We start from the raw sequence: 53,224 nt of genomic DNA, 5'->3' as shown, positions 1-53,224 counted from the left end.
GGTGGTGAACTCGGCCTGATTCAGGGCTTTGTCCCCATCGGCGTCGACAAGGTCGAACAGCGACCCCAGTGCGAACCGGCAGATGTTGTCGAACTTGTCGGCGTCCACCCAGGCGTCGTACTCCTCGAAGGTCAGCCGGCCGTCCGCATTCGCGTCCATTGCCCGCCATGCCTTGGCGCCTTCCGCGCGGGCGGTGACAACCAACGGGTCGTCCTCCGTACGCCCCGTCGCCTGGACCACCCGGTCGATCCGGGAGAGGTAGTCATGCGCCGAGATGACGCTGTCCCCGTCCCTGTCCATCATCGCGAAAACCCGCCGGGTGGGGGTGGTGGCGGTGGTGGTCGTACGGTCCACTCGATTCCTCCTGCTCGCTTCGGCTCAACAAGGGCTCACTCGTCCCGTGACTTCCTACCCCCGGCCCGCTTCGCCTCTCATGCGGTCACCGCAAGGGGTGAGTTCGGGCAGGAGCGGCAGCGCGTCGAGGTGCGCGTGCGAGCGGGTGCGCGCCGGCGGCATACTTCGAGGCGCTGGAGTGGTAGCTGCGCCCGGGGGCAGTCAAGAGGCGGCAGCTACGGACGTGTTGGAGGGTGTGTGTTCCGGATGCGCGGCACGGCGGTATCGCTGGGGGCCCTGGCACTGATGGTCTCGTCGTTGGTATGGGCACCGGCCGGCCAGGCCGGGACCGGCGGGGATGGAGCCGGTAGGGAAGGGGCCGTCACCTGCACGGGCCATTCCATGAGCCGCTACGACCCACCGCTGACCCTTGCCCCTCAGCCGACCCGCAACCACGCGCAGGTGCGCTACACCTGCACCACCGCCCCCGGCCGCACCGTCGCTGCCACCGGCGTCTTCAACTCGTCCCCGGTGGTGGCGTCCTGTGTATCCACGTCCAAGGCCGGAGGCATGGAAACCGTCCGGTTCGCCGACGGCGGACGGTCGTTGATCGCCCTCGACAGCGCCACCACGGCCCGGGTCGCGGGCGTCCTGGCCACCGTGCAGTCGGGCCGGGTCACCGAAGGGCGTGGTGCGGGACACTTCGTACGGCGGACCGTGACCTTCCCACCCCGCCAACTGCCCACGGACTGCCTCACTTCCGGCATCCAGCACAATGAGGCCGCCGTCCAGCTGGAGATCCTGCCGTAGCCCCCACCCTCTCTCCGAAGACGCAGGCCCCGTTCCACGATAGGCAACCTGACGACAAGGTAGGCCTGGCAGGATCGACGCATGACGAAGTCGATGCTGGTCCTGGGCGGCTCTCACTTCCTCGGGCGCGCCATCGCCGAGGCAGCGCTCCGCGACGGGTGGCAGGTCACAGTCTTCAACCGAGGGAAGTCGGCTCGTGACCCCGAAGGAGTGACATCCGTACGCGGCGACCGAACGAACATCGACGACCTTGCAAGGCTCGCCGGGCTCGGCCCTTGGACGGCGATTGCCGACACCTCGGGCATGACCCTGGCCGCCGTTGAAGGCGCCACGCGTATCCTGGCCAACTCCACGACGCGATACATCTATGTGTCGACCGTCTCTGTCTACGCGGGCTGGCCGCTCCTGCCGCTGCGGGAGGAGGATCCGACTCTTGCCGAAGAACCACCCGCTGTCGGCATGCCAGCAGACGTCAACGTTCCCTACGGCCAAGACAAGGCACGGTGCGAAAAGGTCGCTGCGGCAGCCCTTGAGGGCCGGCTGACGATTCTGCGCCCCGGCGTCATTCTGGGGCCTCATGAATACGTTGGGCGACTGCCCTGGTGGCTCCGTCGCGTGGAACGGGGCGGAAGCATCCTCGCTCCCGGACAGCCGGACCAACTGATCCAACCAGTGGATGTACGCGATGTGGCCGACTTCACCTGCCGGCGGGCCGAAGGTTCATGGAGCACCGCCAGGGCGTGACCAAACTTGTGGACCAGTACACGGCTTCCCTGCGGGATGCCTGTGAAGACTTGAAGAATCACCGGTCGGTCTTCACCGGATACGGTCGGATGCTGCTCGACGAGCTGTGCAGCTTCGCCGAACACATCGACTTCGGCCAAGTGGCCGACACGATCTCCAGCCCCGAGTTCGCGGGTTACCAGCCGGCCGTCTTCGCCGATTGATGCGCCCTACGGCTCGAACTGGATTCCCGCTTCGCGCGCAAGGCTCAGGGCCAGCTCCATAGCCCCTGGGCCTTGCACGGTTGCGCCCTTGAGACTTGCGGCCCCTCCCACGTCAATGAGGGTGCAGTTCTCGAACCGAACAACCCCCGTCTTGACGTTGGCGAACTGCGCACCGGTCAAGTCGCAGTTGACAAACCTCACGTTGTGCATATCGGCGGACTGGAAGTCGACTCCAATCATCTTGCAGTCGGCGAAAAGCACGCTGTAGAGCTTCATATGCCGGAAAAGCGCCGGCGCACTGATGCATCCCTCCACACGCACATCCCTGAACGTCCCTGACTTCCAAGTCGACCCCGTGAAACGGCTCCCTCGGACGGCGCATCGGATCAGGGACACGTCTTGCGCGGTCACTTCTGCGAAGTCGCACGTTTCAAAACGCGAATCGCTGAACTGGCTCCTGAGCAGACGGGAGCCTGTGAGGCGGGAACTCTCGAACACGCATCCCTCGATTTCGGCCGCCTCAACCTCCAGGCCGACGAAGGGTGTCCCGTCGTACCTGACTCCTTTGATGATGGCATCGTCATCCAGCTCGTCCTTCGGCTTCTCTGCCTGGCGGACGGCAGGAGACGACCGCGGCGCCTCCGGGTTCTTGACCCGTGCGATCCGTCCACCTTGGCGGTTGACCTGACCCATATGGATCTCCCTTTTCCGAATCGGCAGGTCCGCGGCTGTTCTCGACGCCAGCCCTTGGCCAGGCAGAAGGGATGAGTTGCAGAAACATGGCAACTTCGCGGCAGCCACGCCGCTTTGAGCTGGAACCTCGCGGGTCGCACACCATAGTGCCATTGGCATCCCACGCCCAATGTTGGAACACCCATGATTTTGCCGTCGGCTGCCCGCTGAGAAGATGACCCCATGAAGCCGGCCCCCACCAGCAACGCCCCCGCAGCCGCCCTCACGCTCGGTGTCGGCGCCCGCCGCGGCGTCACCCCGGACGAGGTGCTGGGTCTCATCGGGGAAGCCCTCGCGGCCGCCGGACCCGGCGTCGTCGCCGTGCTGGCGACCGTGGATGCCAAGGCCGCCGAGCCCGGCATCCTCGCGGCGGCGGAACGGCTGGGTCTGCCGGTCCGGGCCTATCCGGCGGTGGAGCTGGCCGGACAGGGGGTGCCGAACCCCTCGGCGGCGGTGCGGGACACCGCCGGGACGGGGAGCGTGGCCGAGGCGGCCGCGCTGCTGGCGGCCGGGCCGGGTGGGGTGCTGGTGGTGCCCAAGCGGAAGGCGCCCCGGGTCACGGTGGCCATCGCCCGCAACGGTACGGTTTGAGGATGCACATACCCTCCGAGCCCGATCTGCGCCACCATGGCGACGCCGAAGTACGCGGCGCGGGTGCCCAGTTGACGGACCTGGCGGTCAATGTGCGACAGGGCACCCCCCCGGCATGGCTGCGGGAGCACATCACCGCCTCACTGGAGACGCTGGCGGCCTACCCGGACGGCCGGGCGGCCCGGCGCGCGGTGGCGGCGCGGCATGGGCTGCCGGAGGAGCGGGTACTGCTGACGGCCGGGGCGGCGGAGGCGTTTGTGCTGATCGCCCGGGCGCTGGAGGCCAAGCGGCCGGTGGTGGTGCATCCGCAGTTCACCGAGCCGGAGGCGGCCCTGCGGGACGCCGGGCACTCGGTGGAGCGGGTGGTGCTGGACGCGGCGGACGGCTTCCGGCTGGATCCCCGGGCCGTGCCCGGGGACGCGGACCTGGTGGTGGTGGGCAACCCCACCAATCCCACGTCCGTGCTGCATCCGGCCACCGTGCTGGCCCGGCTGGCCCGCCCGGGACGCACCCTGGTGGTGGACGAGGCGTTTATGGACGCCGTGCCGGGCGAGACGGAGTCGCTGGCCTCGCGCACCGATCTGCCCGGCCTGGTGGTGCTGCGTTCGCTCACCAAGACCTGGGGGCTGGCCGGGCTGCGGGTCGGTTATGTGCTGGCTTCGCCGGGGACCATCGCCCGGCTGGAGCGGGCGCAGCCGCTATGGCCGGTGTCCTCGCCGGCGCTGGCCGCGGCCGAGGCGTGCTGCGGCCCCAAGGCGCTGGCCGAGGCGGCGCGCGGCGCGCGGCGGATCGCCGCCGAGCGGGAGTATCTGCTGGCGCGGCTGGCCGAGTTGGAGACGGTGACCGTCCGTACTCCGGCGGCCGGGCCCTTCGTCCTCATCCAGCTGCCGGACGCGGCCGGCGTACGGGTCCGGCTGCGCGGGCTGGGGTTCGCGGTCCGCCGTGGGGACACCTTCCCGGGCCTGGGCCAGGACCACCTGCGGGTGGCGGTGCGTGATGGCACCACCACGGACCGTTTTGTGGAGGCCCTGGCTCTCGTGGAATCGGAACGCCGGGCGAGCCTGTAGGGTCGGGTGCCCACCTCATCACCTGACCTGGCAGGAGCCCCCCATCGCCCAGAGCGAGATCGCCGCTCTTACTCGTCGCTTCGAGCAGGCGCAGGAGACGACCGGGCGCGAGTTCGGCATCGTCAAGTCCGACCTGACGGCCCTCCGGATCCAGGTCGGGAACCTGGAAGAGAAGGTCGCCAACCTGGACCAGAAGGTCGGCGACCTGGACGAAAAGGTCGGCAGCCTGGACCGCAAGGTGGGAACCCTCGACCAGAAGGTCGACCTGCTGGCAGAGGGCCTTCAGAGCCTGGGCGAGAAATTCGACCGCAACCAAGCGCAGATCATCGAGCTGCTCACCCGGCTGGTGGGCAAGAACCCGAACGCCGGCTGATCAAGCTTCGCCACGGCGCGAACACCCACGGAGCCCCGCCCGGGCCGATGACCGGGCAGGGCTCCCGCGAGCCCCCGGCTACCGCCGCCCCGCCGCGTCCCTCCTGCGCCGGGAGACGAGCAGCGCACCGCCGCCGCCCACCACCAGCAGCCCAGCCGCCGCCGCGATATAGGGGGTGGCCGAGGAGCCGCCGGTCTGGGCGAGGTGCTGGTGGTTCAGGGGCTTGTCGGCGGCGGTCTGCGGCTTGAGGTCGGTGCCCTTGGTGTCCGAGGAGGCGGTCTTCGCGGCCGGGGCCTCGGGTGACTGGCAGGTGGCCCGGGCGAGGGTGACCGTGCCATGGACCTCGGCCACGCCCAGCTTCAATGGGTTGACGGAGACGGCCAGTTGAAGTGCGGTGGCGGCGGCGGTGCGGGAGGTGACGCTGGTCCTGGAGAGGTCCAGGCGGACCTCGCCCACGCCGGGGACGCCGACCTTGGTGGTGCCGCCGGTGGTGAGGGTGACCTTCTTGCCGAGGGCGGTCACCGAGCCCAGCAGGTTGGAGGTGGCGGAGGGCCGGTGGCCCGCCCGGCACACCGCCTCCGAGGTGACCTGGTCCACCTCGACCAGGGAGAGCAGCGGCAGGCCGGGCAGATGCACCTTGGCATGTACCAGGTTGGCGTAGCCCCGGGCGGTGTGCGCGTCGGCCGTGGCCCGCGCGGTGGCCACCTCGGCGCGCAACACCTCGATGGCACGGCCCTGTTGGGCGCCGTCCAGGGTGACGGACAGGGCCTTCTTCTCCGCGTCGGCGGGCGCGGTCACCTCGTTGAGCGAGGCGTTCAGCGGGACATGGACGGCCCGGCCGAGCAGGGAGACATCGAGTCCGGTACGCAGGACGACCGCGCCGGCCCGGCCGTGGTCGCCGGTGGCGTACGCGGGGGTGACGCCGACGGCCAGCGCCCCGGCCGCGCCCAGGGCGGCGAGGGTGCGTACGGGCATGCCGAAGGAGGCGTTGTTGGTGCTGAACACGTGTGTGGGAACCTTTGCATGAAGAAAGGAGCCGCCGGCGCGCCCATGGGGGACATCGCGCGCCGTCGGCATCGACCACGCAATGGTCGACCCCGGAAGAGTGAACTAGCAGTGATCCAGGGCCAGTTCACTCCAAAGAGGGGTTTTCGGCACCCTATTCGATTCAGCGGTCGCTCAACTCACCACGCGTCCCCGGAGAATGACCCGTCGCGGCGCACCGAGCACCCGGACATCCGCACGCGGATCCGCACCGTAGACCACCAGGTCGGCGGGCGCGCCCTCCTCCAGTCCGGGGCGGCCCAGCCATTCGCGGGCACCCCAGGAGGCGGCCCGGAGCGCGGCGGGGGCCGGGAGGCCGGCCTTGACCAGCTCCGCCACCTCCTGCGCCACCAGGCCATGGGCCAGCGAACCGCCCGCGTCGGTGCCGACATAGACCGGGATCCCGGCGTCATGGGCTGCGCCCACCGTCGCATAGCGGCGGGCGTGCAGCCGGCGCATATGGTCCGCCCAGCGCGGGAACTTGCCCTCGCCGCGCTCGGCGAGGTGCGGGAAGGTGGCGATATTGACCAGGGTCGGCACAATGGCGATCCCCCGCTCGGCAAAGAGCGGAATGGTGTCCTCGGTCAGCCCGGTGGCGTGTTCCACACAGTCGATACCGGCCTCGGCCAGCGGTGCCAGCGACTCCTCGGCGAAACAGTGCGCGGTCACCCGCGCCCCCAGCCGGTGCGCCTCGGCGATGGCCGCCTCCACCGCCCCCCGGGGCCAGACAAAGGACAGGTCGCCGGTCTCCCGGTCGATCCAGTCGCCCACCAGCTTGACCCAGCCGTCACCGCGCCGCGCCTCGCGGGCCACATAGGCCACCAGGTCCTCCGGCTCGATCTCATGCGCGTAGTTGCGGATATAGCGGCGGGTACGGGCGATATGCCGGCCGGCGCGGATGATGCGCGGCAGGTCCTCCCGGTCGTCGATCCAGCGGGTGTCCGAGGGCGAGCCCGCGTCCCGCAACAACAGCGCCCCGGCGTGCCGTTCGGTCAGCGCCTGCTTCTCGGTGGTGGCCTCGTCCACCGCCCCATGGGCGTCCAGGCCCACATGGCAGTGCGCGTCCACCAGACCGGGCAGCGCCCAGCCCTCGATGGTGGTCACCTCACGTGCCCCGGCCGGCGGGTCGAAGGTCAGCCGGCCGCCGACCGCCCACACCTCGTCCCGCACCTCGTCCGGTCCGATGAGCACCCGGCCCTTGATCCGCAGCACCTCGCCCGTCACCTGTTCTCCCGTATCACTAGCGCCCCTCCCGGCCAGTCCCACCTGCGGCCAGTCTCACTCACGGTCCGCGGCCGGTCTCACCCGCGGTCCGCGGCCGGTCTCACTTGCGGCCGACGATCATGGACTCCGCGCCCGCCAGGTGCCGCACCCGGCTCTCCCGGAACCCCGCCTCGGCCAGCCAGGCCCGGCAGTCGGCGCCGGTGTAGTCGAATCCGCCCGGCGTCTCGATCAGCATGTTCAGGCTCATCAGCAGCCCCATCACATTCTCCCGCCGGTCGTCGTCGATCAGGCTCTCGTAGATCACCACGATGCCGCCTTCGGGCAGGCTCCGGTAGGCCTTGGCCAGCAGCATCCGCTTGGTGGGCAGGTCCCAGTTGTGCAGGATGTGGCCGAAGAGCAGCACATCGGCGCCGGGCAGCGGGCCGGTGAGGAAGTCGCCGGCCATAAAGGCGAGCCGGTCGGCCGGGCCGTGCCGGCGCAGATGGCGTTCAAAGCTGCCCCGTACCGCCGGCAGGTCGAAGCCGGTGCCGCGCAGCTGCGGGTGGTGGTGCAGCAGATGGCTCAGCAGCGCGCCCTCGGCGCAGCCGATGTCGGCGACGGTGCGGTGGGACGACCAGTCCAGCGCCTCGGTCAGGGCGTGCGCGGACCGCAGCGACAGCCCGGTCATGGCCTGCTGGAACCCGGCCAGCCGCGCCGGGTCCCGGTAGATCGTCTCAAAGAGCCCGGCGCCGTCCGATATCTCGTTCTGCGGTCTGCCGGTGCGCAGCCCCTCCTCCAGCGACCCCCAGAACCCGTACAGCCGGCTGTCCGCCATCTCCAGGAAGCCACCGAGGTAACTCGCTTTGGCGCGGTCCAAGTACCGGTCGGTGGTGGGGGTGTTGGCATAGGCGCCGTCGGGGTCGCCGGAGCGTTCCAGGAGGCCCAGCGCCACCAGGGCGTCGAAGAAGTCGCGCGCGGACCGCTGGTGCAGGCCCAGCCGGGTGCGCAACTCCTCGCAGTGCAGCGGCTTTTCGGCCAGTTCGGTGAACAGGCCCAGCCGGACCGCCGTGAGCAGCACCTTGGATGCCTGGAAACCCATGGCGACGCGCAGTATCCCGTCCACTCCCACGGGTCCACGCGCTGCCTGACGGTAGGGGAGTGAAGCGTCACTGATGGTCACGCGATCATTAATGGCCCATCGTCCGTGATTCGTCCATAGCCGGGGTCCCCGGAGACCGGCCGGAGCTAGCGTGCGGGCATGACCTCCCGACACGATCACGATACGGCCGGCTACTGGGAGACCACCGGGGCGGCCTGCACCTTCACCCATGAACCGGACCCCGGACTGCTGGCCCGCTGGCTGGATCCCGGGGACCGGATCCTGGACTACGGCTGCGGCTACGGCCGGCTGCTGGCCCGGCTGACCGAACTGGGCTACCGGGACGTCCAGGGCGTGGAACCCTCCGCCGCGCTGATCGCCCGGGCCGCCCGCAGCCATCCCGGGCTGCGTATCACCCGGCTCACCTCGCTGCCGCTGCCGTTCCCGGACGGCTCCTTCGACGCGGCGCTGCTGTTCGCCGTGCTGACCTCCGTCGCGGACCCGGCGGCCAGGGAGGAGACCATGGCCGAGCTGTCCCGGCTGCTGCGCCCGGGCGGGGTGCTGTACCTCAGCGATGTCCCGCTGCAGAGCGATGAACTCAGCCTGGACCGCTACCGGCGGGCGGCGGCCGGCCCCTATGGGACCTTCCGTACCGAGGACGGCGGGGTCTTCGTCCACCAGCCGCCGGAGGCATTCCAGGAGCTGCTCGCCCGCCATGGCTTCACCGAACTGGTGCGGCAGCAGGACACCACCCCGGCCCTGCACGGCGGGACCACGACCCGGGTGCAGTTCATCGCCCGGCGGCGGGAGGGCTGAGGGCGGCTCCGCCGCATGGCGGAGACCGATCAGCGGCACGGCCGAGGCGGCCCCGGCCCCGGCCGGGCGAGGCTTTCGCCATGACCACCACGGACTCACACACCATCCCGACGCCGACCCGGTCACTGCCCGCCGTGCTGCGGGCGGTGACCACCGTGGCCTGTATCCCCTACCTCACCCTCAAGATCGCCTGGATCGCGGGAAGCCGGATCGGGGTCCCCCAGGGCAGCCCGCTGCGGCACAACCAGGCGGTGATGGTGTACGGCAATGCGGTGACCGTGCTGATGGACGGCGCCGTGGTCATGCTCGCCCTGCTGCTCACCCGGCCCTGGGGCCGCCGGGTTCCGGCCTGGCTGCTGCTGTTTCCGATGTGGAACGCGGTGGGGCTGCTGGCGCAGATCATGTACGGCTTCCCGATGCAGCTGCTCGGCCGGGCCCTCGGCCTCACCGGCCCGGCCGGCACCTCGGGGGACAAGGAACCGTTCCTGGACGACTGGGTGTTCATGGTGGTCTATACGGGATTCATCGTCCAGGGACTGACCTTGGGCGCACTGTTCCTCCGTTATGCCCGGGAACGCTGGGGTCACCTCTGGCGCGGACCGATCGGGGCGCCGGACGGGATCCCGCCCTCCGGCGGGCAGCGGTGCACGGCCCTGGCGGCCGGCCTGCTGGCCCTGCTGCCCGCCACCGTCCATCTGCTGTGGGCCTGCGGCCTGCGCTCCGGGCTCCCCGCCGCGACCGGCGTAAAGCACAACAGTGACTTCATCATCGTGGAGTCCGGCTATGTGCTGTTCGCCACCCTGACCATGGCGGGGGTGCTGCTGTTGCTGCGGGGCGGACGCCTTCCGCTGCGGTTGCCGCTGCTGCTGGCCGGGGTGGGGGCGGCGATGCTCTGCTCCTGGGGCGGCTGGATGCTCGTCTCGATGCTCGCCACCACCAAGGACCACGCCATCACCCCGCTGTCCGTGGTCACTTACGCTGTGCAGATGATCATCGGACTGCTGGTGGCCTGGGTCATCTTCCCCTTGCTGGCCCGGCGTGCGGCGTGCGCGGTCAGGCCATGACGGCCGCGCCGCGCGCGCTCGCCCGTGCCGCGCTGGGAGCGCGGGCCCGGCTGCGCTGGGTGCATCTGCTGCTGGGCGGCGCGCTGTTGATGCCGTATTACCTGCTGGCGACGGTGCTGCTGTCGTTCCTGGTGAAACCGCACATGCACCCCGCAGACGTCGTGGTCTTCCAGGCCTCCTCCCTGCTGGTGGCCGTGCCGCTGGCGGCGCTGTCCGCTCTGCTGTCCCGGCTGGTCCGGCCGCTGGAGGGCGCCGCGGCCCGGGCGTTGACCGCACCGGACGGCGAACTGGCCACCGGACCGGCCGGCACCTGGGCCGAACGGGTCCGGCCCGCGCTCTACTTCACCCTGCATGTGCTGCTGGGCGGCATCGTCAGCGGCATGTCGCTGGCCGCGCCACCGGCCGCGGTGGGGCTGATCGTCCTGCCGCTGACGGGCCACGGCAAGACCCTGCTCAAACTGGCCTGGGCGCGCTGGGCGGACGGCCCCTGGCTGCCGGTGCTGGGTCCGCTCACCGGTCTCGCCCTGCTGGCCCTGCTGATCGGCACCGCCTGGACGGCCGGGACCGTACTGGCCCGCTGTGCGCCCCGGCTGCTGGGGCCCAGCCCCGCCGACCGGCTGGCCGAGGCCGAACACCGCGCCCACCAGCTGGCGTTGCGCAACCGGCTGGCCCGGGAGCTGCATGACTCGGTGGGGCACGCCCTCAGCGCGGTGCTGCTGCAGGCCGGCGCGGCGCGTACGGTGCTGGCCACCGACCCGGAGTTCGCCCGGGAGGCGCTGGCCGCCATCGAGCAGACCACCCGGGAGGCGGTCGGCGAACTGGACACCGTACTGGGGCTGTTGCGCGAGGAGGACGGGGCCGCCTCCGCCGCCCCCGCGCCCACCCTGGCCGATCTGGACGGCCTGCTGGCCCGTACCCGGGCGGCCGGCGGCACGGTCACCCTCACCGCCGGGGGGCGCCCGCTGGAGCAGGTGCCGCCGGTGGTCTCCCGGGAGGCATACCGGATCGTCCAGGAGGGGCTCGGCAACGCCCTGCGCCATGCGGGTCCGGTGCCCGTGGAACTGCGGATCGATGTGGACGACGACAACTTGGAGGTCACAGTGGACAATCCCCTCGGCACGGGCAGCGCCGCCCGCCGCGCCGGCGGCGGACGGGGGCTGGCGGGCATCGCCGAGCGCGCCCGGCTGCTGCGCGGCAGCGCCACGGCGGAACGGCGGGACGACGGCTGGCGGCTGTCGGTACGCCTGCCCCTGCAGGGAGCCGGCCGATGAGCGAGCTGACCGGTGACCCGATGGGCGACTCCCCCGCCACCCCTCCCCTGCGTATCGTCCTCGCCGACGACGAGCGGATGATCCGCACCGCGCTGCGCGTCATCCTCGGCGCCGAACCCGACCTGGAGATCGTCGGCGAGGCCGCCACCGGGGCGGAGGCGGTGTCGGTGACCCGCCAACTGCGGCCGGACATTGTGCTGATGGATGTGCGGATGCCGGATGTGGACGGCATCCGGGCCACCGAGCAGATCCTGGCCACCATGGCCGAGCCGCCGCGCGTCGTCGTGGTGACCACCTTCGAGAACGACAGCTATGTCTATGAGGCCCTGCACGCCGGCGCCTCCGGTTTCCTCCTCAAACGGGCCGAACCCGCCGAACTGGTGCATGCCGTAAGGATGGTGGCGCGCAGCGACTCGCTGCTCTTCCCCGCCGCGGTGCGCAATCTGGCCGCCACCCACGCCGGCCGGCGGGCCACCGACGCCCGGGCCGCCGAGCTGCGGGCCCGGCTGTCCGACCGGGAGGCGGAGGTGCTGCGGCTGATGGCGCTGGGCCTGTCCAACGCGGAGATCGCCGAACGGCTCTTCCTGGGCGCGGCCACCATCAAGACCTATGTGGCCGGGGTGCTGGCCAAACTGGGCGTACGGGACCGCACCCAGGCGGTGATCGCCGCCTATGACTGCGGCTTCATCACCCCCAAGGCGGTGTCCTGACCCCTCCCCTGGCATGGTGCTGCTCGGCGGGGTCCACATCCGGCCATTGGTCATGGAACCGTAAAGGCCCGCCGAGCGTTACCCGGATCATGACCGCAATGACACCCGGCTCGAACCTCCCGCTTCCCGTCACCGTGGTGACGGTGGACGTCACCGCCCCGGTGCGGCTCGACGTATCGGGCCTGCTGCTCACCGCCGACGGCAAGGTGCGCTCCGACGACGACTTCGTCTTCTACAACCAGCCCAACGGGCCCGGGGTGAGCCACCGTTCGGCCGCCGCCGGAGTCTCCGACGCCATCACCGTGGACACCGCGGCCGTGCCCGCCGGCATTGACAAGGTGGTCGTCACCGCCAGCCTGGACGCCCCCGGCGCCACCTTCGCCGGCACCGAACCCACCGCCACCGTCCGGGACACGGCCACCGGCGCCCCGGTGGCCACCTTTACCCCGCCCCGGCTGGGCCCGGAGACCGCCCTGGTGGTGGTGGAGCTCTACCGGCGCGCCGGGGCGTGGAAGCTGCGCGCGGTGGGGCAGGGGTACGCCAACGGCCTGGCCGGCATCGCCATGGACTTCGGAGTGAGTGTGGAAGGGCCGACGGCTCCGCCGGTTCCCGCCGCGCCGCCGGCGCCCATGCCGCCGAGCGCGCCCCCCATGCCGCCGACCGCGCCGGCCCCCATGCCCCCCGCGGGCGCGCCCGGTGCCTTCGGTGCGGCGCCGGTGCTGCCCGGGGCGCCGATACCGCCCGGCGCACCCGCACCGATGGCCGCCCCCGGAGCCGTGCCGCCCGGCGCCTGGTCCCCGGGCGCCCCCGTGCCGGCGGTACCCGGCCCCGACCCGGCCGCCGCCCCCAAGGTCAATCTGGACAAGGGCCGGGTGAGCCTGCGCAAGAACGAGACGGTCTCCCTGGTCAAGGGCGGCCGGCCGCTCACCACTTCGCTGAAGATGGGCCTGGGCTGGGAGCCCGCCTACCACGGCCGCTCCATCGACCTGGACGCCTCGGTGATCGCCTACGGCCCCGACCGCCGGCCGATCGACACCTGCTACTTCGGCCGGTTGTTGATCCTCAACGGTGCGATCCAGCACTCCGGGGACAACCTCACCGGCGCGGGTGCCGGTGACGACGAGACCATCACCGTCCACCTGGGCGGTCTGCCCCCGAATGTCACCGGCCTGGTCTTCACCGTCAACTCCTTCAGCGGCCAGAAGTTCACCGAGGTGGCCAAGGCGTACTGCCGCCTGCTGGATGCCCGGACCGGCGAAGAGCTGGTCCGTTATGACCTCACCGGCTCCGAGCCGACGACCGGCGTGCTGATGGCCAAATTCATCCGCCGGCACTCGGGCGAGTGGGAGATGACGGCCCTCGGGCGGTTTGTGAAGGCCCGTACGGCGCGCGGCCTGGTCCAGCCGGGGGCCGAGGCGCTGTAGTCGTCGGCCGCGGCGGTCAGATGCCGCGTACGGCCCGCTGGTAGGCGCTCAGCATCCCGGGGTCGTCGATGCTGCCGTGGTGGTGGAACTGCCGCCAGTGTCCGTCCTGGTAGCGGAAGTAGCGGCTGGTGCGGATCTCCAGCGGTGCCGCGGTGCCGTCCGGGGCGGTGTAGCTGCCGCTCTCCCGGCCGGCGAACACCGCGTGGTCCTCGCCCAGGTAGGCCACCACGTCCCCGAAGGTCACCTGGACCCGCACGGCGCCGTCGAAGACCTTGGCATAGAGGTCGGCGACGGCGTCGATGCCCCGGAGGATGCCGCCCACCGGGTTGTTGAGCTGCACCAGCGGGCTCTGCCCCCAATCGGCCCGAAGCGCGTCCAGGTCCCGGCCGTTGAGCGCGTAGTAGAACGATTCCAGGGCGGCCTCGGCGCCCTTGGCCGAGGGATCGCCGGTCTCGGCGAGCCGGTTGCGGGAGTCGGGGCCGAAGGAGATATCCGTTTTTTCGATCATGCGGAGCTCAGCGCGGGCCGGGCGCGGGTTCTTCCGGGGTGCGGGAGAGTCTGTCAACTCCCGGCGGTGGGGCGGAGGATGGCGTGTGCCAGCCGCCGATGGGACTCCAGCAGTCCCTCCCGGTCATGGGCGCCGGTGGTGACAAGCACTTCGTCCGCGCCGGTGCGGGCGGCCAACTCACCCAGGGCCAGGGCGACTTCCTCCTCGGTGCCGTAGAGCTGGGCGCTCAGCCCGGACTCATAGAAGCCGCGTTCGCGGTCCGTCATCCGGTCGGGGCGGATCTCCTCGGCGGGGAGCAGCGGCGGGAAGACACCATGGGTGCGGGAGTGGGCGAGGGCCCAGGCCTCGGGGGCCAGCAGGCGGCGGGCGGCGTCCGTGGTGCCGGCTACCGCGATGCCGCCGGCCAGGACCGTATACGGACGGTCCCACCAGCCGGAGGGGCGGAACGCGGCGCGATAGCGGTCGAGTGCTGGGCTGCTGTGGGGGCATGTTGTTTCTCGATCGTCTTGCTGACAGATCGCGGAGGCTCGGGACATGCTGTGCCGACCGCTTCCGAGCAGAAGGGAACAGCCATGTCGCGACGCCTGAAGATGCTTGGCACCACCTCGGACGACAACGACTGCCCCACCCTGTACGAGGACCTGGACACCGGCGAGATCCTGGTTCAAGGCGAGACGGCCGACGACGAGGACGTTGCGCAGCTCCGCGCCGTGAAGCCCACCGAGTCCTTCGTCATCGTCCCCCGCGAACTGCTGGTTCGGTTCGCACCCAAGGAGTAGGCACGTGCCGGAACTGGTCAGCACGTCGGTGCTCAACGAGCTGTTCGACAGCTTCAAGCACACCGCTTGGCGACTGGAGACGCAGCGCTCCTACGAGGCCGACACCGGGTCGGATCGCTTCAAGCGCTGGGCTCGCGGCGACGGCTACAGCGCGGAGGGCCGGGAAGCGTTCCTGAACGGTCGCCGCGCCTTGGCTGAGCAGGGCAAGCGGGTTGAGCGTGTTCGGCTCGTGGACGACCCGCCGACCGACAACCAGCGGTACCTACTCGACGGCGCCCCGGTCACCATCGAGGCCGGGGAGGACATCCGGTACATGTGGCGCGCTGATGCTGAGCGGCTGGTGTTGCCCATGGCGGATTTCTGGCTGTTCGACTCACGTACTCTGGCCCGCTTCCACCATGAGGACGGCCGGACGCTCGGGCTGGAGCTGGTGACCGAGCCGGCTGCTGTACTGGCGGCTTGCCAAGTCCGCGATGCCGCCTGGCACTTCGCTGTCCCGTACGAGGAGTTCAACGCGCGGGTACCGTCCGCCATGTGAGCACTGATTTCCAACGAGCCCGGGAAGCCCTCGGCGCGCGGCTGCGTGAGCTGCGCACCGAGGGCGGGCTTACTGGCCGACAGCTGTCCGATCGTTGCGGCTGGGCCCACTCCAAGGTTTCGAAGCTGGAGAACGGCCGCCAGACAGCCGCCCCGGAGGACCTGGAGGCGTGGGCACGGGCCTGTGGGGCTCCCGGGGAGTCTGAGGACCTACAGCGCCGCTTGCGGGGGCTTGAGACGCATGTGCAGTCTCGCCGCCGTCAGCTTGCCTCCGGGCACGCTTCGATAAACGAGCAGTCGGTCATCGAGTACCGGCAGACTCGCGCGGTCCGGGCCTACGAGGCGACCGTGATCCCCGGCCTCTTCCAGACCCCTGACTATGCGCGCGCTCTGCTGACGCACAACGCCTCCCTTCATCAGACCCCTCGGGACACTGAGGCCGCCGTTCGTGCCCGTATGAAGCGGCAAGAGGTGCTGTACGAGCCCGGCAAACAGCACCGGATCATCTTGTGGGAGGCGGCCCTTCACGCCCTGCCGTGCTCCCCGGTGACGCTCGCTGCGCAGCTTGACCGGCTCGCCGGCCTGGTCGGGCTGGACACGGTGTCGCTGGGCATCGTCCCTCTCGGGGTGCCGCTGACGCTGACCCCGAGGCACGGGTTTTGGATCTTTGATGAGCGGCTGGTGCGCGTCGAAACGATCAGTACGGAGCTTCGGCTGGACGACCCGGCCGACGTGGCTCTGTACGGGCGCGTCTGGGACCGGCTGAACGATGCGTCGGTGTACGGAGCGGAGGCTCATCGGGTTTTGGCTCGTGCGCGCCGTGTTCTCAGGTGACCCGAGAACCATTGAGGAGATCGCGAACCAGCGCGAGAAATATCGAGAAACTTCGAGGGCTCCGGAAGCGACACGGTCCTAGCGTGAGACCCCTTCCACCACGCGAGGGGACGGCGAAACGATGGCTTCGACGAGCACCAGCGACCCCCTGATGTACGCCACGTACGCGCCCAAGGGGGAGACGTGCGAGAAGTGCCGCAAACCCATCCGCACTGACAAGCCGTGCCGACGCGTGGACAACGAGCGGTCGTCTGCGTCTCTCGTCGCCCGCTACTGGCACACCGAGTGCGTGACCGGCGGTGCCAAGTGAGCCGTAGCACCTTCAAATTCGCCGACTGGGTGACCGTCCCGGACGAGGGGGCTGCCGCTGAGTACCTGGTGCTCTGCCGGGACGTGATCCCGGGCGGCGACCAGGGCGAGCACGACACCATGTGCCGGTGGGAGTACCGCGTCTTGGACGACCGGGAAGAGGCGGACAAGCAGCAGAAGGCGCACGCGGAAGAGACGGGGCACCGGCTGTTCGTGGAGCGATCCACCTGCTACACGATCATCTCGCCCCCGCCGGGATCGGTCCTGGCGGGCCGCCTCGCCCGGCAAGAGCGGGCGGTGGCGATCAGGACCCATTAGACCCCCGCCCGGTCTCGTGGTGTGGCGGCCGGGTGGGTCAGCAAGCGCACGACGGCGCAGGGGCCGTCCCTGTGCCCGCCTTGGGCAGGAAGGAGTACCCCCAGAATGGGTAAGAAGGACTTCGAGAACGCCGGGGAGCCCTGGGACCCGCAGGCCAACCAGGATCAGGCGACCGACCCGGACACCCGCGTCTCTCAGAACGGCGACGTGCACAGCGGGATGGCTGACGACAAGGACCGGGAAGGCAAATGAAGCGTGGCGAGGACCTGATTCAGGACCTGAGAGAAAAGGGCTTCATGCGGTGTGAGACCACCAAGGACGGTCAAGCCGTGATCATGCGCAAGGGCCGACGCTGGACCGTCGTCCCTCTGCGGTGGCTCACCGATGAAGCCGTGGACACCATCAAGACTCAGGCCGGAGTCAGCCTCGTCTGACCCATACCAACCCGTCCGCGTTCCCCTTCCGAGGTGCGCGGGCGGGTTGCTGTTGGTCGCGGTGCCTCAGTGCTTGCCGTCTGACCTGCGGTTTTAGAGCGTTAGCAGGGTGTACCGCTTCTGACCCAGAAGCGGTGGTAGCCCAGCGCCTCGGCGTGCCGGGCCAGCCGCACGGTCTCCCGTAGGGCCTCGCCGGGCGGCTGTCCCCGCCGCACCAGCGAGCGGTCGAGTATCGATAGCGGTATCACGCTCTGGACAACACCCGGCGCCGCCGGAGATTCCTGGCCGGACTCCCCGGCCGGGGCCGGTCAGCCGCGGGAGCGCGCCTTGTAGGCCGCCTTGCGGGCCTCCTTGGCCACCTTCTTGTCGGGGTGCAGCCGGCCCATCGCCTCCAGCACCTCCGCGGTCGCCGGGTGGTCCACCCGCCAGGCCGCGTCCAGGAAGCCGTTGTGCTGTCCGACCAGGCCCTCCACCAGGCCGCGCAGCTCCTCCGACTCGCCGCCGACGGCCAGCTGGGCGGCGATGGTGTCGATGGTCAGCCAGAAGACCATGGCCTCGGCGGGCTCGGGGATGTCGGTGGCGCCGGACTCGGCCAGCCAGACCCGGGCCAGCCCGCCGAGGTGGAGGTCGTCCAGCACCTCGCGCAGCGCGGGCTCGGCCTCGGCGCCCAGCAGGGAGAGGGTCTGCTGGCAGGACAGCCGGCGCAGCGGGGCGTCCTCGTCGTCGCCACGGGCCGCGGCGAGCAGTTCACGGGCGGCCTCCGACGGGGTCCGGCGGGCCAGCCAGAGCTCGGCCTCGGCGCGGGCGGCCGGGCCCGGGTGGTACGGGAGGGCGCCCAGCAGGACGTCCGCGTTCTGCTCGGCGAGGTCGCCGACGGCGGGGGCGTCCACCCCGGCCTCCAGCATCCGGGTGCGGACCGCGAAGACGCCGAGCGGGGTGAGGGCGACCATGCCGTAGCGGGTGACGTCCTCCTCCTCGGGCAGGTCGGAGCGGACGCCGTCCACGGACTCGCGGATATGACCCTCTCCGTCGACCTCCTCGATCAGTGACTCGTCGACCGGCTGGTACTCCAGCAGGCCGGTGGGGGCCAGCACCCGGAACTGGTCGTCCAGGCGCATCATCGCGTCCGAGACCTCTTCCAGGATGTCGTCGGTGGGCTCGTCCATGTCATCCGGGACGATCATGGAGGCGGCCAGTGCGGGCAGCGGGACCGGCCGTTCCGCCGAGCCCTCGCCCAGGGCGGTGAGCACATAGAGGTTGCCGAGGACGCCGTCGAGGAAGTCGGCCTCGTCCTCGGGGTTCCAGTCGATGGCGTCCAGGTCGAGGTCGCCGCCCTCGGAGATCTGGTCGACGATGTCGCCCAGGTCGGGGGCGGCCGCATCGGCGAGCACCGTCTCCAGGCCGGCCAGCCACAGATCCAGCACGTCCTGCGGGCTGCCGGAGGTGAGGGCGGCCAGCTCCTCGCCGGCCACCGCGGTGCCGCTGGGCTCGTCGGAGGGCGCGCCGGCGGCCTCGGCCTCCTCGTCCTCGGTGAACTCCACCAGGCCGGTGTCCAGGGCGAGCTGCCAGGCCTCGGCGGTGTACGCGGGGCCGTCCTCGTCCTTCTCCAGGCCCAACAGCTCGGTGGCTTCCCGCAGTTGGCCGGCCAGCAGCTCCCCGCCCGCACCCACCGGGGTGCCCTCGCCGGCCCAGCGGGCCAGCCGGACGGCGCGGGCGAACAGCGGCGCGGACAGCGCGTCCCGCGCCAGCTCCGCGTCGGAGTGGAGCCGTACCGGCGGCATGGTGGGGCGCTCTGCGGGCATGAGGGGGCTTCTCCTTGTGGCGACGGTGTCGGGCGCTCCGCCGGACGTCGGGCCGGGGCGCACCGGCCAAGCCTAGACGGATTCGGCGGGGCCGCGTTCGTCAACCGGCAACCGGCACCCTGCGCTTGGTCACCACATCGCGTAGCAGTGCTTAGCAATGGGGTAACGACAAGTAAATAGACCTGTACGGTCGAAGAGGCCAGAATCCCGGCAGAGCCCCCCGATTCCGGAGTGTGAGAGCAATGCCGACCACCAGCCCCTTCGGCCGTTCCCTGTGCGCCATGGTCACCCCATTCACCACGGACGGGGCCCTGGACCTGGACGGGGCCCAGCGCCTGGCCGATCACCTGGTCACCGAGGGCCGCTGTGACGGCCTGGTGCTCAGCGGGACCACCGGCGAGTCCCCCACCACCTCCGACTCGGAGAAGGAGGCGCTGGTGCGGGCGGTGACCGAGGCGGTCGGCGGGCGGGTCCCGGTGGTCGCCGGGGTGGGCTCCTTCGACACCCGGCACACGGTGGAGCTGGCCCGCTCCGTCCAGGAGGCGGGCGCCGACGGGCTGTTGGTGGTCACCCCCTACTACAGCAAGCCGCCGCAGGACGATGTGGAGGCGCACTTCCGCATCGTGGCCGACGCGGTGGAGCTGCCGGTGATGCTGTACGACATCCCGGGGCGCACCGGCACCCGGATCGAGGTGGAGACCATGCTGCGGCTGGCCGCGCACCCGCGCATCGTGGCCGTCAAGGACTGCGCCTATGACCTGCTGGGCAGCTCCCGGGTGATCGCGGAGACGGAGCTGGCCTACTACTCGGGCTGCGAGGAGCTGAACCTGCCGCTGTACGCGGTGGGCGGGGCGGGCTTTGTGAGCACGGTGGCCAATGTGGCGGGTCCGCTGCTGGCCGCCATGCTGGACGCCCATGACGCGGGCGAGGCCGCCGAGGCCACCCGCCACCACCAGCGTGTCCTGCCGCTGGTCCGGCTGATGATGGCGGACGGCCTGCCGGGCACGGTGACCGCCAAGGCCCTGCTGGGCGCACTGGGCCTGCCCGGCGGCCCGGTCCGCGCCCCACTGCGGCCGGCGGACCGAGCCCGTACGGACGCACTGCTGAAGGCCCACCGCGAGGCGTTCGGGGCGCCCCTTTAGGGGCGCGGGGCAGCTACATCATGCGGCTCCGCCGCGTGGGCGCGAACAACCCAGGACGGCCCGCACCCGGCACGCACACCTAAAGCTGCTCACGCCCCGTGAACTTGGCCAACTGCCCCTGAAACCAGTCCAGTCGGGCCTGGAGCAGCGCGGCCTCCGCCATCAGCTCCGGCACCGTGACATCGGCCGCTCCGCGCTCACCGCGCCCTTCGGCGGTGACCTTCAGCGGCCCGTCGGCCAGCCCGGCGAACTCGGCGAAGGTCACCCCGGTGAGCCCCAGCGCACAGCCGCCGCAGTCGGGGGCCAGCACCCGCCAGCCGGGCCGGCCCCAGCCGGCGTCGGTGAGCCGGGTGGCCCGCTGCCCACAGGGGCAGGGGCCGACCCGCACGGTGCGCACCCGCTGGCGGGCGTAGCGCAGGCCGCGTTCATAGCGGATATAGGAGCCCAGCACGGTGACCTCCAGCACCACCGCGCGCCGGTGGGCCCCGGCGCAGGTCAGGCCGAGCGTCTCGGTCAGCGAGTGCAGGCAGTGGAAGCCGCAGTCGCAGCGGCGGGCCGGGGCCCGGTGGCGGCGGCCGTAGACGCAGCGGGCGTCGTCCAGTACGCCATAGGGTGAGCCGCCGCCCAGCGAGACTCCGGTGAAGCCGGACCGGGTGCCGTCCTGGGACAGCACCGGGTAGGCGATCTTGTAGCCGGTGGGTGGCCGGGCGGGGCGTTCCTCGGGGAGCCGCAGCCTCATCGCGCGGCCGGCACCGCTTCGCCTTCGGGTACCGCCACACCCGCCCGTGCTGCCGGTTCGACCCGCGGAACCGCTGCCACCGTTTCCTCGGCCTCCTCGGCCTCCTCGGCGAATCCCACGGCGAGTGGCTTACCGAGCTTCATCGCGCCCTCCCGACGGTCGGCTTGCGCTGGACCGGACGCCTTCCATGGTGGCGCAGCACGGGGCCGGAACGCCAGAGCGGCCGCCCGGCGCGCCCACGCCGAACGGCCGCTCATGGACGGTCAGTTGTGGCTGTGCAGGGCCTCGTTCAGGCCACCCCAGTTGGCCTTGTAGGGGCGCGCCTCCACACCACCGGTGAGGGAGTTGCGGCGGAAGAGGATGTTGTCGGCGCCGAAGAGCTCCAGGGCCTTGACCACCTCGCCGTCGGGCAGGGTGACCCGGGTGCCCGCGGTGACATACAGGCCGGCCTCCACCACGCACTCGTCGCCGAGGGCGATGCCGATGCCGGACTCGGCGCCCAGCAGGCAGCGCTCGCCGATGGAGATGATCTGCTTGCCGCCGCCGGAGAGGGTGCCCATGGTGGAGGCGCCGCCGCCGATGTCCGAACCGTCGCCGACCACCACACCGGCGCTGATGCGGCCCTCGACCATGGAGGTGCCCAGGGTGCCGGCGTTGAAGTTGACGAAGCCCTCGTGCATCACGGTGGTGCCGGAGGCGAGGTGGGCGCCGAGGCGGACCCGGTCGGCGTCGCCGATGCGGACGCCGGAGGGGGCCACATAGTCGGTCATCCGGGGGAACTTGTCCACGCTGGTCACCGTGAGCTGCAGGCCCTCGGCGCGGGCGTTCAGCCGCACCTGCTCCAGCTTGTCCACGGGGACCGGGCCCAGCGAGGTCCAGGCGACATTGGCGAGCAGGCCGAAGATGCCGTCGAGGTTCTGGCCGTGCGGCTTGACCAGACGGTGCGAGAGCAGGTGCAGACGCAGGTAGACGTCATGGGTGTCCAGCGGCTTGTCGTCCAGCGAGCCGATCACGGTGCGCACGGCGATCACGGTGACCTGACGGCGCGGGTCCGGACCGACGGCCTTGAGGGCCGCCTCGCCCAGCAGCTCCACGGTCTCCTCGGCGGTCAGCTCCTGGGTACCGGCCGGGCCGGGCGCCTCGGCCAGCTCGGGGGCCGGGTACCAGGTGTCGAGGACGGTGCCGTCCAGGGTGACGGTGGCGAGGCCGGCGGCGACGGCGCCGGTGATGGGGGTCTCCCCTGCTCGAGCGGAGCCGAGAGCTTGGGGGAAGGGAGAGGCAGCAGCTTCGGTCATGGGCGAAAACCTAACCGGAGCACCTGGCTCAAGGCGAACCCGGGAGCCGCCGGGCCGACCCCGCCGGTTGGCCCAACCGGGGTCGCGGCAGGCGTGCGGCCCGCATATCCATGGGGTGTATGAAGGCTCCCAAACTCACCGTGTTCGCCGCGCTACTGCTCGCCGTCGCCGGGGCCGCCGTGCTGCCGGCCGCGGCCGATCCGACGCCGGAGCGCCCGGCGGGGCCGGAAGCCGGGCCGGCACCGCTGTACCGGACCCAGGGCACGGCGGTACCGGGCCACTACATCGTCCGGCTGCGGCAGGGTGCCAGCGCCCGGACGCTCACCCTTCAGCTGGGGGTGACGCCCGATGCCGTCTACTCGCACGCGCTGATCGGGTTCGCCGCCACCCTGACCCCCGAGCAGCTGGCGAATGTGCGCCGCTCACCGGAGGTGGAGGCGGTGGAGGAGGACGCCGTGTTCACCGCCTCCGACCGGTCCTCGGCGGGCCGGGTACCGGCGGCCTCCTGGGGGCTGGACCGGATCGGCCGGCGCAAGCTGCCGCTGGACGGCCAGTTCCATGTCACCGGCACCGGTCAGGGGGTGACCGCCTTCATCGTGGACACCGGGATCGACTACGCCAACAGCGAGTTCGGCGGCCGCGCCCGGCCGGGGGTCGACCTGGTGGACCCGGGCGGCGACGGCCGCGACTGCGCCACCGGCACCGGGCATGGCACCCATGTGGCGGGCATCGTGGGCGGCGCCACCTATGGGGTGGCCCGCAAGGTCTCGCTGGTCAGCGTGCGGGTCCTGGACTGCTCCGGGGCCACCTCCACCGCCCGGCTGGACCAGGGCCTGGACTGGGTGGCCGACAACTTCACCGCGCCCGCGGTGCTCAACGCCTCGCTCAACGGCCCGGCCTCCGCGGCCACCAATACGGCCATCGACAACCTGGCGGACCGCGGGGTGGTGCCGGTGGTCTCGGCGGGCAACGCCGCCCCCGGCCAACCGCCCACCGACGCCTGCCAGAACTCCCCCGGCAGCGCCCGGCAGGCGGTGGTGGTGGGCGCCACCAACAACCAGGACCAGATGACGGACTTCAGCAACCGGGGTTCCTGCGTCCGGCTGTTGGCACCCGGCCAGGACATCGTCTCCACCAAGCCGGGCGGCGGCCCGGCCACCAAGAGCGGCACCTCACAGGCGGCACCGCATGTGACCGGGGTGGCCGCGCTGTACCGGGCCAAGAACCCCTCGGCCACCTCGGCGGCGGTGGCCGGCTGGCTGGACGGGCAGTCCACCCAGCGGGTGCTGACCAAGGTCGCCCCCGGCACGCCCAACAAGTTGCTCTACACCGGCGGACTTTGACGGACCGTCTTGATGATTGCTTGACCAGACCAGCTCTTGCTCGACCGAGCAAGAGCGGGTAGTTTTTTGCTCATGGAAGCAAAAGACAGCACAGACAAACAGAAAGCCCGGGGCCGGACGTTCACCGAGGAGGCCCGGCGGGCGCAGATCGTGGGCGCCGCCATCGAGGTCATCGCGGAAGTGGGATACGCCAAGGCCACGTTCACCCGGATCGCCAGGCAGGCCGGGCTGAGCAGCACCGGGATGATCTCCTACCACTTCTCCGGCAAGGACGACCTGATGGCGGAGGTGGTCGCCGAGGTGATGCGGGTGAACGGGGCGTACATGCTCTCCCGGATCGACTCCCAGACCACCCCCTCGGGCCGGCTCCGGGCCCATATCGAGTCCAATATCGGGCTGTTGAAGGACCATCCCAAGCATGTGCGGGCGCTGGTCGAGGTGCTGGGAAACCTGCAGGACGACAGGACACAGGAGTTCTCCAGCGCGATGGAGCTGCTGATCGGCGAAATGGCCGAGCGCATGCGGCTGGCCCAGGAGGCCGGCGAACTCCGGGAGTTCGACCCCCTGGTGATGGCATTCGCCATCCGGGGCGCCATCGACGCGGTGATCACCCAGGCATCCCGGCTGCCGGACTTCGACGCCACCGCCTACGGCCGCGAGCTGGCCGACATCTTCGACCGGGCCACCCGGAGGACCTCATGAGCGAGACCCTGACCGCCGCTCACCGCCCGCTCACCAAGCGCGAGAAGAACGCGGCGGTACGCAAACTGGTCGTCAAGCAGCTGCTTCTGGAGCTGGCCCTGCCGTTGGGCGGCTTCTACGGGCTGCAGGCGGCGGGCGTCAGCCAGTGGCTCGCCCTGCTGCTGGGCAGCCTGCTGGCCGCGCCCTGGCTGGTCCATGGCATGGTCAAGCGGCGCCGGCTGGAGGCCATGCCGCTGTTCACCCTCTCTCTGATGGTCGTCGGCGCGCTGATGACGCTGGTGACCGGCAGCCCCCGGGTGCTGCTGATCCGGGACAGCTGGCTGTTCGGCATGGTGGGCCTGTGGGTGCTGGGCACCCTGCGTACCCAGCGGCCGTTTGTGATGGTCATGGCCCGGCCGATGGTGATCGCCAAGGCGGGCGAGGAGGGCTGGCGCACCATGGAGACCCGCTGGGCCACCGAGCCGGACTTCCGCCACAAGGTCCGGGTGCTCAGCGCGGTGTGGGGGGTGGCGATGACCGGGGACGCGCTCGTCCGGGTCGTGCTGGCCGTCACCCTGCCGGTGGGCTCCGTTCCGCTGGTGAGCACCCTGCAGTGGCTGGTGGTGCTGGCCGGACTGATCACCTTCCACAAGCGCTACATAGCCCGGCATGGCATGGAGGCATGAGACCGCATGGACACCGAAGTGCTGGATGCCGATGTGATCGTGGTGGGCGCCGGCCCCACCGGACTGATGCTCGCCAACGAACTGGGGCTGGCCGGAGTGTCAACCCTGGTACTGGAACGGGCGGTTGAGCGCTCGGGACAGTCCCGGGCCCTCAACCTCCAGCCCCGCACCGCCGAGGTGCTGGACCTGCGTGGCTGGCTGGCACCCCTCAGGGAACGCGCCCTGGCCACGCTGCCCAGTGGCCACTTCGCCGGAATGCCCTTGGATTACCAGGGCTTTGGCACCCCCTTCCCCTACCAGGTGGGCATTCCCCAGGCCCGGGTGGAGGAGTTCCTGGAGGACCGCCTCGCCGGCTATGGCATCGAGGTACGCCGCGGGCACCGGCTGACCGCCTTCACCCAGGACCCCTCGGCCGTCACCGTGACGGCCACCGGCCCCGACGGTTCCTATCGGCTGCGCGCCCGCTATCTGGTGGGCGCGGACGGCGGCCGCAGCCCGGTGCGCAAGCTGCTGGGCGTCGGCTTCCCCGGCCGGGACGGACGGATCTCGGCGGCCATCGCCGATATACGGCTGGACGGCCCGGGACTGCCCGAGGAGTGGCGGCTGCCCTTCGCCGGCCTGAGCGAGGACGGCGAGCCCTATCTGATCCCGCTGGGCGATGGCATCTACCGCTTTCTGTTCGGCGGACCGGCCCAGCAGACCACCGACCGGGACGCGCCCGTCACCGAGGACGAGGTGCGCACGGCCCTGGGCCCGGCCTTCGGCCCCCTGCTGCGCGAGGTCCGCTGGTCCTCCCGCTTCACCGATGCCTCCCGCCAGGCCGAGCGCTATCTCGACGGCCGGGTGCTGCTGGCCGGAGACGCCGCCCATATCCACTTCCCGGCCGGCGGCCAGGGCCTCAATCTGGGCATGCAGGACGCCTTCAACCTGGGCTGGAAGCTGGCCGCCGTGGTCAAGGGGCGGCTGGACGCCGGGCTGCTGGCCACCTACCACGAGGAACGGCACCCGGTGGGGGCGCGGGTGCTGCAGAACACCCGGGCCCAGGGGGTGCTGCTGCTGCCCGACGAGGACATCCATGCCCTGCGGGACATCCTCGGCGAGGTGCTGGCCGTCCCGGAGGCCAATCGCCGCCTGGCCGGCATGATCTCCGGCCTGGACATCCGCTATCCCATGCCCGGCGCGCCCGCCCATCCGCTGCTGGGCGCCCGGCTGCCGGGGTTCGCCCTGCCGGACGGCCGGGGCCTGCTGGTCAACTTCCGTGCCGGTGCCGGGCTGGAGGCGCTCCTGGCGCCCTGGGCGGACCGGGTGGACCACGCCCGGGGCGAGATCGCGGCGGACGCGGTGCTGCTGCGGCCCGACGGCCATGTGTGCTGGGCCGGTTCCGCAGACGGTGCGGGGCTGGCCGAGGCGCTGACCCGGTGGTTCGGGCCCGCCGCGGCCGCCTGACGGCTCCGGGCCAGGGGAGGCTCCCCCTACTCCGTTCGGGTGGTAAACCCCACCGCCCTCTTCCAGCCCGCCACGCTCTATGCCGCGATCCCCTGTGACGACACCCATGAGATCGCCGTGGTCGACGCCAACGGCGGGCACTGGGACTGGGACCAGTCGGCGACCCTGGCCGCGATCCGGCTCACGATCGCCTGAGGTCCTCGGCGCCCTCAGCCGCCGGGCAGGGCCTCCACCCGTACCCCCAGCTGGGCGGCGAACACCGGGGCCAGGTCCAGGAGTTGGGAAGGGCTGATGACCGCGCCGGAGAGGCGGTCGACGCCCCGGGCGATATCCAGCTCGGCCACCGTGCGCAGGTCCACCTGGGTCAGCCGGGCTCCACTGAGCTCGGCCCGGCGCAGGACACAGCCGCGGAAGGCGACGCGTTCCAGCCGGGCCTCGGCGAAGTCCGGCTCCACCAGCACACAGTCCGCGAAGACCACGTCCTTGAGCACGGCCCGGCGCAGATTGAGGTAGTCGATCTTGCCGCCGCGCACCAGCACCCGGTCCAGGGTCGCGCCATGCAGCTGGACCCCGCCGAGGCGGGCGTCGGTCAGCTCCACCTCGCGCAGGGATGCCTCGGCCAGGTCGGTGCCGACCCCGCGCACCCCGGTCAGGGCGCAGCCGATCAGACGCGCTCTGCGCAGCGCGGTCTCGTCCAGGGTGCAGCGGTCCAGGGCGCACTCCAGGAAGCGGGCGCCCCGGGCGTTCTGCCCGCTCAGATCGAAGCCGGTGAACTCCAGCTCGTCGTACTCGGCGTCCGCCGCCAGCGGGCCGCCCGGGTAGGGCCGCAGCGGGGGCAGCCGTACCTCGGGCAGGCGGGGCAGGAGGGTGTCGCGGCCGGTTCGTGGTGCCATGGCTTTACTGTGCCGCAGGGGTACGACATCAGGCGTCCTGGAGGCCCGCGGGATCGGTGTTGGCCCCGCAGAGGACGACGGCGATCCGCTCCCCCTGGTCCGGGACATACGCCCCGTGCCACAGGGCGGCCAGGGCGGTGGCTCCGGCGGGTTCGACGGCGATACGGTGCCGGCTCCACAGCAGTTGGCGGGCGCCGATGATGGCCTCGTCCGGCACCAGCACGGAGCGGGTGTGCGGCTGCCGAGCCTCGGCCAGGGCCAGTGGGGTGGCCCGGCGGGCGCCCAGGGCGTCGGCGGCGACCGAGTCCACCGGGACGTCCACGGTCCGGCCCGCCTCCAGCGCGGCGTTGAGCGCCCGGGAGCGCTCCGGCTCCACCCCGACCACCCGGATGCCGTGCTGCCGCGCGGCGGCCGCCACCCCGGCGAACAGACCGCCGCCGCCCACCGCGACCACCACCGTCGCCAGGCCGGGGACCCGGTCGTGGATCTCCTCCAGCAGGGTGCCCGCACCGGCCGCGATCAGCGGGTGGTCATAGGCGTGACTGGCCAGGGCGCCGGTGGCGGCGGCGAACTCCTCGCAGGCGGCCAGGGCTTCGGCGTACTCGCGGCCCACGGAGCGGACCTCCGCGCCCAGCCGGCGCAGTGCGGCGGTCTTCACCGGCGGGGCGGTCTCGGGTACGAAGACGGTGGCCGGCACGCCCAGCCGTCCGGCGGCCCAGGCGCAGGCCAGGCCCGCGTTGCCGCCGGAGGCGATGGTGACCCCGGTGTCCGGGAGGGTGCCCTCCTCCCGGTGGGCGGCCAGAAAGTTCCAGGCGCCGCGGGCCTTGAAGCTGCCGGTGTGCTGGAGGTATTCCAGGGCCAGTACGCCGTGCCCCGGCGGGTCCATGGGGGCGAGGGCGATGGGGCGGGTGTGGCCGGCGATCCGGATGGCTGCGGCCTTGATGTCGGCGTGGGTCAGGTGCGGCATGGCTCTCCCTGGGCCGATGGGGCGACTGTTGCAGCGTATCGGTCGCTACTGCGGGCCGTCCGTGGCCAGTCGCACCCCCTGCGGCGGAGCCACATGACAGAGCCGCCCCACACCTCTTACAGGGCCTCGTACTTGACGATGCGTTGACCAATTTCGGGGGAAACCAAGAGAGTTGGCGGCGATAAGGTCGCCGCATGCCCGAACTGCCCGTCCTCCCCTACCGCAAGCCCACCCGTGGCCGGGACTACTGGGTCCTGGACGATGTGCTGCCCGATCCGGACGCGGTGCGCGCCCGGCATCTGGCGCGCGAGGACTGGGTGGAGGGCTATCCGCACAAGCCCGAGCCCTGGCCCGGGATGCGGGCCATGCCGGGGCTGGAGCCGGATGAACTCGCCCTGGTGGAGCGGCTGGTGCGCAAGTCCACCGGGGCCCGCAGGCTCTGGGTGGAGGAGGCCACCGGCGGCGGCACCTTCAACCACAACTGTGTCCAGGTGGTCGGCGAGGGCGAGAGCGAGCCCCGTCCGCACACCGACTCCCGGGCTCTGTGCCGCTATGCGGCGGTGCTCTATCTCAACCCGGACGTCTCCAAGGACTGCGGCACCGCCTTCTACCGGCAGAGCCTGCCCGGCGGCCGGCTGGGCGGCAATATGGTGACCGCCCCGCACAACAACCTGGTGGACGCGCTGGGCACGCGCTTTGTCCCGCCGGACTCCTTCACCGAGGATGTGCGCGTACCGCACAAGTACAACCGGCTGCTGCTCTACAGCGCCAACATGATGCACAGCGCCACCGGTTACCGGGGCAGGTCGCTGGCGGAGAAGCGGATGACGGCCGTCTTCTTCTGGATGGCGTAGCCGGCGCAACGAAAACGCCGCCGCACTCGGGAAGTGCGGCGGCGTCAACCGGTCAGCAGGCGCTCAGACGTTGAAGCCCAGCGCGCGCAGCTGCTCGCGGCCCTCGTCGGTGATCTTGTCGGGGCCCCACGGCGGCATCCAGACCCAGTTGATCCGGAGCTCGTTGACGATGCCCTCGGTGGCCGACTTGGCCTGGTCCTCGATGACATCGGTCAGCGGGCAGGCCGCCGAGGTCAGCGTCATGTCGAGGGTGGCGATATTGGCGTCGTCGATGTGAATGCCGTAGATCAGGCCGAGGTTGACGACATCGATGCCCAGCTCCGGGTCGACCACGTCATAGAGGGCCTCGCGGACCTCTTCCTCGGTGGCCGGCTTGGTGGTCTGCACCTCGTCACTCATGCGGTCTTCCTCTCCGACAGCACCTGCGCCGTCGCATCCTTCCACGCCATCCAGCTCAGCAGCGCGCACTTCACCCGGGCCGGGTACTTGGAGACACCGGCGAACGCGACCGCGTCCTCCAGCACCTCCTCCATCGCGTCGTCGGGCTCGATCTGGCCCTTGGACTGCATCAGTTCCAGGAAGGTCTCCTGGATCTTCCGCGCTTCGGCGACCTCCTTGCCCACCAGCAGCTCATTGAGAACCGAGGCGCTGGCCTGGCTGATGGAGCAGCCCTGGCCCTCGTAGGAGACGTCTTCGATTCTCTCGCCGTCCAGCCGCACCCGCAGCGTGATCTCATCGCCGCAGGTGGGGTTGGTGTGGTGTACCTCGGCGTCGCCGTCGCGCAAGCCCCGGCCGTGCGGGTGCTTGTAGTGGTCCAGGATGACGTCCTGGTACATGGAATCAAGCTTCACAGTGGCAGCCCATCAGCCGAAGAAGTTCCGGACGTGCTCCAGGCCCTCGATCAGCGCGTCCACCTCGCCGGGCGTGGAGTACAGATAGAACGACGCCCGGGTGGTCGCCGGAATTCCGTACCGCAGGCAGACCGGCCGGGCGCAGTGGTGCCCGACCCGGACCGCTATGCCCTGCTCGTCGAGGACCTGGCCCACATCGTGCGGGTGGATGTCGCCGAGGGTGAAGGAGATCGCGGCGGCGCGGTCCTCGGCCGTGACCGGACCGATCAGCTTGAGGTCCGGCACCTCCTGGAGGCGCTTGATGGCGTACTCGGTGAGCGCGTGCTCATGCTGGGCGATGCGCTCCATGCCGATGGCGGTGAGGTAGTCCACCGCCGCGCCGAGGCCGACGGCCTGGGCGATCGGCGGCGTACCGGCCTCGAACTTGTGCGGGGCGGGAGCATAGGTGGAGGAGTGCATCGAGACGGTCTCGATCATCTCGCCGCCGCCGAGGAACGGCGGCAGGTCCTCCAGCAGCTCCTGGCGGCCCCACAGGACACCGATGCCGTCCGGGCCGCACATCTTGTGGCCGGTGAAGGCCACAAAGTCGGCGCCCAGCGACTGGACGTCCAGCGGCATATGCGGGGCGGCCTGCGAGGCGTCGATGACCACCAGCGCGCCGACCTGCTGGGCGCGGCGGACGATCGCCTCCACCGGGTTGACGGTGCCCAGGATGTTGGAGACCAGGACGAAGGAGACGACCTTGGTCTTCTCGGTGATGACCTCGTCGATGTTGGAGAGGTCCAGGCGGCCGTCGTCGGTGAGCCCGAACCACTTCAGCTTCGCGCCGGTGCGCTGCGAGAGCAGCTGCCACGGAACGATGTTGGAGTGGTGCTCCATCTCCGTGATGACGATCTCGGTGTCGCGGTCCACCCGGTAGGGCTCGTCGGCCCAGCCCAGCATGTTGGCGACGAGGTTGAGGGACTCGGAGGCGTTCTTGGTGAAGATCACCTCGTCCCGGCTGGGGGCGTTGATGAAGGCGGCGACCTTGTCGCGGGCGCCTTCGTACAGCGCCGTGGCCTCCTCGGCGAGGACATGCACACCACGGTGGACGTTGGCGTTGTGCCGCTCGTAGTACTCGTTGAGCACATCGAGCACCTGGCGCGGCTTCTGCGAGGTGGCCGCGTTGTCCAGGTAGACGATCTTCTTCCCGTCGTGCACCACGCGGTCCAGGATGGGGAAGTCCTTGCGGATCGCGTCGGTGTCGAGGAGGCCCGGCAGGGTTGTCACGCGGATACGCCGCCCTTCGTCACGTACGCCTCGTAGCCCTCTTCCTCCAGCTTGTCGGCGAGCTCGGCGCCGCCGGACTCGGCGATGCGGCCGTTCGCGAAGACATGCACGAAGTCGGGCTTGATGTAGCGCAGGATGCGCGTGTAGTGGGTGATCAGCAGGGTGCCGACCTCACCGGTCTCACGGACCCGGTTGACGCCCTCGGAGACGATCCGCAGCGCGTCCACGTCCAGGCCGGAGTCGGTCTCGTCCAGGATCGCGATCTTCGGCTTGAGCAGCTCCAGCTGAAGGATCTCGTGGCGCTTCTTCTCACCGCCGGAGAAGCCCTCGTTGACATTGCGCTCGGCGAAGGCGGGGTCCATCTGGAGCTGCTCCATGGCGGACTTGACCTCCTTCACCCAGGTGCGCAGCTTGGGGGCCTCGCCGCGGACGGCGGTGGCGGAGGTGCGCAGGAAGTTGGAGACCGAGACGCCCGGGACCTCCACCGGGTACTGCATGGCCAGGAAGACGCCGGCGCGGGCGCGCTCGTCCACCGACATCTCCAGGACGTTCTCCCCGTCCAGGGTGACGGTGCCGCCGGTGATCGTGTACTTGGGGTGGCCGGCCAGCGAGTAGGCCAGGGTGGACTTGCCGGAGCCGTTGGGGCCCATGATGGCGTGGGTCTCGCCCTGCTTCACGGTCAGGTCGACGCCGCGCAGGATCTCCCGGGGGCCGTTCTCGGCTTCGACGGAGACGTGCAGGTCGTGGATCTCAAGCGTTGCCATGGGGAACTCAGGACTCCTGGGTGAGGGAGACGAGCACGTCGTCCCCTTCGATCTTGACGGGGTAAACGGGGACGGGGCGCGTGGCGGGCAGGCCGGACGGCTTTCCGGTGCGCAGGTCGAAGGTGGAGCCATGCAGCCAGCACTCGATGGCGCAGTCCTCCACCTCGCCCTCGGAGAGCGAGACATTCGCGTGCGAGCAGATGTCGTAGATCGCGAAGACCTCACCCTCGGTGCGGACTATCGAGACCGGGGTGCCGTCGATCTCGACCCGCTTGGGGGTGTCCTCCGCCAGCTCGCTCAGCGTGGCCACTCGTACATAGCTCATGCGACGGACGCCTCCAGCTCGGCCTCGATCTTGGCGATCAGGCGCTCCTCCAGCTCGGGGATACCGATCTGCTGGACGAGCTCGGCGAAGAAGCCGCGGACCACCAGGCGGCGCGCCTCGTCGGCCGGGATGCCCCGGGCCATCAGGTAGAACAGCTGCTCGTCGTCGAAGCGACCGGTGGCGGAGGCGTGGCCGGCGCCGACGATCTCACCGGTCTCGATCTCCAGGTTGGGGACCGAGTCCACCCGGGCGCCGTCGGTGAGGACCAGGTTGCGGTTGAGCTCGTAGGTGTCGGTGCCCTCCGCGGTGGCGCGGATGAGGACGTCGCCGATCCACACCGCGTGCGCGTCCTGGCCCTGCAGGGCGCCCTTGTAGGCGACATTGCTGCGGCAGTGCGGGGTGTCGTGGTCGACGAAGAGGCGGTGCTCCTGGTGCTGGCCGTTGTCGGTGAAGTACACACCGTAGAGCTCGGCCTCGCCGCCGGGGGCGCCGTAGACCACCCGCGGGTGCAGGCGGACCAGGTCGCCGCCGAAGGTGACGATCACGGACTTGAAGGAGGCGTCCCGGCCGATCAGGGCGGTGTGCTGGGCGGCGTGCACGGCGGTGCCGTCCCAGTCCTGGATGGAGACCACGGTGAGCTTGGCGCCGTCGCCGATGACGTATTCGACGTTGGCGCCCAGGGTGACATCGCCGGTGTGGTCGATGACCACCACGGCCTCGGCGAAGGCACCGACCTCGACCAGCAGGTGGCCGTAGGCCACGCCGCCCTCGCCGTGCGCGGAGATGCGCACGGGCTCGGTGAGCACGGTCTCCTTGGGGACCGAGACCACGGACGCCTTCTCGAAGGAGCTGTAGGCCTGGGCGGCGACGCGGTCGACCGGCTTGCCCGCCTTGCCGAGGCGGGTGTCGTCCCGGCCGACGGTCTCCACGGTGACGCCGGCGGGGGCGGTCACCTCGACCTTGAGGCCGCCGCCGTTGGCGGTGGCGGTGCCGTCGTGCAGCCCGCGCAGGCGCCCCAGCGGGGTGAACCGCCACTCCTCCTCGCGGCCGTGCGGCACGGGGAAGTCCGCCACGTCGTACGAGGCGGGCGCGGAGACCCGCGCGTCGATGGGCTGCCGGGAGCCGCCCACCTGGATGGCGCCGTCGGTCGTGCTGCCGGCGGGGGTGTTGTCAGCCATGGCTGTCGTCGTGCTCTCTTCCTGTCACAAAGGGTTCGCTGCGGTAGGGGGGCGGTGGCGCTTAACCGACCGCGCCCTCCATCTGCAGCTCGATCAGCCGGTTGAGCTCCAGGGCGTACTCCATGGGCAGCTCGCGGGCGATCGGCTCGACAAAGCCGCGCACGATCATGGCCATCGCCTCGTCCTCGGACAGGCCGCGGCTCATCAGGTAGAAGAGCTGGTCGTCGCTGACCTTGGAGACGGTCGCCTCATGACCCATGGAGACGTCGTCCTCGCGGACGTCGACATAGGGGTAGGTGTCCGATCGGGAGATGGTGTCCACCAGCAGCGCGTCACAGAGCACATTGGACTTGGAGCCGTGGGCACCCTCGCCGATCTCGATCAGACCGCGGTAGGAGGTGCGGCCGCCGCCCCGGGCCACCGACTTGGAGACGATGTTGGAGGAGGTGTTGGGCGCCATGTGCACCATCTTGGCGCCGGCGTCCTGGTGCTGGCCCTCACCGGAGAAGGCGATGGACAGGGTCTCGCCCTTGGCGTGCTCGCCCATCAGGTAGACAGCCGGGTACTTCATGGTCACCTTGGAGCCGATGTTGCCGTCGACCCACTCCATGGTGGCGCCCTCGTAGGCGACGGCGCGCTTGGTGACCAGGTTGTAGACGTTGTTCGACCAGTTCTGGATGGTCGTGTAGCGGCAGCGGCCGCCCTTCTTGACGATGATCTCCACGACCGCGCTGTGCAGCGAGTCCGAGGAGTAGATCGGGGCGGTGCAGCCCTCTACGTAGTGCACATAGGCGTTCTCGTCGACGATGATCAGCGTCCGCTCGAACTGGCCCATGTTCTCGGTGTTGATCCGGAAGTAGGCCTGGAGCGGGATGTCGACATGGACGCCCGGCGGGACGTAGATGAAGGAGCCGCCGGACCACACGGCGGAGTTCAGCGAGGCGAACTTGTTGTCACCGACCGGGATGACGGTGCCGAAGTACTCCTGGAAGAGCTCCGGGTGCTCCTTGAGCGCGGTGTCGGTGTCCAGGAAGATGACGCCCTGCTGCTCCAGGTCCTCGCGGATCTGGTGGTAGACGACCTCGGACTCGTACTGCGCGGCGACACCGGCGACCAGACGCTGCTTCTCCGCCTCGGGGATGCCCAGCTTGTCGTAGGTGTTCTTGATGTCCTCCGGCAGGTCCTCCCAGGTGGCGGCCTGCTTCTCGGTGGAACGCACAAAGTACTTGATGTTGTCGAAGTCAATGCCGGAGAGGTCGGAGCCCCAGGTCGGCATGGGCTTCTTCTCGAAGAGCTTGAGGCCCTTCAGACGCAGCTTGAGCATCCACTCCGGCTCGGACTTCTTCGCCGAGATGTCGCGGACGACCTCCTCGGAGAGGCCGCGCTTGGCCGCGGCACCGGCCGCGTCGGAGTCGGCCCAGCCGTATTCATACGTGCCCAGGCCCTCGAGCTCAGGGTGGGCAGTCTCCGTGGGGAGAGTCATGCGGGGTTCCTCCCGGCCGTGCTGGTGGATGCGGTAGTGGTGGTCTTGGGTGTTCCGCTGCGCGGAATGAACGTCGTGCACACACCGTCGCCATGGGCGATGGTGGCCAGACGCTGCACATGGGTCCCCAGCAGACGGGAGAAGACCTCGGTCTCCGCCTCGCACAGCTGTGGGAACTGCTCGGCGACATGGGCGACCGGGCAGTGGTGCTGGCAGAGCTGTTCGCCGACCGGTGCGCTGCGCGCCGTAGCAGCGTACCCGTCCTCGGTCAATGCCCTGGCCAGCGCATGGGCCCGCTCATCGGGGGCGGCCCGGTCCAGCGCCTCGCGGTAGCCCTCGGCCTGGGCGGCCATCCGGGCCCGGGCGAAGGCGGCGATGGCGGCCTCCCCGGCCTCGCCGCCGCCGGCGCTCTCGGCGATCCAGCGCAGGGCCTCGCCCGCCAGCTTGTCGTAGGCCTGGTCGAAGGCGTCCCGGCCGTTGTCGGTGAGCGCGAAGACCTTGGCGGGGCGGCCGCGGGTGCGGGCTCCGTAGACCCGCTTCTCGCGGGGCTCCACAACACGCTCGGCGGCCAGGGTGTCCAGGTGGCGGCGGACCGCGGCCTGGGTGAGGTTCAGGCGCAGCGCCAGCTCCGCCGCGGTGGACGGGCCGTGATCGAGGATGGAGCGGACCACCCGGTTGCGGGTGCCGCGCTGCTCGTCGGGCAACGGCGTACGCACCCCGGCGGCCTCCTGGGCCGCGGGGCTCTCCGGAGCCTTGCCCGCGTATTTCACAACGCCATTGTTGCGTAATTGGCGAAGGGCCGACAAGCCTCGTCCCGCCGGATGGTGGTGGTATCGATCACTAAGGGTCACCTAACCGCCACCCCCGGCGGGGCCGCCGGCGCTCGCGGCTTCGTAGACTTCCCCGCATGTGCAGCGCCTTCTCCGGGGCCCCCGTGGTCGAGGTCCATGGCCTCGTCAAGCGGTACGGCACCAAGACGGCGGTGAACGGGCTCGATCTGTCCGTCGCCGCCGGCACCCTCACCGCCGTGCTCGGCCCCAATGGGGCGGGCAAGACCACCACCATCGAGACCTGCGAGGGCTATCGCCGGCCGGACGCGGGCACGGTCCGCGTGCTGGGCCTGGACCCGGTCGCCGACGCGGCGGCACTGCGCCCCCGGGTGGGCGTGATGCTGCAGAGCGGCGGCGTCTACCCCGGCGCCCGCGCCGAGGAGATGCTGCGGCACATGGCCTCGCTGCACGCCCACCCGCTGGATGTGGACGCCCTGACCGAACGGCTGGGGCTGGGCGGCTGCGGACGCACCGCCTACCGGCGGCTGTCCGGCGGCCAGCAGCAGCGGCTGTCGCTGGCCATGGCCGTGGTGGGCCGCCCCGAGCTGGTCTTCCTGGACGAGCCGACCGCCGGCCTGGACCCACAGGCCCGCCGGGCCACCTGGGACCTGGTGCGCGAGCTGCGCGCGGACGGCGTCACCGTGGTGCTCAGCACGCACCACATGGAGGAGGCCGAGCAGCTGGCCGATGACGTCGCCATCGTGGACGGCGGCAAGGTGATAGCCCAGGGCAGCCCCGAGGAGCTGTGCCGGGGCGGCGCCGAGAACAGCCTGCGCTTCTCCGGCCGTCCCGGCCTGGATGTCTCCGCCCTGGTCAAGGCGCTGCCCGCGGACTGCGCGGCGATCGAGCTGGCCCCGGGCAGCTACCGGGTCAGCGGCGCGGTGGGCCCCCAGCTGCTGGCCACCGTCACCACCTGGTGCGCCCAGCACGGAGTGATGCCGGACCGGATAGTGGTCGAGCGGCACACGCTGGAGGACGTATTTCTGGAGCTCACCGGAAGGGACTTGCGTTCATGAGCGCCGCCTTCGCCCCCAGGCCGGGGGCCGCGCCGGTGGCGCGGATGATCCGGGCGCAGGCCGCCCTGGAGACCAGGATGCTGCTGCGCAACGGCGAGCAACTGCTGCTCACCGTGGTGATCCCCACCCTGCTGCTGACCCTGTTCAGCAGCGTGGACATCGTGGACACCGGCAAGGGCAAGGCGGTGGACTTCCTGGCCCCCGGCGTGCTGGCCCTGGCCGTGCTGTCCACCGCCTTCACCGGGCAGGCCATCGCCACCGGCTTCGAGCGGCGCTACGGGGTGCTCAAGCGGCTGGGCGCCTCACCGCTGCCGCGCTGGGCGCTGATGACCGCCAAGACCTGCTCGGTGCTGGTCACCGAGGTGCTGCAGATCGCGCTGCTGACCGTGATCGCCTTTGCGCTGGGCTGGTCGCCGCATGGCAACCCCCTGGCCGTGCTCCTGCTGATCGTCCTCGGCACGGCCGCCTTCTCCGGGCTGGGCCTGCTGATGGCGGGCACCCTCAGGGCCGAGGCCACCCTGGCCGCGGCCAACCTGGTCTTTCTGCTGCTGCTGGTCGGCGGCGGGGTGATCGTGCCCCTGGAGAAGTTCCCGGACGCCGCCCGCTCGGTGCTGGAACTGCTGCCCATCTCGGCGCTCTCCGACGGGCTGCGCGCGGTGCTGCGGGACGGCGCCGGGATGCCCTGGGGCGACCTGGGCGTGCTGGCTGTCTGGTCGGTGCTGGGGCTGGGCGCGGCGGGTCGTTTCTTCCGCTGGGAGTGAGTCGCTTTCTCCGCTGGGAGTGAGTCGGGCCGGGGGCCTCGTGAATCGGTGCACAAGCGGCGTTCTACGATGAGCGGGTGCCCACATCGATGAACCCCCTCCAGCTCATCGCCGACCGCTGGCAGCCCTCCGCGCGCTTTGTCCAGCGGGCCGCGCTCGCCTGTGTCGTGATGGCCGTGATCATCGTGGTCACCGGTGGCGCGGTACGGCTGACCCAGTCCGGGCTCGGCTGCCCGACCTGGCCGACCTGCACCGAGCACAGCCTGACGCCGACGCCCGCCATGGGCATCAACGGCATCATCGAGTTCACCAACCGCATGCTCACCTATGTGCTGTGCGCGGTGGTGGGCCTGGCGATCATCGCCGCCCGGGCGCACCTGCCGCTGCGCCGGGATCTCACCCGGCTGGGCTGGGCCCAGTTCTGGGTGGTCATGGGCAATGCGGTGATCGGTGGCATCACGGTGCTGACCGGCCTGAACCCCTATATCGTCAGCACCCACTTCCTGCTGTCCACCGCCCTGCTGACGGTCGCCGTGCTGATGTGGCACCGCTCCCTGGAGGGTGACGCCGCCCCGCGCGAGCTGGTGGCCCGTCCGGTCCGGGAGCTGAGCCGGGTACTGGTGGGCGCCACCCTGCTGCTGATCGTCGTCGGCACCGTGGTCACCGGCGCGGGCAAGCACGCGGGCGACGCCTCCAAGGGCGTGCGCCGCATCCCGCTGGACTGGCACGAGATCACCCAGCTGCATGTGGACTTCGTCTATATCGTGATCGGCCTGACGGTGGCCCTGTGGTTCACCCTGCGTGCCGTGCAGGCCCCGGGCGGCCCTGTCCGGCGGGTGGTGGAGCTGTTCGCGGTGCTGATGCTTCAGGGGGTCATCGGCTACGTCCAGTACTTCAATGACTCACCCGAGGTGGTGGTCGGCATCCATATGTTCGGCTCCTGCCTGGTGTGGATCGCCGCGCTGCGGGTCCTCCTCTCGCTGCGCGACCGCGGCCCGCTGCCGGTGGTGCCGGCCCCGTCCGCCGAGCACGAGGCCGTGGAGCCGGCCGCTGTCGCCTGAGCCTGAACACGAAGAGAGGGGCGCCCCCGGTATCCGGGGGGCGCCCCTCTTCTCATGTGTCAACGCTCAGCCGTTGGCAGGCCCGCCGACCTGGATGCCGGCCATCCGGGACCACTCATAGCGACCGGTACGGACCTTGGCCGCCATCTCGCCGTCGAACTCCTCCCGCAGCTCGATCCCGGCGATCTCCACGGCCTTCCGCGCGGCCGCGTGGGAGCGGGCCACCAGGGTGCCCCACTCCCCGTTCGCACCCACCAGCGCGATCCGGGTGGTGCCACGCCCTATGTGCGCCAACTGCCCCTCGGCACCGCCGCCGTGGCTGCCCGCGAACGCGCTGATCTGCTTGGCCAGCCGGGCCGCCTCGCGCTGGGCCTTCGCGTCGAGGGCGTCGGGGGCGGCCGCTTCGGCCTGCTTGGTGTCTGCCATGGCCAGGATGCTACCGACGAGTAGCGGAAATGGCGACGGGCGGCGCCGGTGGCCTTGGCCACCCGCACCGCCCGTCCCGGAAAGCCTGTCAGCGCAGGAAGGGATCGATCGCCACCGCCGTGAACAGCAGCGACACATAGGTGATCGACCAGTGGAAGAGCCGCATCTCCTTGAGCTTGGCCCCGGTGATCCCCGCCTTGGCGCGCGCCTGAAGCGCATGCGCCTCCTTGAGCCACAGGGCGCCCAGCAGCGCCGCCACCACCGGGTAGAACCAGCCGGTGTAGCCCAGCGGCCACAGCAGCAGGGAGACGCCCACCATCACCCAGCTGTAGATGACGATCTGACGGGCCACCGCCTTGTTGCCCGCGGTGACCGGCAGCATCGGCACCCCGGCCCGCTGGTAGTCGTCCTTGACCTTCATCGACAGCGGCCAGTAGTGCGGCGGCGTCCAGAAGAACATCACCAGGAAGAGGACGACCGGGGCCCAGGAGACATCGTTCTTGACGGCCGACCAGCCGATGAGCACCGGCAGACAGCCCGCGATGCCGCCCCAGACGATGTTCTGCGCGGTGCGCCGCTTGAGCCACATCGTGTAGACCACGACATAGAACATCGAGGCGCCCAGCGACAGCACCGCCGAGAGCGGATTGACCAGGAACCAGAACCAGACGGTCGAGACCACGGTCAGCGCGGTGGCGAACACCAGGCATTCACGCGGCGAGACCATGCCGGTGACCAGCGGACGCTGGGAGGTGCGGTCCATCAGCGCGTCGATGTCGCGGTCGTAGTACATGTTGAACGCGCCCGCGCCGCCGGCCGAGAGATAGCCGCCGACACAGGTGGCCAGCACCAGCCACAGGTCGGGTACGCCCTGGGCCGCGAGGAACATCACCGGTACGGTCGTCATCAGCAGCAGCTCGATGATCCGCGGCTTGGTAAGGGCCACGAACGCCTTGACCCGGGCCCCGAACGGCCGGTGGCTGGGGCTCTCGATGAGCACCCCCGCAGGACGGGATTCGACGGCCGTCACGCACACCCCTGACAGAGATAAGGCCAGCAAGCACATCCGACCCGACCGGCCGGGAAAGACTTGCGCGTACCACGCCACTCTAGACGCAGGGCGTGGCGCGCCCTCCGCCGGGGTGGGGTCGTGTTGAGGGCCCGCCTGCCCGGTAAACCTGACTCCCCGGGACCACCCGGGAGGCGAGTGCGCCGGGCGCATTGCACGCTGGTGCCATGGCCGGTCGCTCCAAGCCGGGAATCTTTCCCCGCCGGTCCCGGTTTCCGGGAGCGTTGGGCCGAGCAGCCGACTGCACGTCGAAAAGATGCGCGTCAGGGCGAGGGTAGGCTCGACCTCGCCGAGTCGTGGCGGAACACCGCCCCCGGCCTGAGAACCATGTGGAGAGGAGCCCTGACTTAGGGTGAGCACCAAGCCGACCACCACAGACCTCGAGTGGACCGAACTGGACCAGCGGGCCGTTGACACCGCGCGCGTCCTGGCCATGGACGCCGTGCAGAAGGTCGGCAACGGCCACCCCGGCACGGCCATGAGCCTGGCCCCGGCCGCGTACCTGCTCTTCCAGAAGCTGATGCGGCACGACCCCAGCGACGCCGACTGGACCGGCCGCGACCGGTTCGTCCTCTCCCCCGGGCACACCAGCCTGACCCTCTACACCCAGCTCTTCCTGTCCGGTTACGGCCTGGAGCTGTCGGACCTGAAGGCCTTCCGCACCTGGGGCAGCAAGACCCCGGGCCACCCGGAGCACGGCCACACCCGCGGTGTGGAGACCACCACCGGCCCGCTGGGCCAGGGCATCGCCAACGCGGTGGGCATGGCCATGGCCGCCCGCTACGAGCGCGGTCTGTTCGACCCCGAGGCCCCCAAGGGCGAGTCCCCCTTCGACCACACCATCTGGGCCATCGTCTCCGACGGCGACCTGGAGGAGGGCATCTCCGCCGAGGCCTCCTCGCTGGCCGGCCACCAGAAGCTGGGCAACATCGTCGCGCTGTACGACGACAACCACATCTCCATCGAGGGCGACACCGAGACGGCCTTCTCCGAGGACGTCCTCAAGCGCTACGAGGCCTATGGCTGGCACGTCCAGCGCATCGAGCAGTCCCCCAACGGCGACTTCGACATCCAGGCGCTGTTCGCGGCGTTCAAGGCGGCGCAGGAGGAGACCGAGCGCCCCTCGATCATCGCCGCCCGCACCATCATCGCCTGGCCCGCCCCCAACGCCCAGAACACCGAGGCCTCGCACGGCTCGGCGCTGGGTGAGGCCGAGGTGGCCGCCACCAAGGAGGTGCTGGGCTTCGACCCGCAGCAGCACTTCCAGGTGGCGGACGAGGTCCTGGCGCACGCCCGCAAGGTGGTCGACCGCGGCCGCCAGGCGCACGCCGAGTGGGACAAGCGGATCCAGGAGTGGCGCGCCGCCAACCCGCAGCGGGCCGCCGACTTCGACCGCATCAACGCGGGCGAGCTGCCCGACGGCTGGGAGAAGGCCCTTCCGGAGTTCCCGGCCGGCAAGGCCGTGGCCACCCGCAAGGCGTCCGGTGAGGTCCTCAAGGCCCTGGGCGGTGTGCTCCCCGAGCTCTGGGGCGGCTCCGCCGACCTGGCCGGCTCCAACAACACCACCATCGACGCGTCCTCCTCCTTCCTCCCGGAGGGCAACCCGCTGCCGGAGGCCAACCCCTACGGCCGCACCGTGCACTTCGGTATCCGCGAGCACGCCATGGGTTCGACCATGAACGGCATCGCGCTGCACGGCAACACCCGTATCTACGGCGGCACCTTCCTGGTGTTCTCCGACTACATGCGCCCGGCCGTGCGCCTGGCCGCGCTGATGAAGCTGCCGGTCACCTATGTCTGGACGCATGACTCCATCGGCCTGGGCGAGGACGGCCCGACCCACCAGCCGGTGGAGCACATGGCCGCGCTGCGCGCCATCCCGGGCCTGAACATGGTCCGCCCGGCGGACGCCAACGAGACCGCCATCGCCTGGCGCGAGATCACCAAGCGCCACAGCGTCAAGCCGGCCCCGCACGGCCTGGCCCTGACCCGGCAGAACGTGCCGACCTACGAGCCCAACGAGGGTGCCGCCAAGGGCGGTTATGTGCTGTTCGAGGCCGAGGGCGGCCGGGCGCAGCTGATCCTGATCGCCACCGGTTCCGAGGTCCAGCTGGCCGTGGAGGCCCGTGACCGCCTGCAGGCCGAGGGCATCCCCACCCGGGTGGTCTCCATGCCGTCGGTGGAGTGGTTCGAGGAGCAGGACCAGGCGTACCGCGACGGCGTGCTGCTGCCGGACGTCAAGGCCCGGGTGGCCGTGGAGGCCGGCATCGGCCTGACCTGGTACCGCTATGTGGGCGAGGCCGGCCGGGTGGTCTCCCTGGAGCACTTCGGCGCCTCCGCCGACTACCAGGTGCTCTACCAGGAGTTCGGCATCACCACCGACGCCGTGGTCGAGGCCGCCCGCGAGTCCATCGCCGACGCCGGCCGCCGCTGACGCCCCGTACTTATTCCTCTTAGGAGATGCAGAACCCATGACTGACGCACTCAAGCGGCTGTCCGACGAAGGCGTCGCCATCTGGCTGGACGACCTCTCCCGCAAGCGGATCACCTCCGGCAACCTGTCGGAACTGATCGACGAGATGCATGTGGTGGGTGTCACCACCAACCCGTCGATCTTCCAGAAGGCGATCTCCAGCGGTGAGGGCTACCAGCAGCAGCTGGCCGACCTGGCCGCCCGCAAGGTGACCGTGGACGAGGCCATCCGCATGATCACCACGGCGGACGTCCGGGACGCCGCCGACATCCTGCGGCCGGTCTTCGACCGCACCGAGGGCCAGGACGGCCGGGTCTCCATCGAGGTGGACCCGCGCCTGGCGCACAACACCCGGGCCACTGTGGCCGAGGCCAAGCAGCTGGCCTGGCTGGTGGACCGTCCCAACACCCTGATCAAGATCCCCGCCACCAAGGCGGGTCTGCCGGCCATCGCCGAGACCATCGGGCTGGGCATCAGCGTCAATGTCACGCTGATCTTCTCCCTGGAGCGCTACCGCGCGGTCATGGACGCCTACCTGACCGGTCTGGAGAAGGCCAAGGCGGCCGGCCAGGACCTGTCGCTGATCCACTCGGTGGCGTCCTTCTTCGTCTCCCGGGTGGACACCGAGATCGACAAGCGCCTGGACGCGCTGGGCACCGAGGAGGCCAAGGCGCTGCGCGGCAAGGCCGCCCTGGCCAACGCCCGCCTGGCGTACCAGGCGTACGAGGAGGTCTTCTCCTCGGACCGCTGGCTGGCCCTGGAGAAGCACGGCGCCAACAAGCAGCGTCCGCTGTGGGCCTCGACCGGTGTCAAGGACCCGGCCTACAAGGACACCCTGTACGTGGACGACCTGGTGGCGCCCAACACGGTCAACACCATGCCGGAGGCCACCCTGCAGGCCGCCGGTGACCACGGCAGCATCAGCGGTGACACCGTCCGCGGCACCTACGAGCAGGCCAAGGCGGACCTGGACGCCCTCGCCAAGGTCGGCATCTCCTACGACGACGTGGTGCAGCTCCTGGAGGACGAGGGCGTCGAGAAGTTCGAGGCGGCCTGGTACGACCTGCTGAAGTCGACGGAGGCGGAGCTCAAGCGCCTCGCACCGGAGGCGTGAATTGAGCACCAGCAGCAATCCGCTGCGTGACCCTCAGGACCGGCGGCTCCCGCGTATCGCGGGGCCGTCCGGCCTGGTCATCTTTGGCGTCACGGGCGATTTGTCCCGAAAAAAGCTGATGCCGGCCGTGTATGACCTCGCCAACCGGGGTCTGCTGCCGCCGGGCTTCTCCCTGATCGGCTTCGCCCGCCGCGACTGGGAGGACGAGGACTTCGCCGAGATCGTCTACAACGCGGTCAAGCAACACGCGCGTACGCCGTTCCGCGAGGAGGTCTGGCAGCAGCTGGTGCAGGGCTGCCGGTTCGTCCAGGGCGACTTCGGCGACGACGACGCCTTCGAGACGCTCAAGAGCACCATCGACGAGCTGGACAAGGCCCAGGGCACCGGCGGCAACTTCGCCTTCTACCTCTCGGTGCCGCCCAAGTTCTTCCCGACCGTCGTCCAGCAGCTGAAGAAGCACGGACTGGCGGACCAGAAGGAGGGCGCCTGGCGGCGTGCCGTCATCGAGAAGCCCTTCGGCCACAACCTGAAGAGCGCCCAGGAGCTCAACCGGATCGTCCACGAGGTCTTCCCGGCCAACGAGGTCTTCCGGATCGACCACTACCTGGGCAAGGAGACGGTCCAGAACATCCTGGCGCTGCGGTTCGCCAACACCCTCTTCGAGCCCATCTGGAACCGGTCCTTTGTCGACCACATCCAGATCACCATGGCCGAGGACATCGGCATCGGCGGCCGGGCCGGCTACTACGACGGCATCGGCGCGGCCCGGGACGTCATCCAGAATCACCTGCTGCAGTTGCTGGCGCTGACCGCCATGGAGGAGCCCGCCTCCTTCGACGCGGACGCGGTGGCCGCCGAGAAGACCAAGGTGCTGGGCGCCGTCCGGCTGCCCAAGGACCTGGCCAAGGAGACCGTGCGCGGCCAGTACGCGGCCGGCTGGCAGGGCGGCGAGAAGGTGGTCGGTTACCTCCAGGAGGAGGGCATCGACACCAAGTCCAAGACGGACACCTATGCCGCGGTCAAGCTGGAGATCGACAACCGCCGCTGGGCGGGCGTCCCCTTCTATCTGCGTACCGGCAAGCGGCTGGGCCGCCGGGTCACCGAGATCGCGGTGGTCTTCCAGCGCGCCCCGCACTCCCCCTTCGACCACACCGCCACCGAGGAGCTGGGGCAGAACGCCCTGGTCATCCGGGTGCAGCCGGACGAGGGCGTGACCATGCGGTTCGGCTCCAAGGTGCCGGGCACCCAGATGGAGGTCCGGGACGTCTCCATGGACTTCGCCTATGGCGAGTCCTTCACCGAGTCCAGCCCGGAGGCGTACGAGCGGCTGATCCTCGATGTGCTGCTGGGAGAGTCCAACCTCTTCCCGCGCCTGAAGGAGGTCGAGCTGTCCTGGGAGATCCTCGACCCGATCGAGGAGTTCTGGGACAAGCACGGCAAGCCCGCGCAGTACCCGGCCGGCACCTGGGGGCCGGTCGAGGCGGACGAGATGCTCGCACGAGACGGACGGAGCTGGCGCCGGCCATGAAGATCGATCTCACCGACACCACTGCCAGCAAGATCAACAACGCTCTGGTGGAGGGCCGCCGGGCCATCGGCGCCCCCGCCATCGGCATGGTGCTCACCCTGGTCATCGTCACCGACGAGGAGCACGCCTATGACGCGCTCAAGGCGGCCGACGAGGCGTCCCGCGAGCACCCCTCGCGCAAGCTGGTGGTCATCAAGCGGGTCAGCCGCTCGCCGCGCGAGCGGGCCCAGGCCCGGCTGGACGCCGACGTCCGGGTGGGCGCCGACGCCGGCACCGGCGAGACGGTGATGCTCCGGCTGTACGGCGAGGTGATAGACCACGCCCAGTCGGTGGTGCTGCCGCTGCTGCTGCCGGACGCCCCCGTGGTCGTCTGGTGGCCGGTCAACTCCCCGGCCAACCCGGAGAAGGACCCGCTGGGCGCCCTGGGCCAGCGCCGGGTCACCGACGCCTACGCCTGTGAGGACCCGATCGCCGAGCTCTCGGCACGGGCCGCCCACTACGCGCCCGGCGACACCGACCTGGCCTGGACCCGGACCACGCCCTGGCGCTCGATGCTGGCGGCCGCCCTGGACCAGCAGCCCAGCGCCCAGGTCACCGCCGCCGAGGTGGCGGGCGAGGCGTACAACCCCAGCGCCGAACTGCTGGCCATGTGGCTGGCGGACCGGCTCGGGGTGACCGCCAAGCGCACCGTCTCGGATGGTCCTGGCCTGACCGCGGTCCGGCTGCAGACCAAGAACGGCGTGATCACCCTCGACCGCCCGGACGGCACGCTGGCCACCCTGGCCATGCGCGGCCAGCCGGACCGTGCGGTGGCGCTCAAGCGGCGCGACACCTCCGAGCTGCTGGCGGAGGAACTGCGCCGGCTTGACCCGGACACCATCTATGAGTCCGCGGTGAAGTACGGCGTGGAGCGACTGGGCACCGAGCCGCTGGAGGCCCCGAAGCCGGCGGCCGGATCCGAGGCGGAGTCCCAGGAGGCCCCGGACGCGCCGGCCGCTGCGAAGAAGAAGGCCCAGCCGGCCAAGAAGGCGGACTCCCGGTGAACACGCCCCAGCTGGTGGTGCACCGGGACAAGGAGCTGATGGCGCGCGCCGCGGCGGCCCGGCTGATCACCAAGATCGTGGACGCCCAGGCCGCCCGGGGCTCCGCCTCAGTGGTCCTCACCGGCGGGCGCAACGGCAATGGGCTGCTCGCGGCCCTGGCCGAGTCGCCCGCCCGGGACGCGGTGGACTGGTCGCGGCTGGACCTGTGGTGGGGCGACGAGCGGTTCCTCCCGGAGGGCGACCCGGAGCGCAACCACACCCAGGCCCGCCAGGCCCTGCTGGACGCGGTGGACCTGGACCCGGCCCGGGTGCATCCGATGCCCCCGGCGCAGGGTGCGCACGGCAATGACGCGGACGCCGCCGCGGAGTCCTACGCGGCCGAACTGGCGGCGGCCGCACGGCCGGAAGACCACGCCCTGGTGCCGTCCTTCGATGTGCTGCTGCTGGGCGTCGGCCCGGACGCGCATATCGCCTCGCTGTTCCCCGAGCTGCCGGGCGTCCGGGAGACCGAACGCACGGTCGTGGGGGTCCGCGGGGCGCCCAAGCCGCCGCCGACCCGCGTCTCGCTGACCCTGCCCGCGATCCAGGCGGCCCGCGAGGTGTGGCTGCTGGCCGCGGGCGAGGACAAGGCGGGCGCGGTCGCGCTCGCGCTGAGCGGCGCGGGCGAGATCCAGGCCCCGGCGGCGGGAGCGTACGGCCGCTCCCGCACGCTGTGGCTCCTGGACCGGGCGGCAGCGGCCCAGCTGCCGCGGGACCTCTATCCCCCGGCTTCACCCTGACCGGTTTCGCCCGGCGACAATGGCTGAGCCCCGGAAGCGCAATGCGCCTCCGGGGCTCAGCCATTGATCAGCTACGGCCCCGCAGCTCGCGGTAACGCGCGACGAGCCCAGCAGTCGACGCGTCGAGCCCCGGCACCTCCGCACCCTCCGTCAGCGCCGGCTCAACCCGCTTCGCCAGCACCTTCCCCAGCTCAACCCCCCACTGGTCGAAGGAATCGATGTTCCACACCGCGCCCTGCACAAACACCTTGTGCTCATAGAGCGCGATCAACTGCCCCAGCACGGAAGGCGAGAGCTCACTCGCCAGGATCGTGGTGGTGGGCCGGTTACCCTTGAACGTCTTGTGCGGGACCAGCTCCGCCGGCACGCCCTCCGCCGCCACCTCCTCCGGCGTCTTACCGAAGGCCAGCGCCTGCCCCTGGGCGAACAGATTGGCCATCAGCAGATCGTGCTGGGCCACCAGTCCCGGCTCCAGGTCGGCCACCGGGCGGGCGAACCCGATCAGGTCCGCGGGGATCAGCTTGGTCCCCTGGTGGATCAACTGGTAGTACGCGTGCTGCCCGTTGGTGCCCGGCGTGCCCCAGACCACCGGCCCGGTCTGCCAGTTGACCGGTCGGCCCTCGCGGTCCACCGACTTGCCGTTGGACTCCATGTCCAACTGCTGGAGATATGCGGTGAACTTGGACAAATAGTGGCTGTACGGCAGCACCACGTGCGACTGCGCATCATGGAAGTTGCCGTACCAGACGCCCAGCAGACCGAGCAGCAGCGGAGCGTTCTCCTCCAGCGGCGCACAGCGGAAGTGCTCGTCGACCAGGTGGAAACCGGCCAGCATCTCGCGGAACCGGTCCGGGCCGATGGCGATCATCAGCGACAGCCCGATGGCCGAGTCATAGGAGTAGCGGCCACCGACCCAGTCCCAGAACTCGAACATGTTGTTGGTGTCGATGCCGAACTCGGCGACCTTCTGCTCATTGGTGGACAGCGCCACAAAGTGCTTGGCCACCGCCTCGTCACCGGCGCCCAGACCGGCCAGCAGCCACTGCCGGGCGGAGATGGCGTTGGTGATGGTCTCAATGGTGGTGAAGGTCTTGGAGGCGACGATAAACAGCGTCTCCGCCGGATCCAGGTCCCGGACCGCCTCGTGCAGATCCGCCCCGTCCACATTGGAGACGAAACGGAACGTCATATCCCGGGCGGTGTAGGCGCGCAGCGCCTCATAGGCCATCGCCGGGCCCAGGTCGGAGCCGCCGATACCGATATTGACGATGTTCCTGATCCGCTTGCCGGTGTGGCCCCGCCAGTCGCCCGAGCGCACCCGGTCGGTGAACACCTGCATCTTCATCAGCACCGCGTGCACCGCGGGGATCACATTCTCCCCGTCGGAGCGCACCACCGCGGACTCCGGGGCGCGCAGCGCGGTGTGCAGCACCGACCGGTTCTCGGTGGTGTTGATCTTCTCACCGCGGAACATGGCGTCCCGCAGCTCGGTCACCCCGGTGGCGGCCGCCAGCTCGCGCAGCAGCCGCAGGGTCTCATCGGTGACCAGATGCTTTGAGTAGTCCAGGTGCAGATCGCCCACGGTGAGCGTGTACTTCTCGGCCCGCCGCGGGTCATCGGCGAACAGCTGCCGCAGGTGCACCTCCCCCAGCTCCTCGCGGTGCTTGGCCAGTGCGTTCCACTCCGGCAGGCGGTCGAGCCGGCCACGGCCTTCTGCGTTCATCTCGGACATCAGCCCACTTCTTCTCGTAGCTCCCTCGCCACTCACCAACCTAAAGGATCAGCGGCCCCGGCGAGCGCCGAGCCCCGCGCTCCACCGGTCAGGGGGGTCATTGCGACCGCGGGTCAACTGTGGCTGGTCACGCGGTTCCCCGCGCCCCTGACGGGGCACCCGGCAGCAGTGCCGGCGCGCCAGGATCCGGGAGGCGGAACTGATCCGGCCGATCGTCTCCACCGGACTGCGCTGCTGCATCAGCGTGACCTCGGTGACGCTCCAGATCATCCCGGCACAGCCGAAGGCACCCAGGGCGAGGGCCGCGGCGGCCAGGCTGCTTCGGCGCCCCGTAAGGGGCGCGGGGAACTGCGCGACCAGCCCCGGACGGCCCGCACCCGAAACGCGACGCGGCGGCAGGGAGGCATCACCGCCGACGGCAGCACCCATCGGTCCCCCCGCCGGTCGTCTCCCCTTGCCTCACGACCGTAGCGGCGGCCACTGACAACGGCCTCGGGCAACTTCCCTATAAGGGGCCTCAGCTGACGGGCAAAAGGCGGCAGCGGACAAAAGGCGTCCGGCCCGGCCGGAGGAAGTCATCCTCCGGCCGGGCCGGACGGCTCTGCTCAGATCTCGCCGCGGAGCTTGGCCAGCGCCTCGGCGAGGATCGCCTCGCCGTCGGCGTCGCTGCGCCGCTCCCGGACATAGGCGAGGTGGGTCTTGTAAGGCTCGGTGCGCGGCGGGTCCGGGGGGTTGTCCCGGTCCTGGCCGGCCGGGAAGCCGCAGCGCGGGCAGTCCCAGGTGTCCGGCACCTGTGCGTCGCTGGCGAAGCTGGGCTGTGTCTCGTGCCCGTTGGAGCACCAGAAGGAGATGCGGAGGCGCGGTGCGGACTCGCCCCGCTCGGCCTCCCCCATCGGCCCCGCCCCGACCCGGCTTCCTCGGATCGCGTTGCCACTTGCCACGGTTGTAACTCCCTGCATGAGTGCCGCGGAACGGGACAGTCCGCTCCGCTGCGGGCGCCTCAGTCTGTGTAAGGCCCAACGCGCGTCCAGTGGCAGGAGTTACCGCCCGGCCGCAGAACGCGAACCCCCATCATAGGCCGCGTCCACGACGGTACGTCAGCTCTTGAGCTTCATCAGCAGACCCAGCACCACAATGCAGGCGAACCACAGCAGACCGACCACCACGGTGATCCGGTCCAGGTTGCGCTCGGCGACCGAGGAGCCGCCGACGGAGGACTGCATGCCGCCGCCGAACATGTCGGACAGACCGCCGCCCTTCCCCTTGTGCATGAGCACCAGCATCATCAGCAGCGCGCTGAAGATGATGAGGGCGATCGAGAACCCGATGACCACGGCTGGACCAACTCTCTCGGACTGACTGAACCGGACTGACTGAAGGTGAACAACGCTGCGGGGCCGGTCCCGGTGCACGCACCGCTCCCGGCCCCGACAGGGTACGACGGACCGCGCCCGTCGTCATACCACTACTGGTCGCGGAACCGGACGATCTTGACGAACTCCTCCGCATCCAGCGCCGCGCCGCCCACCAGAGCGCCGTCCACATCGGGCTGGGCCATGATCGCCGCGACATTGCCGGACTTGACCGAGCCGCCGTACTGGATGCGGACCTTGTCGGCCAGCTCCTGGCTGTAGAGCTCGGCCAGGCGGCCGCGGATCGCCCCGCAGACCTCCTGGGCGTCCTCGGGGGTGGCCACCTCGCCGGTGCCGATGGCCCACACCGGCTCATAGGCGATCACAATGGTCTCGGCCTGCTCGGCCGGGATGTCCTTCAGGCCGCCGTCGATCTGGGCCAGGGTGTACGCGACCTGGTTGCCCGCCTTGCGGACCTCCAGGCCCTCGCCCACGCACAGGATGGGGGTCAGGCCATGCCGGAAGGCGGCCTTGACCTTGGCGTTGCAGAGCTCGTCCGTCTCGTTGTGGTACTGACGGCGCTCGGAGTGACCCACGGCCACATAGGAGCAGTGGAGCTTGGCCAGCATGGCGCCGGAGATCTCGCCGGTGTAGGCACCGGAGTCGTACGCCGAGAGGTCCTGGGCGCCGTACTTGATCTTGAGCTTGTCGCCGTCGACCAGGGTCTGCACCGAGCGCAGATCGGTGAACGGGGGGAGTACGGCGACCTCGACGGCGTCGAAGTCCTTGTCCGTGAGGGCGAAGGCGAGCTTCTGGACGTGGGCGATGGCCTCAAGGTGGTTGAGGTTCATCTTCCAGTTGCCCGCCATCAGGGGCGTGCGGTTGGTCACGGTGGTTCAGTCCTCCAGTGCGGCGAGGCCGGGGAGCGTCTTGCCCTCGAGGTACTCGAGGCTGGCGCCGCCACCGGTCGAGATGTGGCCGAAGGCGTTCTCGTCGAAGCCCAGCAGGCGCACGGCCGCGGCCGAGTCGCCGCCGCCGACGACGGTGAAGGCGGGGCTGTCGAGCAGGCCCTGGGCGACGGCCTTGGTGCCGTTGGCGTAGTCGGGGTGCTCGAAGACGCCCATCGGGCCGTTCCAGAACACGGTGCCCGCGTCGGCCAGCTTGGCCGCGTACAGCTCACGGGTCTTGGGCCCGATGTCCAGGCCCTCCTTGTCCGCCGGGATGGCGTCCGAGGAGACGACCTCGGGGTTGGCCGGGGCCTTGGTCTTCAGGTCCGGGAAGTCGGCGGAGACCAGGACGTCGACGGGGAGGACGAACTCCACACCGCGCTTCTCGGCCTCGGCCAGGTACTCCAGGCACCTGGCCTTCTGGTCCTCCTGGAGCAGCGAGATGCCGACCTCATGGCCCTTGGCGGCCAGGAAGGTGTACGACATACCGCCGCCGATGAGGATGCGGTCGGCCTTCTTCAGCAGGTTGTCGATGACGCCCAGCTTGTCGGAGACCTTGGCGCCGCCCAGCACGACCACATAGGGCCGCCGGACGTCCTCGGTGAGCTTCTTCAGGACACCGACCTCGGTGGCGATCAGGTCACCCGCGGCGTGCGGGAGCCGGGCCGGGAGGTCGAAGACCGAGGCGTGCTTGCGGTGCACGGCGCCGAAGCCGTCGCCCACATACACATCGGCCAGCGACGCCAGCGCGTCGGCGAACGCGCCGCGCTCCGCGTCGTCCTTGCTGGTCTCGCCCGCGTTGAAACGGAGGTTCTCCAGCAGCGTGACCTCGCCGTTCGCCAGTGCGGCGACGGTGGCCTTCGCGCTGTCACCGACCGTGTCGGTGGCGAACGAGACGTTTCTGCCCAGGATCCCGCCGAGCCGCTGTGCGACCGGCGCCAGGGAGAACTGAGGGTCCGGGGCGCCCTTGGGACGGCCCAGGTGGGAGGCGACGATCACCTTGGCGCCCGCCTCGGCGAGCCTGGCGATCGTCGGCGCGACGGCGCGGATCCGGCCGTCGTCCGTGATGGAGGTGCCCTCGAGCGGCACGTTCAGGTCGGCGCGGACAAAGACCCGCCGGCCCTCGACACCGCCCTCGATGAGTTCGTCGATCGTCTTCATGCAGTGACTCCGTGACGTCCGTAGGGGCCGGTCATGAGACGGGGCCCGGGCGACGTTCGCTCACGTCGCACGAGCCCCGTTGTCACAACCGGGAGATCAGAGCTGGCCGCCGACGAAGACGGTCAGGTCCACCAGGCGGTTGGAGTAGCCCCACTCATTGTCGTACCAGCCGACGACCTTGACCTGCTTGCCCTGGGCCATGGTCAGCTGGGAGTCGAAGGTGCAGGAAGCCGGCCAGTTGACGATGTCCGAGGAGACGATCGGGTCCTCGGTGTACTCCAGGATGCCCTTGAGCTCGCCCTCGGCGGCCTTCTGGAAGGCGGCGTTGATCTCTTCCTTGGTGACCTCACGGTCCAGCTCCAGCACCAGGTCGGTGACCGAGCCGGTGGGGACCGGGACGCGCATGGCGATGCCGTCCAGCTTGCCCTTGAGCTGCGGGAGGACCAGGGCGGTGGCCTTGGCGGCACCGGTGGAGGTCGGGATGATGTTCTGCGCGGCGGCGCGGGCCCGGCGCAGGTCGCTGTGCGGGAAGTCCAGGATGCGCTGGTCGTTGGTGTACGCGTGGACCGTCGTCATCATGCCCTTGACGATGCCGAAGCTCTCGTCCAGAACCTTGGCCATCGGCGCCACACAGTTGGTGGTGCAGGAAGCGTTGGAGATGACGTGGTGGTTGGCCGCGTCGTACTTGTCCTGGTTGACACCCATGACAATGGTGATGTCCTCGCCCTTGGCGGGCGCGGAGATCAGGACCTTCTTGGCGCCGGCGGCCAGGTGCTTGGCGGCGTCCTCGCGCTTGGTGAAGATGCCGGTGGACTCGATGACGATGTCCGCGCCCAGCTCGCCCCACGGCAGGTTCGCGGGGTCGCGCTCGGCGAGCGTCTTGAAGGTCTGGTTGCCGACGGTGATCGTGTCGTCGGTGTGGCTGACCTCGTGCTGCAGACGACCCAGGATGGTGTCGTACTTGAGCAGGTGGACCAGAGTGGCGTTGTCGGTCAGGTCGTTGACACCGAC

General features: G+C 70.4%; 63 protein-coding genes and 1 pseudogene (2 of these 64 only partly in view). 33 read left to right on the top strand and 31 right to left on the bottom strand.

Annotated features, from left to right (window positions below; translation table 11 throughout):
• Positions 1–354, bottom strand: partial view of an EF-hand domain-containing protein gene (locus tag ACIHFE_RS04630; protein ID WP_400104292.1) — the 5' portion only. 159 nt of this gene lie to the left of the window's left edge; 354 of the gene's 513 nt are visible here — the first part of the coding sequence; its start codon is at positions 352–354; its stop codon lies off the left edge, out of view.
• A gap of 381 nt (positions 355–735) precedes the next feature.
• Here ACIHFE_RS04630 and ACIHFE_RS04625 point away from each other — a divergent pair, with 381 nt between their 5' ends.
• The 3 genes from ACIHFE_RS04625 to ACIHFE_RS04615 all read left to right on the top strand — a co-directional run bounded on the left by ACIHFE_RS04625 (position 736) and on the right by ACIHFE_RS04615 (position 2,090).
• Positions 736–1,143, top strand: coding sequence for a hypothetical protein (locus ACIHFE_RS04625; protein WP_400104291.1), 408 nt, complete (start codon positions 736–738; stop codon positions 1,141–1,143).
• Between the two features lie 81 nt (positions 1,144–1,224).
• A complete protein-coding gene (locus ACIHFE_RS04620; RefSeq protein ID WP_400104290.1) occupies positions 1,225–1,887 on the top strand; it encodes an NAD-dependent epimerase/dehydratase family protein in 663 nt (220 codons plus the stop codon).
• Positions 1,884–2,090 (top strand): hypothetical protein, encoded by a 207-nt coding sequence (locus tag ACIHFE_RS04615; protein ID WP_400104289.1) that lies wholly within the window; start codon positions 1,884–1,886, stop codon positions 2,088–2,090. Before ACIHFE_RS04620 ends, ACIHFE_RS04615 begins: the two co-directional genes overlap by 4 nt.
• A gap of 6 nt (positions 2,091–2,096) precedes the next feature.
• On the opposite strand, the gene ACIHFE_RS04610 is transcribed toward ACIHFE_RS04615, so the two are convergent.
• On the bottom strand, positions 2,097–2,783 hold the full coding sequence (locus ACIHFE_RS04610; RefSeq protein ID WP_400104288.1) for a pentapeptide repeat-containing protein: 687 nt from the start codon (positions 2,781–2,783) through the stop codon (positions 2,097–2,099).
• Between the two features lie 222 nt (positions 2,784–3,005).
• On the opposite strand from ACIHFE_RS04610, the gene ACIHFE_RS04605 reads away from it, so the two are divergent.
• The 3 genes from ACIHFE_RS04605 to ACIHFE_RS04595 are packed head-to-tail and all read left to right on the top strand — an operon-like array spanning position 3,006 to position 4,853.
• Positions 3,006–3,413 (top strand): cobalamin biosynthesis protein, encoded by a 408-nt coding sequence (locus ACIHFE_RS04605; RefSeq protein ID WP_400104287.1) that lies wholly within the window; start codon positions 3,006–3,008, stop codon positions 3,411–3,413.
• Positions 3,414–3,415: 2 nt separating this feature from the next.
• Positions 3,416–4,480, top strand: a complete 1,065-nt coding sequence (gene cobC, locus ACIHFE_RS04600) for an Rv2231c family pyridoxal phosphate-dependent protein CobC (protein WP_400104286.1) — start codon at positions 3,416–3,418, stop codon at positions 4,478–4,480.
• Entirely contained in the window at positions 4,431–4,853 is a 423-nt protein-coding gene (locus ACIHFE_RS04595; protein WP_400104285.1) for a hypothetical protein, read from the top strand. The genes cobC and ACIHFE_RS04595 overlap by 50 nt, the downstream gene beginning before the upstream one ends.
• A 78-nt stretch (positions 4,854–4,931) precedes the next feature.
• On the opposite strand, the gene ACIHFE_RS04590 is transcribed toward ACIHFE_RS04595, so the two are convergent.
• From ACIHFE_RS04590 to ACIHFE_RS04580, 3 genes are all read right to left on the bottom strand, one after another.
• Positions 4,932–5,858: an SCO1860 family LAETG-anchored protein gene (locus ACIHFE_RS04590; RefSeq protein ID WP_400104284.1), complete on the bottom strand. Its 927-nt coding sequence runs from the start codon at positions 5,856–5,858 to the stop codon at positions 4,932–4,934.
• A 174-nt stretch (positions 5,859–6,032) separates the two neighbouring features.
• The gene (locus ACIHFE_RS04585) at positions 6,033–7,109 is read right to left on the bottom strand and encodes an amidohydrolase family protein (protein ID WP_400104412.1); all 1,077 of its coding nucleotides are present in this window, start codon (positions 7,107–7,109) and stop codon (positions 6,033–6,035) included.
• 112 nt (positions 7,110–7,221) lie between these two features.
• Positions 7,222–8,223, bottom strand: a complete 1,002-nt coding sequence (locus ACIHFE_RS04580; protein ID WP_400104283.1) for a methyltransferase — start codon at positions 8,221–8,223, stop codon at positions 7,222–7,224.
• 135 nt (positions 8,224–8,358) lie between these two features.
• Between ACIHFE_RS04580 and ACIHFE_RS04575 the strand changes: the two genes are divergently transcribed.
• The 5 genes from ACIHFE_RS04575 to ACIHFE_RS04555 all read left to right on the top strand — a co-directional run bounded on the left by ACIHFE_RS04575 (position 8,359) and on the right by ACIHFE_RS04555 (position 13,484).
• A complete protein-coding gene (locus ACIHFE_RS04575; RefSeq protein WP_400104282.1) occupies positions 8,359–9,015 on the top strand; it encodes a class I SAM-dependent methyltransferase in 657 nt (218 codons plus the stop codon).
• 80 nt (positions 9,016–9,095) lie between these two features.
• A complete protein-coding gene (locus ACIHFE_RS04570; protein ID WP_400104281.1) occupies positions 9,096–10,079 on the top strand; it encodes a hypothetical protein in 984 nt (327 codons plus the stop codon).
• Positions 10,076–11,350 (top strand): sensor histidine kinase, encoded by a 1,275-nt coding sequence (locus ACIHFE_RS04565; RefSeq protein ID WP_400104280.1) that lies wholly within the window; start codon positions 10,076–10,078, stop codon positions 11,348–11,350. The genes ACIHFE_RS04570 and ACIHFE_RS04565 overlap by 4 nt, the downstream gene beginning before the upstream one ends.
• Positions 11,347–12,060 carry a response regulator gene (locus ACIHFE_RS04560; RefSeq protein WP_400104279.1) on the top strand — a complete coding sequence of 238 codons (714 nt, stop codon included), beginning with the start codon at positions 11,347–11,349 and terminating at the stop codon, positions 12,058–12,060. Before ACIHFE_RS04565 ends, ACIHFE_RS04560 begins: the two co-directional genes overlap by 4 nt.
• A gap of 98 nt (positions 12,061–12,158) precedes the next feature.
• Complete coding sequence (locus tag ACIHFE_RS04555) at positions 12,159–13,484, top strand: TerD family protein (protein WP_400104278.1); 1,326 nt, start codon at positions 12,159–12,161, stop codon at positions 13,482–13,484.
• Positions 13,485–13,500: 16 nt separating this feature from the next.
• Here ACIHFE_RS04555 and ACIHFE_RS04550 read toward each other — a convergent pair whose 3' ends face one another.
• Together ACIHFE_RS04550 and ACIHFE_RS04545 are read right to left on the bottom strand one after the other, a co-directional pair.
• A complete protein-coding gene (locus tag ACIHFE_RS04550) occupies positions 13,501–13,992 on the bottom strand; it encodes a YybH family protein (RefSeq protein ID WP_400104277.1) in 492 nt (163 codons plus the stop codon).
• Positions 13,993–14,045: 53 nt separating this feature from the next.
• Entirely contained in the window at positions 14,046–14,528 is a 483-nt protein-coding gene (locus tag ACIHFE_RS04545) for a hypothetical protein (RefSeq protein WP_400104276.1), read from the bottom strand.
• Between the two features lie 36 nt (positions 14,529–14,564).
• Here ACIHFE_RS04545 and ACIHFE_RS04540 point away from each other — a divergent pair, with 36 nt between their 5' ends.
• From ACIHFE_RS04540 to ACIHFE_RS04510, 7 genes are all read left to right on the top strand, one after another.
• Positions 14,565–14,771 carry a hypothetical protein gene (locus ACIHFE_RS04540; protein ID WP_400104275.1) on the top strand — a complete coding sequence of 69 codons (207 nt, stop codon included), beginning with the start codon at positions 14,565–14,567 and terminating at the stop codon, positions 14,769–14,771.
• A gap of 4 nt (positions 14,772–14,775) precedes the next feature.
• Complete coding sequence (locus tag ACIHFE_RS04535) at positions 14,776–15,309, top strand: DUF6879 family protein (RefSeq protein ID WP_400104274.1); 534 nt, start codon at positions 14,776–14,778, stop codon at positions 15,307–15,309.
• Positions 15,306–16,142 (top strand): helix-turn-helix domain-containing protein, encoded by an 837-nt coding sequence (locus ACIHFE_RS04530; RefSeq protein ID WP_400104273.1) that lies wholly within the window; start codon positions 15,306–15,308, stop codon positions 16,140–16,142. Before ACIHFE_RS04535 ends, ACIHFE_RS04530 begins: the two co-directional genes overlap by 4 nt.
• A gap of 121 nt (positions 16,143–16,263) precedes the next feature.
• A complete protein-coding gene (locus ACIHFE_RS04525; RefSeq protein ID WP_400104272.1) occupies positions 16,264–16,452 on the top strand; it encodes a hypothetical protein in 189 nt (62 codons plus the stop codon).
• The gene (locus tag ACIHFE_RS04520; protein WP_400104271.1) at positions 16,449–16,769 is read left to right on the top strand and encodes a hypothetical protein; all 321 of its coding nucleotides are present in this window, start codon (positions 16,449–16,451) and stop codon (positions 16,767–16,769) included. Before ACIHFE_RS04525 ends, ACIHFE_RS04520 begins: the two co-directional genes overlap by 4 nt.
• Positions 16,770–16,874: 105 nt before the next feature.
• On the top strand, positions 16,875–17,021 hold the full coding sequence (locus ACIHFE_RS04515) for a hypothetical protein (protein ID WP_400104270.1): 147 nt from the start codon (positions 16,875–16,877) through the stop codon (positions 17,019–17,021).
• Entirely contained in the window at positions 17,018–17,203 is a 186-nt protein-coding gene (locus tag ACIHFE_RS04510; protein WP_400104269.1) for a hypothetical protein, read from the top strand. Before ACIHFE_RS04515 ends, ACIHFE_RS04510 begins: the two co-directional genes overlap by 4 nt.
• 122 nt (positions 17,204–17,325) lie before the next feature.
• On the opposite strand, the pseudogene ACIHFE_RS04505 reads toward ACIHFE_RS04510, so the two are convergent.
• Positions 17,326–17,451 (bottom strand): annotated as a pseudogene (locus tag ACIHFE_RS04505) (LLM class flavin-dependent oxidoreductase); the annotation flags it as partial.
• A 60-nt stretch (positions 17,452–17,511) separates the two neighbouring features.
• A complete protein-coding gene (locus tag ACIHFE_RS04500) occupies positions 17,512–19,005 on the bottom strand; it encodes a hypothetical protein (protein ID WP_400104268.1) in 1,494 nt (497 codons plus the stop codon).
• 242 nt (positions 19,006–19,247) lie between these two features.
• Here ACIHFE_RS04500 and dapA point away from each other — a divergent pair, with 242 nt between their 5' ends.
• Positions 19,248–20,147 carry a 4-hydroxy-tetrahydrodipicolinate synthase gene (gene dapA, locus ACIHFE_RS04495; protein WP_400104267.1) on the top strand — a complete coding sequence of 300 codons (900 nt, stop codon included), beginning with the start codon at positions 19,248–19,250 and terminating at the stop codon, positions 20,145–20,147.
• Positions 20,148–20,226: 79 nt separating this feature from the next.
• Here dapA and ACIHFE_RS04490 read toward each other — a convergent pair whose 3' ends face one another.
• The 3 genes from ACIHFE_RS04490 to dapD all read right to left on the bottom strand — a co-directional run bounded on the left by ACIHFE_RS04490 (position 20,227) and on the right by dapD (position 22,181).
• Complete coding sequence (locus tag ACIHFE_RS04490) at positions 20,227–20,886, bottom strand: hypothetical protein (RefSeq protein WP_400104266.1); 660 nt, start codon at positions 20,884–20,886, stop codon at positions 20,227–20,229.
• Positions 20,883–21,029: a hypothetical protein gene (locus tag ACIHFE_RS04485; protein ID WP_400104265.1), complete on the bottom strand. Its 147-nt coding sequence runs from the start codon at positions 21,027–21,029 to the stop codon at positions 20,883–20,885. The genes ACIHFE_RS04490 and ACIHFE_RS04485 overlap by 4 nt, the downstream gene beginning before the upstream one ends.
• 120 nt (positions 21,030–21,149) lie before the next feature.
• Entirely contained in the window at positions 21,150–22,181 is a 1,032-nt protein-coding gene (dapD, locus tag ACIHFE_RS04480; protein ID WP_400104264.1) for a 2,3,4,5-tetrahydropyridine-2,6-dicarboxylate N-succinyltransferase, read from the bottom strand.
• Positions 22,182–22,300: 119 nt separating this feature from the next.
• On the opposite strand from dapD, the gene ACIHFE_RS04475 reads away from it, so the two are divergent.
• From ACIHFE_RS04475 to ACIHFE_RS04455, 5 genes are all read left to right on the top strand, one after another.
• Positions 22,301–23,524, top strand: a complete 1,224-nt coding sequence (locus tag ACIHFE_RS04475) for a S8 family peptidase (RefSeq protein WP_400104263.1) — start codon at positions 22,301–22,303, stop codon at positions 23,522–23,524.
• Positions 23,525–23,596: 72 nt separating this feature from the next.
• Positions 23,597–24,226 carry a TetR/AcrR family transcriptional regulator gene (locus ACIHFE_RS04470; protein ID WP_400104262.1) on the top strand — a complete coding sequence of 210 codons (630 nt, stop codon included), beginning with the start codon at positions 23,597–23,599 and terminating at the stop codon, positions 24,224–24,226.
• Entirely contained in the window at positions 24,223–24,891 is a 669-nt protein-coding gene (locus ACIHFE_RS04465) for a VC0807 family protein (protein ID WP_400104261.1), read from the top strand. The genes ACIHFE_RS04470 and ACIHFE_RS04465 overlap by 4 nt, the downstream gene beginning before the upstream one ends.
• 6 nt (positions 24,892–24,897) lie before the next feature.
• Positions 24,898–26,337: an FAD-dependent monooxygenase gene (locus tag ACIHFE_RS04460; RefSeq protein WP_400104260.1), complete on the top strand. Its 1,440-nt coding sequence runs from the start codon at positions 24,898–24,900 to the stop codon at positions 26,335–26,337.
• 39 nt (positions 26,338–26,376) lie between these two features.
• Positions 26,377–26,532 carry a hypothetical protein gene (locus tag ACIHFE_RS04455; RefSeq protein ID WP_400104259.1) on the top strand — a complete coding sequence of 52 codons (156 nt, stop codon included), beginning with the start codon at positions 26,377–26,379 and terminating at the stop codon, positions 26,530–26,532.
• A gap of 14 nt (positions 26,533–26,546) precedes the next feature.
• Here the strand turns inward: ACIHFE_RS04455 and ACIHFE_RS04450 are convergent, their stop codons facing one another.
• Positions 26,547–27,230 (bottom strand): pentapeptide repeat-containing protein, encoded by a 684-nt coding sequence (locus ACIHFE_RS04450; protein ID WP_400104258.1) that lies wholly within the window; start codon positions 27,228–27,230, stop codon positions 26,547–26,549.
• Positions 27,231–27,258: 28 nt separating this feature from the next.
• Positions 27,259–28,197, bottom strand: a complete 939-nt coding sequence (locus tag ACIHFE_RS04445) for a threonine/serine dehydratase (RefSeq protein ID WP_400104257.1) — start codon at positions 28,195–28,197, stop codon at positions 27,259–27,261.
• Between the two features lie 194 nt (positions 28,198–28,391).
• Here ACIHFE_RS04445 and ACIHFE_RS04440 point away from each other — a divergent pair, with 194 nt between their 5' ends.
• Entirely contained in the window at positions 28,392–29,051 is a 660-nt protein-coding gene (locus ACIHFE_RS04440) for a DUF6445 family protein (protein WP_400104256.1), read from the top strand.
• A gap of 63 nt (positions 29,052–29,114) precedes the next feature.
• On the opposite strand, the gene ACIHFE_RS04435 is transcribed toward ACIHFE_RS04440, so the two are convergent.
• The 8 genes from ACIHFE_RS04435 to ACIHFE_RS04400 form a co-directional block, all read right to left on the bottom strand.
• The gene (locus tag ACIHFE_RS04435) at positions 29,115–29,450 is read right to left on the bottom strand and encodes a metal-sulfur cluster assembly factor (protein WP_109278248.1); all 336 of its coding nucleotides are present in this window, start codon (positions 29,448–29,450) and stop codon (positions 29,115–29,117) included.
• On the bottom strand, positions 29,447–29,902 hold the full coding sequence (sufU, locus tag ACIHFE_RS04430; RefSeq protein WP_109278247.1) for a Fe-S cluster assembly sulfur transfer protein SufU: 456 nt from the start codon (positions 29,900–29,902) through the stop codon (positions 29,447–29,449). The genes ACIHFE_RS04435 and sufU overlap by 4 nt, the downstream gene beginning before the upstream one ends.
• 12 nt (positions 29,903–29,914) lie before the next feature.
• A complete protein-coding gene (locus tag ACIHFE_RS04425) occupies positions 29,915–31,171 on the bottom strand; it encodes a cysteine desulfurase (protein ID WP_400104255.1) in 1,257 nt (418 codons plus the stop codon).
• Positions 31,168–31,935, bottom strand: a complete 768-nt coding sequence (gene sufC, locus ACIHFE_RS04420; RefSeq protein WP_400104254.1) for a Fe-S cluster assembly ATPase SufC — start codon at positions 31,933–31,935, stop codon at positions 31,168–31,170. The genes ACIHFE_RS04425 and sufC overlap by 4 nt, the downstream gene beginning before the upstream one ends.
• A 7-nt stretch (positions 31,936–31,942) precedes the next feature.
• Entirely contained in the window at positions 31,943–32,260 is a 318-nt protein-coding gene (locus tag ACIHFE_RS04415) for a non-heme iron oxygenase ferredoxin subunit (RefSeq protein WP_400104253.1), read from the bottom strand.
• On the bottom strand, positions 32,257–33,438 hold the full coding sequence (gene sufD / locus ACIHFE_RS04410) for a Fe-S cluster assembly protein SufD (RefSeq protein ID WP_400104252.1): 1,182 nt from the start codon (positions 33,436–33,438) through the stop codon (positions 32,257–32,259). The genes ACIHFE_RS04415 and sufD overlap by 4 nt, the downstream gene beginning before the upstream one ends.
• A 61-nt stretch (positions 33,439–33,499) precedes the next feature.
• The gene (gene sufB / locus ACIHFE_RS04405) at positions 33,500–34,921 is read right to left on the bottom strand and encodes a Fe-S cluster assembly protein SufB (protein ID WP_400104251.1); all 1,422 of its coding nucleotides are present in this window, start codon (positions 34,919–34,921) and stop codon (positions 33,500–33,502) included.
• Entirely contained in the window at positions 34,918–35,691 is a 774-nt protein-coding gene (locus ACIHFE_RS04400; RefSeq protein WP_400104250.1) for a helix-turn-helix transcriptional regulator, read from the bottom strand. Before ACIHFE_RS04400 ends, sufB begins: the two co-directional genes overlap by 4 nt.
• Before the next feature lie 137 nt (positions 35,692–35,828).
• Between ACIHFE_RS04400 and ACIHFE_RS04395 the strand changes: the two genes are divergently transcribed.
• The 3 genes from ACIHFE_RS04395 to ACIHFE_RS04385 all read left to right on the top strand — a co-directional run bounded on the left by ACIHFE_RS04395 (position 35,829) and on the right by ACIHFE_RS04385 (position 38,589).
• On the top strand, positions 35,829–36,767 hold the full coding sequence (locus ACIHFE_RS04395; protein WP_400104249.1) for an ABC transporter ATP-binding protein: 939 nt from the start codon (positions 35,829–35,831) through the stop codon (positions 36,765–36,767).
• Positions 36,764–37,528 (top strand): ABC transporter permease, encoded by a 765-nt coding sequence (locus tag ACIHFE_RS04390; protein ID WP_400104248.1) that lies wholly within the window; start codon positions 36,764–36,766, stop codon positions 37,526–37,528. The genes ACIHFE_RS04395 and ACIHFE_RS04390 overlap by 4 nt, the downstream gene beginning before the upstream one ends.
• Before the next feature lie 77 nt (positions 37,529–37,605).
• The gene (locus tag ACIHFE_RS04385) at positions 37,606–38,589 is read left to right on the top strand and encodes a heme A synthase (protein WP_400104247.1); all 984 of its coding nucleotides are present in this window, start codon (positions 37,606–37,608) and stop codon (positions 38,587–38,589) included.
• Between the two features lie 66 nt (positions 38,590–38,655).
• Here ACIHFE_RS04385 and ACIHFE_RS04380 read toward each other — a convergent pair whose 3' ends face one another.
• Positions 38,656–39,015 carry a hypothetical protein gene (locus ACIHFE_RS04380; protein WP_400104246.1) on the bottom strand — a complete coding sequence of 120 codons (360 nt, stop codon included), beginning with the start codon at positions 39,013–39,015 and terminating at the stop codon, positions 38,656–38,658.
• Between the two features lie 88 nt (positions 39,016–39,103).
• Entirely contained in the window at positions 39,104–40,045 is a 942-nt protein-coding gene (locus ACIHFE_RS04375; RefSeq protein ID WP_400104245.1) for a heme o synthase, read from the bottom strand.
• Between the two features lie 391 nt (positions 40,046–40,436).
• Here ACIHFE_RS04375 and tkt point away from each other — a divergent pair, with 391 nt between their 5' ends.
• The 5 genes from tkt to pgl are packed head-to-tail and all read left to right on the top strand — an operon-like array spanning position 40,437 to position 47,021.
• A complete protein-coding gene (tkt, locus tag ACIHFE_RS04370; protein ID WP_400104244.1) occupies positions 40,437–42,518 on the top strand; it encodes a transketolase in 2,082 nt (693 codons plus the stop codon).
• 37 nt (positions 42,519–42,555) lie between these two features.
• A complete protein-coding gene (tal, locus tag ACIHFE_RS04365; protein ID WP_400104243.1) occupies positions 42,556–43,671 on the top strand; it encodes a transaldolase in 1,116 nt (371 codons plus the stop codon).
• Between the two features lies 1 nt (position 43,672).
• Entirely contained in the window at positions 43,673–45,199 is a 1,527-nt protein-coding gene (gene zwf / locus ACIHFE_RS04360) for a glucose-6-phosphate dehydrogenase (RefSeq protein ID WP_400104242.1), read from the top strand.
• Positions 45,196–46,242 (top strand): glucose-6-phosphate dehydrogenase assembly protein OpcA, encoded by a 1,047-nt coding sequence (gene opcA / locus ACIHFE_RS04355; protein WP_400104241.1) that lies wholly within the window; start codon positions 45,196–45,198, stop codon positions 46,240–46,242. Before zwf ends, opcA begins: the two co-directional genes overlap by 4 nt.
• On the top strand, positions 46,239–47,021 hold the full coding sequence (gene pgl / locus ACIHFE_RS04350; RefSeq protein ID WP_400104240.1) for a 6-phosphogluconolactonase: 783 nt from the start codon (positions 46,239–46,241) through the stop codon (positions 47,019–47,021). Before opcA ends, pgl begins: the two co-directional genes overlap by 4 nt.
• Positions 47,022–47,088: 67 nt before the next feature.
• On the opposite strand, the gene pgi is transcribed toward pgl, so the two are convergent.
• The 7 genes from pgi to gap form a co-directional block, all read right to left on the bottom strand.
• On the bottom strand, positions 47,089–48,744 hold the full coding sequence (gene pgi / locus ACIHFE_RS04345) for a glucose-6-phosphate isomerase (RefSeq protein ID WP_400104411.1): 1,656 nt from the start codon (positions 48,742–48,744) through the stop codon (positions 47,089–47,091).
• 57 nt (positions 48,745–48,801) lie between these two features.
• On the bottom strand, positions 48,802–49,182 hold the full coding sequence (locus ACIHFE_RS04340) for a hypothetical protein (protein WP_400104239.1): 381 nt from the start codon (positions 49,180–49,182) through the stop codon (positions 48,802–48,804).
• A 176-nt stretch (positions 49,183–49,358) separates the two neighbouring features.
• Entirely contained in the window at positions 49,359–49,694 is a 336-nt protein-coding gene (locus ACIHFE_RS04335; protein ID WP_003957010.1) for an RNA polymerase-binding protein RbpA, read from the bottom strand.
• A gap of 156 nt (positions 49,695–49,850) precedes the next feature.
• Positions 49,851–50,087, bottom strand: coding sequence for a preprotein translocase subunit SecG (secG, locus tag ACIHFE_RS04330; RefSeq protein WP_193553323.1), 237 nt, complete (start codon positions 50,085–50,087; stop codon positions 49,851–49,853).
• A 131-nt stretch (positions 50,088–50,218) separates the two neighbouring features.
• On the bottom strand, positions 50,219–50,995 hold the full coding sequence (tpiA, locus tag ACIHFE_RS04325) for a triose-phosphate isomerase (RefSeq protein WP_400104238.1): 777 nt from the start codon (positions 50,993–50,995) through the stop codon (positions 50,219–50,221).
• Between the two features lie 6 nt (positions 50,996–51,001).
• Complete coding sequence (locus ACIHFE_RS04320) at positions 51,002–52,213, bottom strand: phosphoglycerate kinase (protein WP_400104237.1); 1,212 nt, start codon at positions 52,211–52,213, stop codon at positions 51,002–51,004.
• A gap of 96 nt (positions 52,214–52,309) precedes the next feature.
• Positions 52,310–53,224, bottom strand: partial view of a type I glyceraldehyde-3-phosphate dehydrogenase gene (gene gap / locus ACIHFE_RS04315; protein ID WP_400104236.1) — the 3' portion only. 90 nt of this gene lie beyond the right edge of the window; only the last 915 of its 1,005 coding nucleotides appear in the window; the start codon falls outside the window, past its right edge — the gene reads right to left on this strand; it ends in the stop codon at positions 52,310–52,312.

Source organism: Streptomyces sp. NPDC052396, from assembly GCF_044593195.1.
Lineage (GTDB): Bacteria > Actinomycetota > Actinomycetes > Streptomycetales > Streptomycetaceae > Streptomyces.
Note: the sequence above shows the minus strand (reverse complement) of the source record. Positions and strands in the feature narration are given on the sequence as shown.

What these genes read in the sequence shown, in the direction of transcription:
- ACIHFE_RS04625 (WP_400104291.1), top strand. Translation starts at nt 736, where the DNA reads ATGAGCCGCTACGACCCACCGCTGACCCTTGCCCCTCAGCCGACCCGC.
- ACIHFE_RS04620 (WP_400104290.1), top strand. Translation starts at nt 1,225, where the DNA reads ATGACGAAGTCGATGCTGGTCCTGGGCGGCTCTCACTTCCTCGGGCGC.
- ACIHFE_RS04610 (WP_400104288.1), bottom strand. Translation starts at nt 2,783, where the DNA reads ATGGGTCAGGTCAACCGCCAAGGTGGACGGATCGCACGGGTCAAGAAC.
- ACIHFE_RS04605 (WP_400104287.1), top strand. Translation starts at nt 3,006, where the DNA reads ATGAAGCCGGCCCCCACCAGCAACGCCCCCGCAGCCGCCCTCACGCTC.
- cobC (WP_400104286.1), top strand. Translation starts at nt 3,416, where the DNA reads ATGCACATACCCTCCGAGCCCGATCTGCGCCACCATGGCGACGCCGAA.
- ACIHFE_RS04575 (WP_400104282.1), top strand. Translation starts at nt 8,359, where the DNA reads ATGACCTCCCGACACGATCACGATACGGCCGGCTACTGGGAGACCACC.
- ACIHFE_RS04570 (WP_400104281.1), top strand. Translation starts at nt 9,096, where the DNA reads ATGACCACCACGGACTCACACACCATCCCGACGCCGACCCGGTCACTG.
- ACIHFE_RS04565 (WP_400104280.1), top strand. Translation starts at nt 10,076, where the DNA reads ATGACGGCCGCGCCGCGCGCGCTCGCCCGTGCCGCGCTGGGAGCGCGG.
- ACIHFE_RS04560 (WP_400104279.1), top strand. Translation starts at nt 11,347, where the DNA reads ATGAGCGAGCTGACCGGTGACCCGATGGGCGACTCCCCCGCCACCCCT.
- ACIHFE_RS04555 (WP_400104278.1), top strand. Translation starts at nt 12,159, where the DNA reads ATGACACCCGGCTCGAACCTCCCGCTTCCCGTCACCGTGGTGACGGTG.
- ACIHFE_RS04550 (WP_400104277.1), bottom strand. Translation starts at nt 13,992, where the DNA reads ATGATCGAAAAAACGGATATCTCCTTCGGCCCCGACTCCCGCAACCGG.
- ACIHFE_RS04545 (WP_400104276.1), bottom strand. Translation starts at nt 14,528, where the DNA reads ATGTCCCGAGCCTCCGCGATCTGTCAGCAAGACGATCGAGAAACAACA.
- ACIHFE_RS04540 (WP_400104275.1), top strand. Translation starts at nt 14,565, where the DNA reads ATGTCGCGACGCCTGAAGATGCTTGGCACCACCTCGGACGACAACGAC.
- ACIHFE_RS04525 (WP_400104272.1), top strand. Translation starts at nt 16,264, where the DNA reads ATGGCTTCGACGAGCACCAGCGACCCCCTGATGTACGCCACGTACGCG.
- ACIHFE_RS04515 (WP_400104270.1), top strand. Translation starts at nt 16,875, where the DNA reads ATGGGTAAGAAGGACTTCGAGAACGCCGGGGAGCCCTGGGACCCGCAG.
- ACIHFE_RS04510 (WP_400104269.1), top strand. Translation starts at nt 17,018, where the DNA reads ATGAAGCGTGGCGAGGACCTGATTCAGGACCTGAGAGAAAAGGGCTTC.
- ACIHFE_RS04500 (WP_400104268.1), bottom strand. Translation starts at nt 19,005, where the DNA reads ATGCCCGCAGAGCGCCCCACCATGCCGCCGGTACGGCTCCACTCCGAC.
- dapA (WP_400104267.1), top strand. Translation starts at nt 19,248, where the DNA reads ATGCCGACCACCAGCCCCTTCGGCCGTTCCCTGTGCGCCATGGTCACC.
- ACIHFE_RS04490 (WP_400104266.1), bottom strand. Translation starts at nt 20,886, where the DNA reads ATGAGGCTGCGGCTCCCCGAGGAACGCCCCGCCCGGCCACCCACCGGC.
- ACIHFE_RS04485 (WP_400104265.1), bottom strand. Translation starts at nt 21,029, where the DNA reads ATGAAGCTCGGTAAGCCACTCGCCGTGGGATTCGCCGAGGAGGCCGAG.
- dapD (WP_400104264.1), bottom strand. Translation starts at nt 22,181, where the DNA reads ATGACCGAAGCTGCTGCCTCTCCCTTCCCCCAAGCTCTCGGCTCCGCT.
- ACIHFE_RS04475 (WP_400104263.1), top strand. Translation starts at nt 22,301, where the DNA reads ATGAAGGCTCCCAAACTCACCGTGTTCGCCGCGCTACTGCTCGCCGTC.
- ACIHFE_RS04470 (WP_400104262.1), top strand. Translation starts at nt 23,597, where the DNA reads ATGGAAGCAAAAGACAGCACAGACAAACAGAAAGCCCGGGGCCGGACG.
- ACIHFE_RS04465 (WP_400104261.1), top strand. Translation starts at nt 24,223, where the DNA reads ATGAGCGAGACCCTGACCGCCGCTCACCGCCCGCTCACCAAGCGCGAG.
- ACIHFE_RS04460 (WP_400104260.1), top strand. Translation starts at nt 24,898, where the DNA reads ATGGACACCGAAGTGCTGGATGCCGATGTGATCGTGGTGGGCGCCGGC.
- ACIHFE_RS04450 (WP_400104258.1), bottom strand. Translation starts at nt 27,230, where the DNA reads ATGGCACCACGAACCGGCCGCGACACCCTCCTGCCCCGCCTGCCCGAG.
- ACIHFE_RS04445 (WP_400104257.1), bottom strand. Translation starts at nt 28,197, where the DNA reads ATGCCGCACCTGACCCACGCCGACATCAAGGCCGCAGCCATCCGGATC.
- ACIHFE_RS04440 (WP_400104256.1), top strand. Translation starts at nt 28,392, where the DNA reads ATGCCCGAACTGCCCGTCCTCCCCTACCGCAAGCCCACCCGTGGCCGG.
- ACIHFE_RS04435 (WP_109278248.1), bottom strand. Translation starts at nt 29,450, where the DNA reads ATGAGTGACGAGGTGCAGACCACCAAGCCGGCCACCGAGGAAGAGGTC.
- sufC (WP_400104254.1), bottom strand. Translation starts at nt 31,935, where the DNA reads ATGGCAACGCTTGAGATCCACGACCTGCACGTCTCCGTCGAAGCCGAG.
- ACIHFE_RS04415 (WP_400104253.1), bottom strand. Translation starts at nt 32,260, where the DNA reads ATGAGCTATGTACGAGTGGCCACGCTGAGCGAGCTGGCGGAGGACACC.
- sufD (WP_400104252.1), bottom strand. Translation starts at nt 33,438, where the DNA reads ATGGCTGACAACACCCCCGCCGGCAGCACGACCGACGGCGCCATCCAG.
- sufB (WP_400104251.1), bottom strand. Translation starts at nt 34,921, where the DNA reads ATGACTCTCCCCACGGAGACTGCCCACCCTGAGCTCGAGGGCCTGGGC.
- ACIHFE_RS04395 (WP_400104249.1), top strand. Translation starts at nt 35,829, where the DNA reads ATGTGCAGCGCCTTCTCCGGGGCCCCCGTGGTCGAGGTCCATGGCCTC.
- ACIHFE_RS04390 (WP_400104248.1), top strand. Translation starts at nt 36,764, where the DNA reads ATGAGCGCCGCCTTCGCCCCCAGGCCGGGGGCCGCGCCGGTGGCGCGG.
- ACIHFE_RS04380 (WP_400104246.1), bottom strand. Translation starts at nt 39,015, where the DNA reads ATGGCAGACACCAAGCAGGCCGAAGCGGCCGCCCCCGACGCCCTCGAC.
- tal (WP_400104243.1), top strand. Translation starts at nt 42,556, where the DNA reads ATGACTGACGCACTCAAGCGGCTGTCCGACGAAGGCGTCGCCATCTGG.
- opcA (WP_400104241.1), top strand. Translation starts at nt 45,196, where the DNA reads ATGAAGATCGATCTCACCGACACCACTGCCAGCAAGATCAACAACGCT.
- pgi (WP_400104411.1), bottom strand. Translation starts at nt 48,744, where the DNA reads ATGAACGCAGAAGGCCGTGGCCGGCTCGACCGCCTGCCGGAGTGGAAC.
- ACIHFE_RS04340 (WP_400104239.1), bottom strand. Translation starts at nt 49,182, where the DNA reads ATGGGTGCTGCCGTCGGCGGTGATGCCTCCCTGCCGCCGCGTCGCGTT.
- ACIHFE_RS04320 (WP_400104237.1), bottom strand. Translation starts at nt 52,213, where the DNA reads ATGAAGACGATCGACGAACTCATCGAGGGCGGTGTCGAGGGCCGGCGG.